Origin of the sequence: Pseudomonas sp. E45-MNA-CIBAN-0222 (genome assembly GCF_040310405.1) — a bacterium.
Taxonomy (GTDB): domain Bacteria; phylum Pseudomonadota; class Gammaproteobacteria; order Pseudomonadales; family Pseudomonadaceae; genus Stutzerimonas; species Stutzerimonas stutzeri_AC.
This window is the reverse complement of the sequence record NZ_JBEOPU010000001.1, coordinates 403,369-458,266: the sequence shown is the minus strand read 5'-3', so window position 1 is coordinate 458,266 and position 54,898 is coordinate 403,369. Positions and strand designations below refer to the sequence as shown.

The following is a 54,898-nucleotide window of genomic DNA, read 5'->3' as shown; positions in this document are numbered from 1 at the left end:
TCTAATGCCCGAGCTTTGGCAAGCGCATCTGACCTTTGCGTTACTCGTGTTCATTGTCCTTTCTGGGTTCGGCCTGAGTCGGGCTATTAACGGGGCTGGCCTGTTGTTACTTCTAATGGTCAGCTTCCTTCCCATGAATGGTCTTTCGCTGGCTGCTTACATGCGCAGTTTTACCGACGATGTGGCTGTTACAACGCTGGTCGCGCTGGTGTTTTTCGCAGCGTTACGTATGCGTTTGGTAGTACCGCCAAGCCCAAATGCACTGATTCAGCTATTCATTTTAATGGGAGGGCTATCGCTCTTTCTCTATCCGGCGACCATGGGCCTGTCTTACTTCGACCCCTATCAAATCGGGTATAGCCCACGTCCATTGATTGCGCTTGTCGGTGTGGTTGCCTTGGGGCTCGTGATACTGAAGAACTGGTTGGGTGTGTGCATGCTGGGGCTGGCAACACTGGCATTCAGCCTGGGCCTCAAGCCTTCCCCCAATTATTGGGATTACCTGTTGGACCCCTTCATCGCATTGTTCAGCCTCGGCGCACTGATTGTTTATGTTGCCAAGGCGCTTTTGCGCAGGATGAATGGACGACAGGATTCCACCCGGACCGTAAGCCTCTGATGGCTAGCTGGCGCATTTGACGATTCAATAACGAGGTTTTGAATAATGGGTTGGCTCCATTCGCGGCGCTTGCACTATTGGTTTGGTGCAGTCGCAATTCTGTTCATCGTGCTTGCAGTGTTGCGCGGGATTTTCTTCGTTGGCTTTTCGGGGTTTGAAACTGGCGCACTCAGCGAGGTCGAAGCCGTACCGGAAACACTAGGAATAGGGCTGCGATTCGATCTTCGGCTGGCAATCTTGCTAATGTTGCCGGTCGCGCTGCTCGCGTGGATTCCCGTTTGGAACATGACGCGCTCGCACGCCGTTCGTTGGCTGGCACGGCTGTATCTGGCACTTGCACTTGGTGCAGTGTTTCTCGTTTATGTCATCGACTTCGGGCACTACGCCTATCTGGGTGTGCGCATCAACGCCACCGTATTGCGCTTTCTCGAAGACGCGCAGATATCTACCGACATGGTTTGGCAAACCTATCCCGTGGTCTGGATTTCGCTGGCATGGGTCACCACAACCACCTTGGTTTGGTGGCTCTTGGTGCGCTTCGAGCGGATAACGCTGGATCGCCCGGCCAAGCTGATCAGTCGCTTTTCGCGGACCTGGGGAAGTGCGGCAATGGTTGCGGTTGTTTTCCTGGGCATTCTCGGCCGCACAGAAAATATCAACCTGGACAACCCCGTGCCGCTCCGCTGGAGTGACGCCTTCTTCTCTGGCGACAACCAGATCGCTGCGCTCGGCCTGAACCCGGTAGTCTTCCTTTACGACACTCTGAAGGTGCCGAATCAGCCGTACGACCGAGATCAGGTTGAGGTTCATTACGAAGTCGTCAGTCGGTATCTGGGCGTCGATCAACCGGATGCCAAAACGCTGAATTTCAGCCGAGAGCAGGGCGCTCAGCCATATGCGATTGCCGGGAAGCAACCGCCGAACGTCGTCTTCGTCATGCTTGAGTCCTTAGGAACTAGCGCCGTGGGTGCCTACGGCAATCCGCTCAATCCCACCCCAAATATTGATCGCTTGGCCAAGCAAAGCCTGTTCTTCAAGAACTTCTACGTTCCCGTCACCGGCACTGCGAAAACCGTCTGGGCGAGTATTTCCGGTGTTCCGGACGTGTCACGACAGGAAACCGCGACGCGTAACCCGCTGATCACTCGTCAGCACAGTCTTGTGAACGCCCTGCAGGGGTACGACAAGTACTACATGATTGGCGGCAACTCCGGCTGGGCGAATATGAACGCCTTGATCCGCCAGAGCATCGACGACATCCAGTTATTTGAAGAGCGTCATTGGAAATCGCCCATGGTCGATGTCTGGGGAGTCTCCGACCTGGACCTGTTCAAAGAGAGCGACCGGATACTGCGAGAGCAGGGGGAGGGCAAGCCGTTCTTCGCCTATATCCAGACTGCTGGCAATCATCGGCCATTCACCATACCCAAGCAGAACGATGGCTTCGAAGTGCTCGATCTGCCGCTTGAGAAAGTCCAGAGCGCCGGCTCCCGCAGCGTGGCGCAATATAATGCGGTCCGCCTTCTGGACTTCAATATCGGGCGCCTGATGGAGATTGCGCAGGAAGGCGGCTGGTACGACAACACCATTTTCGTGATGTTTGGTGATCACAACACCCGTATCAGTCAGATCCCTCACATGCCTCCAGCATTTGAAAAGCTGGGGCTTGAGAGCAATCACGTGCCGCTGCTAATTCATGCGCCCAAGCTGCTCGAGCCCCGCGTAATTGAAGAAGCCGTGGGCCTGGTCGACTTGCTGCCAAGCGTGCTGGGCATGGCTGGGATGGAGTTTCGTAACGGTGCAATGGGACGCGATATCCAGCAGCCAGCTCCCGAAGGCGAACGCGTGGTTCCGCTGGTGCTCAGGGAAGGCACATTCCCGGTAATCGGCGGCGTAACCAAAGATTTTCTTCTGCAGATGCAGCACGATGGCAGTCAACCGACCCTCCATGACATCGCTTCGCAAGAGCCACTGGAAAACGTAGCCGACCAGCACCCTGAGGAGTTCAAGCGTCTTGTCGCACTCACGCGCGGCCTGCACGAGACATCGAGGCTGATGCTGTATCAGAACGTCAGAAAGAACTGAGCATCCTGCCGGGACATCCCGGCAGAGCTTCCCATCTGGTTGATACGTTGCGAATCACATGCTGCAGGCAACTCAAGCGGATAGTCCCACCCCATAATGATACTCAGTATTCGCATAATCTATATTATGTTAAATGGTGGATACTGATCCCCTCAACGCCTTGGGCTTCCGCTGCCCTCTGTCTTCCGGCAGCTTCGAATTCTTTGCCAAGACCTGATTAGCTTCTAGTGTGGTGACTGCCAACACTCAGCTGCGTAACCTCTCAATCCAATGTCGCGTTACGCCGCGTCGCGTTGCAAGCCTGCAGCGGCGTAATATGACGGCATCTAAACGGAACTGGAGTTTTCTCATGCTGCTTCGCTTATTGGCCGCCAGTACTCTTGTAGCGCTCTGTCTACCTGCTGTTGCGCAGGATCACAATCACGACCACGCCCCGGTGCAAGCCGCTACAGGTGATCTGGCAGTCAGCCAGGCATGGTCGCGTGCGATGCCTCCCAGCGCGCCAACCGGTGCGGTGTATTTCGTTCTGGAAAATCGCGGTGAGCAGCCGCAGCGTTTAGTCGGCGCGCAGACTTCGCGTGCTGAAAAAACCGAGCTGCATACCCACGTACATCAGGGCGACATGATGAAGATGCAGCGGATTGAAGCGGTCGACGTACCTGCTGGTGGCAAGGTGGAGTTCAAGCCGGGTGGCAACCATGTGATGCTATTTGGGCTCAAGCAGCCGCTGGTGGCTGGCGAAAGCTTCCCTGTTACGCTGCAGTTCGAAAATGGCGGAGAGATCACCACTGAAGTCAGCATTGAAGTCGATGCCCCGGCTGCCAGCGGTGCTGCGTCAGGGCATCATCACTGAGTCATTAGGCGCGCCGCTTGGGTCGGTGCGCCCTTCCCGTCTTCAGATCGCTGCGGGCGTTCGCATAGTGACGAATTCTTCGGCGGCGGTTGGGTGAATGCCCAGCGTGTCGTCGAACACTTGCTTGGTTGCACCAGCCTTTAGCGCTACGCCCAGCCCCTGCATGATCTCGCCGGCATCCGGCCCGGCCATGTGGCAACCCAGAACACGGTCGGTCTCGGAATCCACCACGAGTTTCATCAGGCTCCGTTCGAGGCTATCGGTCATGGTGAGCTTCATCGGACGGAAACGGCTTTCGAAGATCGTCACCTTGTAACCCTGCTCGCGAGCTTCTTCCTCGGTCAGTCCGACGGTCGCCATGTTCGGCAGGCTGAACACCGCGGTCGGGATGGTCGTGTAATCGACCTTGCGATACTGCTCGGGCTTGAATAGCCGCCGCGCGACGGCCATGCCCTCGGCAAGTGCGACAGGTGTCAACTGCACGCGACCGATCACATCGCCGATCGCCAGGATCGAAGACACCGACGTGCGGTATTCATCGTCGACAGCAATGAAACCTCGGGCATCCAGCGCTACCCCGGTCTGGTCCAGCCCCAGGTTGTCGAGCATTGGGCGACGGCCCGTCGCGTAAAAGATGCAGTCTGCTTCCAGCGTTCGACCGTTTTCCAGCGTGGCGAGCAGGCTACCGTCAGCCTGTTTGTCGATGTGCACGATGTTGGCATTGAACTGCAGATCCACGCCCTTCTTGATCATCTCGTCCTTCAGGTGGTCGCGAAGCGATCCGTCGAAACCACGCAGGAACAGCTCACCGCGATAGAGCAGCTTGGTATCGGCACCGCAGCCATGGAAGATCGAGGCAAATTCGACCGCAATATAGCCCCCACCGACCACCAGCACACGGCGCGGTAGGGATTCGAGATAGAAAGCTTCATTGGATGTGGTGGCGTGTTCACGCCCCGGAATCGCCGGCACATGGGGCCAGCCCCCGGTAGCGATCAGGATGTGCTCGGCGGTGTACTGCTTGCCCTCGACTTCGACGGTATGGGCATCGACCAGGCGCGCATGCGCTTGTATCAGGGTCACGCCGCTATCCACCAGAATGCTGCGGTAGATGCCGTTCAGTCGCTGGATTTCTCGGTCCTTGTTGGCGATCAGGGTTTTCCAGTCGAAGGTCGCGCCGTCGATGGTCCAGCCGTAACCCTGGGCCTGGCCAATGTCCTCGGCGTAATGGGCGCCGTAGACCAGCAATTTTTTCGGCACACAACCGACGTTAACGCAGGTTCCGCCTAGGTAACGGCTTTCTGCGACTGCCACCTTTGCACCAAAACCTGCGGCGAAGCGCGCAGCACGCACGCCACCGGAACCTGCGCCAATGACGAATAGATCGAAGTCGTAAGCCATGTAATGTTGTCTCCTTGTGTAGCGAACAGCATAACCCAGGCTTTCGGCCTGATTCACCGAAGGAGTGCCACATGCGCCCTACCCTCACCCATTTGGCTCTGCACGTGCCGGATTTGGAAGCTTGTATCGAATTCTATGCACGATTCTGTGGCATGCATGTGTTTCACGAGCGTGCAGGAAAGGGTTCGCGCATCGTCTGGATGGCGGAGCCTGGGAAAGAGCGTGAGTTCATATTCGTAATCATGCCCGGCGGCAAGGATCGATCGCTGGCGGCGGATGACTACAGCCATTTCGGCTTTGCGCTGGCTAGCCGGGAGGAAGTGGATGCGATTGCCAACATGGCGCGCAGGGCCGGCTGTCTGATATGGGAGCCGCGCGACGAGCCTTACCCAGTAGGCTACTACTGTGGTTTGCGTGACCCGGCGGGCAACTATGTCGAGTTCAGTTACGGACAACCACTCGGGCCTGGCGCCGAGGACATACCCTCCCCTTGAAACGCAAAAGCCACCCGAAGGTGGCTTTTGTAAGGATCCTGGTCCGCAGGGCAGGCCCTTTTCCCGCATCAGGTAGCGAAGCGGTGTGAAGCTCGCCCTGCGGAAGACCCATCAGATTCCAAGTGTCAGAACGCCTTTCCGGTGAGGTAGAAGTGCTCGTAGCAGAAGTTGGTCGCTGCGATGTAGCCTTCGGCGCTACCACAGTCGAAGCGCTGGCCCTTGAACTTGTACGCCAGTACGCAACCATCTTGAGCCTGACGCATCAGCGCGTCGGTGATCTGGATTTCGCCGCCCTTGCCCGGCTCGGTCTGTTCGATCAGATCGAAGATGTCCGGGGTGAGAATGTAACGGCCAATGATCGCCAGGTTAGAAGGCGCGTCTTCCGGCTTGGGTTTCTCGACCATGTGACTCACGCGGAAGATGTCGTCGCGGATCATCTCGCCGGCGATTACGCCGTACTTGCTGGTCTCTTCCGGCGGGACTTCCTGGATCGCCACGATCGAGCAACGGAACTGGTTGTAAAGCTTGACCATCTGGGCCAGTACTGGGTCGCCGTCCAGGTTGATGCACAGGTCATCCGCGAGCACCACGGCGAAAGGTTCGTCGCCGATCAGCGGGCGACCGCTGAGAATAGCGTGGCCGAGGCCTTTCATCTCCACCTGGCGGGTGTAGGAGAAGCTGCATTCGTCGATCAGGCGGCGAATACCGACCAGGTACTTTTCCTTGTCGGTGTTGCGGATCTGATGTTCCAGCTCGTAGCTGATGTCGAAATGGTCTTCCAGCGAACGCTTGCCACGTCCGGTAACGATCGCGATCTGGTTCAGTCCAGCCGCCAGTGCCTCTTCAACCCCGTACTGAATCAGGGGCTTGTTCACCACCGGCAGCATTTCCTTGGGCATGGCTTTGGTTGCAGGAAGAAAACGTGTGCCATATCCGGCAGCGGGAAAAAGGCATTTCTTGATCATGTGAGTCCTTGAAATAAAGGTTCCAGTCGATGCACTGCCATCGAAAACAGCAGCTGCCTTGCAGTGTTGCCCGGTCTTGCCGGCGTAGAGCCTACGACCATCTTTTTCCACAGGGGTTCGCAGCAAGCGCAACGGACGAATGCAGAAAATATGCCTGCCGCACAACTTCGCTCAGACGGCGCCGCAACGCTAATCGGGCTTCGTCATTCTGTAAAGCTATGCCGGCACTACCGTGGATTCATGCTTCGAAAATGACGCACAACTATAGATACATAACTCTGCCAATTGGCTATTACGCTTTGATAGCAGTCTTCGTACCCGAAAGGTGTAAGCGTTACTGACCTAAATCAGTAAAACCGGTGATAGCGCTGTTATTGGTCGCCAATGGCGATCTTCCTCTGCTGGAAAGCCATACCATGGCCCGTCCAAATAATGGCGCATGGCTATCATTCGCGATGACTTCAAGAATTCGTTTGGCCCGCCGATATGACTTTCAGATTGTCCGGCTTGCCGCTGCGTCGAAGAGAACCCGTAAAAACGAGTGCGTAATGACCGCTACCTCCGTGTGGCAGTAGTACTAAGGAAACCCATGAACAACAGTTCTGCCTCTCGACAAATGTCCGTACAGACAAAGATCAATCTGGCGCTCGTACTGGTGCTGGTTGCGATCATGTCCGCCTCGCTGTTTTTCGCGGCCAGCACGGAGAAGCGACTTGTGCTGCAGGTTGTCGAGCAGCAGACCAAGGATGCCGCCGACTCCTATTTCGATAGCATCAACACCATGATGCTCACTGGCACCATGGCCCAGCGAGAGGTGCTGCGGAACAAAATCCTTGCACGACCAGGCGTCATTGATGCGCGCATCATCCGCAGCGACGAAATCACAAAGGTATTCGGCCCCGGCTATGACCACCAGGCCCCCGCCGATGCTCTGGACCGCCGTGCACTGAGCGGGGAAGAGATCATTGAGGTAGAAAAGCGCGATGGCAGCCGTGTGCTCACAGTCATCAATCCAATTCTTGCTCATGCGGACTACCGCGGCACCAACTGCCTGACCTGTCACCAAAGCGCCGAGAATGCAGTCATGGGAGCCGTGCGCATCAGCTATGACCTAAAGGCTCTTGATGAGGAAGTCGACCGCAACATCCTTATCAGTGCGGGGATTCAGTTGCTGCTGCTGGTCATCGGCGTGGTCGTCATGTGCATGACCGTGCGCCATGTGATCATCCGTCGTATCAATGCCATGCGCCACACCATGGACTCCATGGCTAAAGATGAAGACCTCAGCCGTAGCGTTGCCGTAGGGGCGAAGGATGAGATCGGTGCAATGGGCGATGCCTTCAATCACATGATTGGCAAGTTCCGCCATAGCCTGGAAGCAGTCACAGGAGTCACTCGTCAACTGAGCGACGTATCGGAAAGGGTTTCCCATGTAGCGGAGAAGACGCTGTCTGCCGTCAACGAGCAGCGCAGCGAAACCGACATGGTCGCCTCGGCGATGAACGAGATGAGTGCAACCGTGCAGGAAGTCGCACGTAACGCCAGCCAGACTGCTACTGCGTCTGCAGGCGCGGACAGTGAATCCAAGGCCGGCGTGAAGGTTGCCACCGAGGCACTCGACGGTATCGAAGTGCTGATCGCCGAAATCGAGAAGGCGGCTCAGGTCATCCAGCGCGTCGAAAGCGACAGCGCCAGCATCGACATGGTGCTCGGCGTGATCAATGGCATCGCCGAGCAGACCAACCTGCTCGCCCTGAACGCAGCGATCGAAGCCGCACGGGCTGGCGAACAGGGTCGCGGATTTGCGGTGGTTGCCGATGAGGTGCGCACGCTAGCCTCGCGCACACAGAAATCCACCGAAGAAATCCAGGCGATGATCGAGCAACTGCAAAGCGGCGTACGCAATGCGGTCCAGGCGATGAAGGAGGCACAATTGCGTGCCCGCTCGGGATCGGAATGCGTCGAGAAAGCTGCACAAAGCCTCGGCTTGATCGCCGGCGAGGTCGGCACCATCAACGAGATGAACACCCAGATCGCAACGGCCGCCGAGCAGCAAAGCTCGGTTGCCGAAGAGATCAATCGCAATATCTCGACCATTAGCCGTATTGCCGATACCACGTCCGCCGACGCAACGCAGACCTCGGAGATCAGCGACGAATTGGTGCGTCTGGCGACTGAGCTGAATCGCCTGGTCGGCCAGTTCAAGCTCTGACCACCACGGCGTTGCCTCCACGGCCGCGCCCCGTGCGCACTTCGAATCGCCAAACGGTGCGGTTTGGAGTGCCGCCGGGGCGCTATTCTTGATCTGAGACAGTCGGCGCGAAGAAGCGAATCGTCCATAATCCGCGCCCATGACCTGCCGGAGGCGGACATCCAAGAGGTGACACCGCATTCCGCGCATGACTCCGAATTCAACCTTAGGTGACAACGAACATGGACCAACTGCCGAGCTTCGACCGCGCCCTGGTCGAGAAATACGACCGTCCCGGTCCGCGCTACACCTCCTACCCCACTGCCCCGCAGTTCCACCAGGCCTTCGCCCAGGATGATTACCGTGCCGCCGCCGCACGCAGCAATCAGGCGCAAACGCCCAAGCCGCTGTCGGTGTACATCCATATCCCGTTCTGCAAGAGCCTTTGCTACTACTGCGCTTGCAACAAGATCATCACCCACAAGACCGATCGCGCGGTCGAGTACCTTGAGTATCTCAAGCGCGAAATCGCCATGCAGGGCGAACTCTTCGATCGTTCGCGCAAGCTCACTCAGCTGCACCTCGGCGGTGGCACACCTACCTACTTCACCAGCGAGCAGCTGGCCGACCTGATGGCGAGCCTGCATCAGGCGTTCAACATGGATGACAGCGACAACCACGAGTTCTCGCTGGAAGTCGACCCGCGCACCGTCACGCCTGAGCAGATTCACGGTCTGCGCAAACTGGGCTTCAACCGGCTGAGTTTCGGCGTGCAGGATTTTGACGAGCAGGTGCAGATCGCCGTCAATCGCATCCAGACCGAAGAGCAGACCCGCGAGCTGGTACAGGCCGCGCGTGATGCGCAATTCAAGTCCATCAGCGTCGACTTGATTTACGGCTTGCCGCTGCAGACGGTGGCCAGCTTCGACACCACGCTGGACAAGATCATCGACATCCGCCCCGATCGCATCGCGGCTTACAGCTACGCCCACCTGCCTGAGCTGGTGCGAGCGCAGAAGCTGATTCGCCCAGAGGACATGCCGCCGCCGGAGCGCAAGCTCGAGCTGCTGGAGTTGACCATCCAGCGCCTTACCGCCGCCGGCTACATCTATATCGGTATGGATCACTTCTCCCTGCCGGAAGATGAGCTGGCCCTGGCGCGTGCCAACGGCACGCTGCAACGCAACTTCCAGGGTTATTCGACCCATGCCGATTGCGACCTGATCGGCCTGGGCATTTCCTCCATAGGCAAGGTCGCCGACAGCTACAGCCAGAACGTCAAGGAGCTTTCGCAATACTACGCGCGGCTCAACGACGGCATGCTACCTGTGCACCGCGGCTACAAACTGAGCGACGACGACTGCCTGCGCCGTGACGTGATCGTTTCGCTGATGTGCCATAGCCGCGTCGACTACCGCCAGATCGAACAGAAACATGGCATCGATTTCCGGGAATATTTCGCCGATTCGCTGGCAAAGCTTGCCGAACCGGTTGCCGATGGCCTGGTCGAGCTGCACGACGACGCACTGGTCCTGCTGCCGCAGGGGCAGCTGATGATGCGCAATGTCGCCATGGCGTTCGACGCCTACCTCGGCGGCGAGCAGCGCGGTCGTTTTTCGCGCACGGTCTGAGCTCGCGACTTCCACAACAGGCGGCGCTCAGCCGCCTGCTGTTGTCCGTGAGGCTTCCGCTTATCACCGGACAATTGCCAAATGCCGCTCAAGCTGTATAAATAGCCAGTCTTTGAGTGGGCCGCGCGCGCCCCAGCTGCAGCGGGATGTGCAATGCGTCAGGCTCTGGAAAATCCCTTCTACTACCTCGAAAACTTCCAACAGGTTCTGGCCTGGGTGAGCCGTCACCACAGTGATCTGCTGGATGAGACCGAGCTGGCGTTTATTGATCGTTTTGCCCTGCTACCGCAGCCTTCCCAGGCACTGCTGGTACGCATGGTCATGCGCAAGGGCATGCTGTTTCGGGCAAGCAAGCTGCGCTATCCGGAGATTGGCTGTTCGCGGCACGCAGTCGAGCCATTGATCGATCAGGGGTGGGTCGATGCATCTTCGGCCCTGACGCTCGAGCAGCTGTTCGCTTTGCTGACCAAAGGCGAGCTGCTGCAGGTGTTTGGGGCGCCTGCATCAGCCAGCCTGCGCAAGGCCGAACTGCTGGAGAAGCTGCGCGCCGCCCACCAGATGGCCAGGCCGTTTCAGGCGTGGTGCAGCCAGATCGAAGACGCTGTATTCGCGTTATGCATAGACGATCTGTGTGAGCGCCTGCGTTTGCTGTTCTTCGGCAACATCCATCAGGACTGGTCGGAGTTCGTTCTGGCTGACCTTGGCATCTATCGTTACGAGCAGGTCGTCTTCTCGCCCAGCTCACGTGCCTTCAACTGTCGCACCGAGCTGGATGCCTATCTGCATCTACATCGTTGCCGCGAGCGTTTCGATACCGGCGAGCCATTGAGCGATGTGCTGGCCGACGTGCCCGAGGTGCCTTATGCCAACGCCTGGCTGGAGAGTCGCCGCGGCAAGCTGCTGCTGCGTATCGCCCAACAGTTCGAGCGCATCGGTGACCTGGCAGAAGCCCTGCGTCTGCATGCCTCCAATGGCTATCCCGGTGCTCGCGAGCGAGCGATTCGTGTGCTCGAACGCTGTGGCCAGCCTGCAGCAGCGCTGGAGCTGCTAGATCAGGCGCAGGCTGCGCCGCAGAGTGAGCACGAGCTGCAGCAACTGCAGCGAATCAAGCCGCGCCTGCAGCGCAGCCTTGACTTTCCTACGATGCGCTCACTCAGCCGCAAGCCGGAGCAGCTCGATCTGGTCCTGCCCCGGGCCGGCTGTAGCGTCGAGCATGCGGTGCGCGAGCACCTGTCGACGCCAGACGCGCCCGTCTACTACGTCGAGAATGCCCTGGTCGGCTCGTTGTTCGGCCTGCTTTGTTGGGACGCGATCTTCGCACCGCTTCCCGGTGCGTTCTTCCACCCTTTCCACTGGGCGCCGGCTGATCTGAATCGTGCGGATTTTCAACAACGGCGCGCCGATCTGTTTGCTGCCTGCCTGGCCTGTCTGGACAGTGACGACTACCGCGACTGCATCTGGCGCACCTTTCAGGCAAAGCTCGGCATACATAACGCGTTCGTCACCTGGGGGCTGCTCGACGAGGAGCTGCTGACCCATGCTCTGGCGTGCATTCCCGCCGCGCATCTGAAGCTGATGTTTCAGCGCATCCTCGCTGATGTTTGCGGCAATCGCACTGGCCTGCCGGACCTCATCCAGCTGTGGCCCGAAGAACGCCGCTACCGGATGATCGAGGTGAAAGGCCCGGGCGATCGCCTGCAGGACAACCAGAAGCGCTGGATCGATTACGCCCATCAGCACGGCCTGCCTATCGCAGTCTGTCACGTGCAGTGGGCCGAGGTCGTGGCGTGAGCTATCGGGTCGCGGTGCGCGCACTCTGCGAGTTCACCGCCAAGGTTGGCGATCTGGACCTGCGCTTCACGCCCTCGCCCACCGCGCTAGAGGGTATCGCCGGCCACGCCCAGGTCACCGCTAGGCGCGGCGAGGGCTACGAACGTGAAGTGGCTCTGGAGGGCCAATACGGAAAACTCACGGTGCGCGGCCGCGCCGATGGCTACGACCCGGCGCGGAACCGCCTGGAGGAAATCAAGACCTTCCGCGGTGATCTGGAACGTCAGCCGGCCAACCATCGGCAGTTGCACTGGGCGCAGGCGAGGATATACGGCTGGCTATTGTGCCAGACACGCCAGCTCGACGAGGTCGAGCTGGCACTGGTCTATTTCGACGTCGCCAGCCACAAGGAAACGCAGTTCGTCGAGCGCCACGCCGCAGCGCAGCTACGCGCATTCTTCGAGACCCAGTGTCAGGCGTTTCTCGACTGGGCCGCACAGGAAATGGCCCACCGCGCCGCGCGCGACCAGGCACTTTCCGCCCTGCGCTTTCCCCACGACGAATTTCGTACCGGCCAGCGGCAACTCGCCGAGGCGGTGTACAAGGCAGCCTGTACCGGCACCACGCTCATGGCGCAAGCGCCGACCGGTATCGGCAAGACCCTGGGCACGCTGTTTCCGCAACTCAAGGCGTTTCCCGGCCAGCAGCTCGACAAGCTGTTCTTTCTCGCTGCCAAGACCTCCGGCCGCCGCCTGGCGCTGGATGCACTGCAAACGCTACAGCGCAACGGTGCGGGTGAATTGCGTGTGCTCGAACTGATCGCGCGTGACAAGGCCTGCGAGCACCCGGACAAGGCCTGCCACGGTGAATCCTGCCCGTTGGCGAAAGGCTTCTATGATCGTTTGCCTGCAGCCAGAGCAGCGGCACTGCAGCAAAGCATGCTCGATCAAGCGGCCCTGCGCGAGGTCGCCCTCGCCCATCAGGTCTGCCCCTATTACCTCAGCCAGGAGCTGGCGCGCTGGGCGGACGCCGTGGTCGGCGACTACAACTACTATTTCGACATCAGCGCCCTGCTCTACGGCCTGGCGCTCAACAACGACTGGCGTGTCAGCGTGCTGGTGGACGAAGCGCACAACCTGCTCGAACGCGCGCGCGGCATGTATAGCGCTGAGCTCGATCAGCGGGCCTTCGCCGGTCTCGGCAGCAAGGCACCGGCGCCATTGAAACGCCCACTGGGCCGAGTACAGCGCTGCTGGAACGACCTGCATCGCGAGCAGCTGGTGGATTATCAGGTGCAGTCCGAGCTGCCGCTCAAACTGCTCGGCGCGCTGCAACAGGCTGTCAGCGCCGTCACCGATTATCTTGGCGAACAACCCGGCGGGCTGGATGCAGAGCTGCAACGGGCCTATTTCGATGCCATGCATTTCTGCCGGGTCGCTGAACTGTTCGGTGAGCACTCGTTGTTCGATATCAGCCTGTTACCCGCAATTGGCCGCGGCAAGACCAAGCGGTCGATGCTGTGCCTGCGCAATGTGGTTCCAGCGCCCTTCCTCGCGCCACGGTTGAAGCAGGCTCGTTCGACGGTGCTGTTCTCGGCCACGCTGAACCCGCGCCGGTTCCATGCCGATATGTTGGGCCTGCCCACGGGTAGCGCCTGGATCGAGGTCGAATCACCGTTCCAGGCCGATCAGCTGCGGGTGTGCCTGGCCGATCACGTCTCGACCCGCTATCAGCACCGTCAAGCCTCACTGGGTGCCGTGGTCGAGCTCATCGCCCGGCAATATCACGAGCGAGCCGGCAACTACCTGGCGTTCTTCAGCAGCTTCGATTACCTGCAGCAGGTGACCGCGCTGCTACGCGAGCAGTATCCGGATGTGCCCTTCTGGGAGCAGACTCGCGGTATGCAGGAAGCGGCCCGCAGTGCATTTCTCGACCGATTCACCGAGCACAGCAAGGGTGTCGGTTTTGCCGTGCTCGGTGGCGCATTTGCCGAAGGCATCGACCTGCCGGGCAACCGCTTGATCGGGGCCTTTATCGCCACCTTGGGCCTGCCCCAGGTCAATCCGGTCAATGAGCAGTTCAAGACACGCCTGGATCAGCTGTTCGGCCGCGGCCTGGGTTACGACTACACCTACCTCTACCCAGGGCTGCAGAAAGTCGTGCAGGCCGCGGGCCGGGTTATCCGCACACAGAGCGACGAGGGCGTCGTGCATCTGATCGACGACCGCTTCGGCCGGCCGCAGATAGGCCGTCTGCTGCCGAGCTGGTGGCAGTTTTCGCCAGCATCCAACACTGAGGTCACGTAAGAGACGCCGTTCGGGTTGCGTGGTGCACGGAGGCTCGCTATAGTCCTGCGCCGCCGATTCCCCATCGGCACACTGCTACACAGCCTCCGCCCGGATGGCGAAATTGGTATACGCAAGAGACTTAAAATCTCTCATCCGAAAGGGTATGCGGGTTCGACCCCCGCTCCGGGCACCAGTCTTTTCAAGGCTTTCAGCCTTCCAATATCCGTTCTGCCATTTGCGCATTTGTTCATTTTTGCAATTGGCGCGAGCGTTCCTGTTACGGCCGCAGCGCCTGGCGAACGTCAAATCCATTGAACGCAATTTACTGCTTGGTTGTTGGCTGACGTTCATATCGAACTTACCGCAACGCGCTGTTGCTCTTATCAATGTCCAGAAAGATAGTGCGCGCGTATATGTATCTGCAGATACATATAGTGCTATGCTGAGTCCATGGAATCAATCGAGCAATTGCCATGACTGCGACTCTTCAGGCACCCGCGTTTACCAAAGACCAGTGCGCCGCCGGCCTTCGTACTGCGGTGAACATTCTTGAAAAATGGCAGGCGTCTACCGAACAGGCCTGTCGGATACTGCGTATTTCCCGCAGTACACATGCACGCGCCAAACTGCGGAATACCGATTGGTCGGTCAGTCTGGATCCGGACCAGATGCAGCGCGTCAGTTTTATTCTCAATATCCATGCGGCACTGCGGCTGATGTTCGATAACCCGGAGAATACTTACGGCTTTGCGGCAATGCCCAATCACAACGAATTCTTCAATGGACGATCGCCGCTGGAAGTGATGGCTCAGGGCGACATGATTTCCCTGTACGAGTCGTTCCGTCGCATCGATAGTTTGCGAGGCGCGCAGTGGTAGTGCCGAAAGGGCTTCCCGTGCGGGCCGATGCCCGTTGTCAGGCCTATCGGCTGGTCAACTCCAAGTTTCCGCCCATCGATCTGTTCGATGATGTAGCCGACGCCGAGGAGTTCGAGATTCTCTATCAACTTCAGGCGCTGACTAATCCGAGGTTGCATAACGAGACTGGCCGTCTCGAGTTGATCCCGCGATCAGAAATACCGTTTGGCATTCCGGGCTGCTCCTACGCCACGGCGCCATTCACCCACGTCAATCCTGCGGGTTCTCGCTTCAGCGATGGCAGCTACGGCGTGCTGTATTTGGCCGACAGCATGGAAACGGCGCTAGCAGAGGTCAGGCATCACCAAGAGCAATACTGGTCGAATGTCGAAGGTCTGAACTTCGAGCGGTTCGTTTTCCGCGGGCTGTCATGTCAGTTCAACGAGGCTGGGCTGCTGGACGCCACGAGTGTGCCGATGTCGGAACCGATCTACGACGCTGATGATTACACCCACTCTCGCCAGTTCGGTCGCCTGGTCAGACAGGGTGGATTTCCCGGGTTGCGTTATCACTCGGTACGAAATCCGGGCCAGCATTGCTGGGCTCTTCTAACGCCAAGACGCGTACTGTCCATTATCCAGACCGCACATTACGAGATGATCTGGAACGCCGGTATTACCAGCGTCAGCGTCATTGCCGAAGTCTGATTGCACCCAGATGCGGTAGCTACCCTCCTCTCTGCACCGACTATCCGGTTCGGCCCTGTTGCCAAACCACTGTAACAATCATCGCGCATTGTCTGCTCATGGACTCCCCATGGCGCAAGGACGCTCCACCGAACTCACAATGTGAGGACGCGAACATGAGCAAGCGATCACTCGAAGAACTGGTTACCCGATCAGATATCAGCGCACTTCAGCCAATGGCGCATTGGCGCCGCGAGCGCCGGAGCGGTCAGGATAAGTCCGCTCCGAACGCTGCCGCGCTGATTCGGCGAGCGGCACATGATATCGGCATGCTGAAAGCCGCAGCACATAGCTAGAGATACCCCTGGCTGACTCTGGAACGGGCCGTGAGGTGCTTTCCAGAGGCATTTTTACAGCCTTGACGGCTGTCAATGGCAAAAATAGTAAGCAGCCTATCGTTCGCTCCGATGTCAACCAAGGAGCGGCACATGAAGAACCTGCATCCACATCACCTGACCTCCTACCTGCTGAGCGCCGGCCTGCTATGCAGTCCGGCGGTTTTTGCCCAGGAAAACTTCAGCACCATATTCACCGACGCTAAGCCGATTCTGGACCTGCGCTATCGCTACGAGCACGTCGATCAGGACAACGCACTCAAGCACGCCAACGCCCAGACGCTGCGCACTCGCGTCGGCTTTCAGACCGGCAAGTGGTACGGCTTGTCGGCTCTGGTCGAAGCAGACAACGTAAGTCGATTGGGTGATGCCGCCTACAACAGCACCCGCAACGGCCAAACCGACTACTCGGCAGTGCCGGACCCTGACGGCAGCGAGATCAACCAGGCGCTGTTGCGCTACGACCATGCGTTCGGCAGCGCTATTGCTGGCCGCCAGCGCATCAATCTGGACAACCAGCGCTTCGTCGGTGGCGTCGGTTGGCGGCAGAACGAACAAACCTACGACGGCGTGCTGGGCCAGCTGCAACCGCTCGACAAGCTGACGCTGACTTACGCCTACATCGATAACATCAACACAATCTTCGGCCCGGGCGACAACCGCTTCGACAATCGCGCCAACCCGGCCAATATCGAAGGCCACAGCCATCTGTTCAACGCCCGCTACGCGCACTCACCGGAGCTGACGGCCACCGCCTACAGCTATCTGCTGGGACTGGACAACATCGCCACTGCACCCGCCGCTGCGCTCGGCACCCTGTCCAGCAAAACCACAGGTCTGCGTCTGAATGGTGGCCTCCACGGCATCAGCTATGCGCTTGAATATGCTCGCCAGCAGGACTACGCCGGCAATCCTCAGGAGCTGAGCAGCGAGTACTACCTGGCCGAGCTGGGCTATGCCCTCAAGGGTGCGACTTTGAAAGCGGGCGTGGAAGTACTGGGCGGCGACTCGGGGCCGGGCAATCGCGCCTTCCAGACGCCTTTGGCCACCAAGCACGCCTTTCAGGGCTGGGCCGATACCTTCCTCCTGACGCCGGCGGACGGTGTGCAGGACGTTTACCTGGGGGGCACACTACCGCTCTTCGGCGGCACGCTGCAGGCCTGGTACCACGATTTCCGCGCCGAACGCGGCAGCGAGCAGTACGGGGAAGAGATCAACATCGGTTACAGCCGCGCCATCCCGCTGGTCAAAGGGCTGGTCGCAACGGTCAAGTACGCCGGCTACGACGCGGATGACTATTCGGTGGACACCGAGAAACTCTGGGCACAACTGCAGTACACCTACTGAGCGATACAGGTCGGGCGTTCGCGCTCGACCTTCCCTACTCAGTTATTGCGTATGACGCGGCAGCTGCAGCGAGATAATCGCGGCGAGCAGTACGAAGAGAGAAGACACCCACAGGCAAGCCTGCAACCCATAGGCCTGGAATACCCAGCCTGAGAGCAGGGTACCGATCAGGCGGCCCATGGCGTTGGACATGTAGTAGAAGCCCACGTCCAGAGAGACGCCGTCTTCCTTGGCATAGCTGACAATCAGGTAGCTATGCAGCGAGGAATTCACCGCGAACAGCGCACCGAATAGCAGCAGCCCGCCGATCAGCACCCATTGGGGCGATGCATCAGTTGTCAGGCCCACAGCGATTGCCGCGGGTAGCGCCGCCAGCAGCGCGGCCCAGATGAAGGCCGCACGTCCATCCGGTACCTTGCCGCTGCGCTTGCCGGTAATGGCCGGCGCCATCGACTGGACGATGCCGTAGCCGATGATCCAGCAGGCCAGAAAGCCGCCGACCATCCAGAAATTCCAGCCGAAGACGGTGCTCAGGTACACCGGTAGCGCGATGACGAACCAGACATCGCGAGCCCCGAAGAGAAACAGCCGCGCGGCCGACAGCACGTTGATTGCCTGGCTTTTGGAGAGGATGTCCTTGAACTTTGGTTTGGCCTTCGCCTTGCCAAGATCCTTTTTCAACAGGACCAGGCTGCTGATCCAGATCACGGCTAGCACCGCAGCCATCGCCAGGACCGCGCCGGCGAATCCCAGCAGCGTCAGCAGTGCGCCACCGAGGAAAAATCCCACGCCCTTGAGCGCATTCTTCGAGCCGGTGAGGATGGCCACCCACTTGTACAGCGTGCCCTGCTGGCTGTCGGGTACCAGGAGCTTGATCGAGCTCTTGGCCGACATCTTGTTCAGGTCCTTGGCGATACCGGACAACGCCTGCGCACCCATCACCCAAGGCACAGTCAGCCACGCCGCAGGCACGGTGAGCATCAACAGCGCCACGACCTGCATCGCCAGGCCGAGGTTCATCGTCCGGTTCAGGCCGAGTCGAGCGCCGAGATAGCCGCCAATCAGATTGGTGACGACACCGAACACCTCGTAGAACAGAAACAGCGCCGCTATCTGCAGTGGCGTGTAGCCCAGCGAATGGAAATGCAGCACTACCAGCATGCGCAGCGCGCCATCGGTAAGCGTGAACGCCCAGTAGTTACCGGTGACGATCAGGTACTGGCGCACCGCGGGGGACAGTCGGGCAAGGGCTTGCATGGTCGGTTCCGGATTGATTGAGCAGGTGCATTGCGTAGCTAGATTGGCGAGGAGCTATGGCGTGGCATGCCGAGAGTCGGGGGCGTCGAGTCACGGATTTGCCGTAGGGTGGGCTTCAGCCCGCCACCCTGCCGTTCTTCCATAGCCCGCACCGCTCTCAGCGAACGCCACTCAGCGGCATCTCACCCTGCCAGCCCCACCATGCGCGCCAGTTCCACGGTGCGGTTGGCATAGCCCCATTCGTTGTCGTACCAGGCGTAGATCTTCACCTGAGTGCCGTTGACGACCATGGTCGACAGCGCATCGATGATCGACGAGCGGGGGTCGGTGCGGTAATCGATGGAAACCAGTGGTCGTTCCTCATACCCGAGGATGCCCTTCAGCTCGCCCTCTGCCGCGGCCTTGAGCAGCCGGTTCACCTCGGCGGCATCGGTAGCGCGCTCCACTTCGAACACGCAATCGGTCAGCGAGGCATTGGCCAGCGGCACCCGCACGGCATGGCCGTTCAGCTTGCCGCGCAGCTCCGGGAAGATTTCGGCGATCGCCGTGGCCGATCCCGTGGTCGTGGGAATCAGGCTCATGCCCGAGGCGCGGGCGCGGCGCAAGTCCTTGTGCGGCTGATCAAGAATGCTCTGGGTATTGGTCAGGTCATGGATGGTGGTGATCGAGCCGTGGCGGATGCCGAGCTGCTCATGGATCACCTTAACCACCGGCGCCAGGCAGTTGGTGGTGCAGGACGCTGCGGTGACGATGCGATGCTGCGCCGGATCGAACAGCCCATCGTTGACGCCCATGACGATGTTCAGTGCGCCCGGCTCCTTCACCGGCGCGCTGACCACCACGCGTTTGACGCCCTGCTCCAGATACTGCTGCAGCACCGCCACGGTCTTCATCTTGCCGCTGGCCTCGATGACCAGATCGCAGCCCGACCAGTCGGTTTCACTGATCGCCTTGTTGGCGCTGACCTTTATTCGCTGGCCGTCGATCACCAGGCAGTCGCCATCGGCGCTCGCTTCGCGCTGCCAACGTCCGTGGATGGAATCGAAGTTCAGCAGATGCGCATGGGTCGCCGCGTCGCCAGCGGGATCGTTGATCTGCACGAAGTCCAGCTCTGGCCAATCCCATGCCGCGCGCAGTGCCAGACGTCCGATGCGGCCGAAGCCGTTGATGCCAACTTTGATGCTCATGGATGACTCGCTTTTGAAAGGTGAATCAGGAAGTTCGTGGCGCAAACATGATGATCGCCATGCCTAGCATCGCCACGGCGCAGCCAAGCAGGTCCCACCAGGTCGGGCGCACGCCATCGACCAGCCACAGCCAGACCAGTGCCACGCCGACATACACGCCGCCATATGCCGCATACACGCGCCCGGCGGCGGTGGGATGCAGCGACAGCAGCCAGGCGAACAGCGCGAGGGAAAGCGCAGCCGGCAGCAGCAACCAGATACTCTTGCCCTGTTTCAGCCAGAGGTACGGCAGATAGCAGCCGACGATCTCCGCTATCGCGGTAATGACGAACAGGCCAAGCGTATTCAGCATGCGAAGCCCGTCATGCGCCGAAGCGTTCGATCCAGCCGACATGGGCCGGATGCTGGATAGCCTTGGGGCGCAACGCCTGGACGCTGGCGATAGCGGTTGCGCGCGGCACGTCGCGGTCTATCAGGATGCGCGCTGCGATCAGTCCGGTACGACCAGAGCCACCCTTGCAGTGAATGGCGACGCGCTTGCCGGCATCCAGCAGTTCATTGATACGGTCTGCCGATCGCTCCCAGGCCTGTTCGAAGTCCGCCAGCGGCACCTGTTCGTCAGCCACCGGCAGGTGAAACCATTCAAGGCCGCGCTCGGTGCAGAGTTGCGGCAGCTGCGTCGCCTCGTTGCGGGCCAGCTCTTCGTCGGGCATCAAGGTGATCAGCGCGTCGGCGCCGGCCGCTTGCAGGGTCGCCAGCGCCTCGTCGACGCTGCTTCCCTTGCTGCCGGGACACGGTGTGAAGATCAGCCGACCGGCGCTGCCGGGCACATCGAGGATGTCGTAGGGATGAGACACGCGGGCGATTCCTGGAAGTCAGATGGAGCGTTGATTGACGCGACGGGACAGCGCTTCGGCTGACTCCTTGCGTTCCGAATAGCGATCGACCAGGTAGTCGGCCCGACCGCGTACCAGCAGGGTGAACTTGATCAGCTCCTCCATCACATCCACCACGCGGTCGTAGTAGGCCGAGGGCTTCATCCGGCCGGCGTCGTCGAATTCGAGAAAGGCCTTGGCCACGGAGGACTGGTTGGGGATGGTGACCATACGCATCCAGCGGCCCAGCACCCGCATCTGGTTCAGGGCGTTGAACGACTGCGAGCCGCCGCTGACCTGCATGATCGCCAGCGTCTTGCCCTGGGTCGGCCGCACCGCGCCCATGGCCAGCGGCACCCAGTCGATCTGGGCCTTGAATACCGCGCTCATCGAGCCATGCCGTTCCGGCGAGCACCACACCTGGCCCTCCGACCACTGCATCAGCTCGCGCAGTTCCTGCACCTTCGGGTGGCTATCAGGCGCATCGTCCGGCAGCGGCAATCCGGATGGATTGAAGATGCGCGTCTCCGCGCCGAAACGCTCGAGCAGGCGCGCAGCTTCCTGTACCAGCAGGCGACTGTAGGAGCGCTCCCGGTTAGAGCCATAGAGCAGCAGGATGCGTGGCCTGTGTTCTGGACCTGCCGGCAGAGCAAGCTTGTCCAGGTCAGGCATATCCAGCAGATCTGGGTCGATATTGGGCAGATCGTCGTTCATTAGGCATGTCCTGCAAGGTTCAAAGTGTGCCGATGCGCGCCAGCTCGGTTCTCAGCGTAGCGGCATCCAGTTGTGCGAGCGGTAGCGCTAGAAACGCGGTAAAACGTAGCTTGAGCTTGGCCAGCGTGGCATCGAACGCCGCCTCGATTTCGTCGGGACTACCGACGCTCTCGGAAGGATCGACAAGTCCCCAGTGCGCCTTGGTGGCGGGGCCGAAATGCACCGGGCACGCTTCGCCAGCGGCCTTGTCGCAGACGGTAATGACGAAGTCGGGATTCAGCGCCTGATGCGCATCGCTGCTCTTGCTATACAAGCCATCAGCCGCAATGCCGGTCCGCGCCAGCGCCTCAAGCGTCAGTGGATTGATTTCGCCTCTTGGCTCGCTGCCGGCGCTGAACGCGCGCATGCCGACCGGCGCAAGGTGATTGAACAGCGCCTCGGCCAGAATGCTGCGGCAACTGTTCGCGGTGCAGAGAAAGAGAATCTTCATAGTCATCCTTGCTTCAGGCACATGAACTGGCGCGTTCGGGGCGGTTGCGCATGCTTTCGAGGCGCTGCACGTTGTCGCTCAACCAGTTCTTGTTCGCGGCCAGGATCGGCTGCAGCATGTCGGTCACCCAGTCAGGCAGGTGCGGATGGAGCCGGTAATACACCCATTGGCCCTGACGGCGATCTTCCAGTATTCCGCAGCCGCGCAGCAGCGCCAGATGCCGCGAGATCTTCGGCTGGCTTTCATCCAGCGCACAGGTCAGCTCGCATACACACAGCTCTCCCTCACGGGCGATTAGCAATGCAACCCGCACGCGAGTCTCGTCTGCCAGGCATTTGAATACAGTGGTAGGTGTCAGGTGCTCGACCATTGATATCTTCTCAGCGCTTGTTCTTGACCAACACGAACATCTTGATCCGCTCATGTATCTCGTGAAGCGTGTGCCGGTAGGCATCCGGCTGGTCGCTGCTGGCAGGGTCTTCGAAGTTCCAGGCGATGTACTCACCCGCGCCAGGCAGCGCGTGGCACTCCAGCGATGACTTGTCACAGAGGGTGATCACGAAATCGAACTGCTGCTCTTCCAGTTCCGTCAGCGATTTGCTACGCAAACCCGCGGTCGGCACGCCGAGTTGCTCGAGCGCCGCCAGGGCGCGCGCATCGACCTCGGTCGGTGCTGTGCCTGCACTGAACGCCTCGAAGTGATCCGAGTCGGTATGCCGAAGCAACGCCTCGGCGAGCTGAGAGCGTGCCGAGTTAGCGACGCAGACGAACAGGACACGCGATTTGTAGGCCATGAAGCCGTTCCCCATAAGATATGCCTGGGCGAATATATTGCTTAGCGTATAAGCAAGTAAAGCATCCTTGAGCTCGGCCACCTATCTACAGCGCGCTGTAGATAGGCAAGTTTGTTGCGCCGGGGCAAGAGGCGTATATTGCGTATCGCATATATTTATTCGAACGAATATCAACATACGGGAGCCGCTTGATGACAGCACCCAATGTTCTTGATGTCATCATCATTGGTGCAGGACAGTCCGCCCTGACGACCGCGTACTTTCTGCGGCGCACGTCGCTGTCCTATCTGCTGTTGGATGAACAGCCCGGCCCCGGTGGTGCCTGGCTGCATGCCTGGGACTCGCTGCGGCTGTTCTCACCGGCCGCCTGGAGTTCAATCGCTGGCTGGCCGATGCCTGCTCCGGCCGGGCTGGGCAATCCTACGCGCAACGACGTTATCGATTATTTGCGACGTTACGAAGACCGCTATCAATTTCCGATTCAGCGACCGGTTCGAGTCGATACGATCAGCCGCCTCGACGATCTCTGGCGTGTGCAAGCAGGCGATCATCAGTGGCTGGCTCGCGCAGTCATCAGCGCGACGGACACCTGGAGCAAGCCTTTCATTCCGCCTTATGAAGGGCGCGAGTTTTTTCAGGGTGTGCAGATTCACTCGGCGCACTACCGTGACCCCGCTCCCTTCGCAGGTAAACGGGTGATGGTGGTAGGCGGCGGTAACTCCGGCGCGCAGCTCCTCGCCGAGCTATCCAGTGTCAGCGAAACACTCTGGATCACCCAGGAGCCACCTGCTTTTCTGCCCGACGGCGTCGACGGCCGCGTGCTGTTCGAGCGCGCCACCGCGCGCTGGAAGGCGCAGCAGGAGGGGTGCAGCATCGACGAGCCGGCCGGCGGCTTCGGTGACATCGTCATGGTGCCGCCGGTGCGCGAAGCCCGCGAGCGCGGCGTTTTGGTAGCCGAACCCCCATTTGTGCGATTCACCGAAACGGGCGTCGAGTGCGCGGATGGGCGCTCTGCGGACTTGGACGCGGTGATCTGGTGCACCGGTTTTCGACCAGCCTTGGATCATCTTCGTGAACTCGGTGTCGTCGAGGCGGATGGCAAGATACAGGTAGAGGATACCCGGGTCGTGAAGCAGCCCAACCTATGGCTGGTTGGCTACGGCGACTGGACCGGCATGGCGTCTGCCACGCTGATCGGCGTCACCCGCACGGCGCGAAGTACCGTCGATGAGGTCGTTCAGGCACTTGCCGCAACGTCCCTGCAGCGCCCCTAGCAACCACCGATGCAATCCCGATCATCATGCGAAAAGGTGTAATTAACGATGTCCAGTCAATGTGAAGTGGCCGGCAAGAAAGCCGCCGGCGTCCCGCTCGGATTCTTCGAGCGTTATCTGACGCTCTGGGTCTTTCTCTGCATCGTCGCCGGCACCCTCCTCGGTCTGGGACTGCCCGCAGCCGCACAAGCGGTCGGCGCGCTGGAAATCGCCCATGTGAACATTCCGGTCGGCCTGCTGATCTGGGTGATGATCATCCCGATGCTGATGAAGATCGATTTCTCGGCACTGCGCGAGGTTTACGCGCAGCGGGCGAGCATGGGCATAACGCTGTTCGTCAACTGGGCAGTCAAGCCATTCACCATGGCGCTGCTTGGCTGGGTATTCATCAAGCATGTCTTCGCGCCGTGGCTCCCGGCTTCCGAGCTCGATAGCTACATGGCTGGCCTGATCCTTCTCGGCGCCGCACCGTGCACGGCGATGGTCTTCGTCTGGAGCAATCTCTGTAACGGCAACGCCAACTTCACCCTGACCCAGGTGGCGCTCAACGACGTGGTGATGGTGTTCGCCTTTGCGCCAATCGTCGCGCTGCTGCTCGGCGTGTCCTCGATCCCGGTGCCCTGGGACACCCTGCTGCTCTCGGTGGTGATGTACATCGTCATTCCACTGGCCATTGCCCAATTCATTCGCGGCCGGCTGATGAAACGCGGTGAAAAGGCCTTCCAAGCGGCACTGGCGAAGGTCCAACCGTTTTCCATCGTGGCGCTGCTGGCAACCCTGGTGCTTCTTTTCTCCTTCCAGGGCGAAGCGATCGTTGCTCAGCCGTTGATCATCGCGATGCTTGCGGTACCGATCCTGTTGCAAACACTGTTCATCGCCGGGCTCGGCTATTGGCTCAACCGTCGCTTTCTGGTTCGCCATGATGTCGCCGGCCCTTCGGCGATGATCGGTGCTTCGAACTTCTTCGAACTGGCGGTTGCCGTTGCCATCGTGCTCTATGGTTTCAATTCAGGCGCGGCCCTTGCGACCGTAGTTGGCGTATTGATCGAGGTGCCGGTCATGCTCTGGCTGGTGCGCAGCATCAACCGCAGCCGTGACTGGTACAACCGGGCGTTGCCGGCTGATTGAGCTGGAACCACTCACGTTCGCTTGACCCTGATCAGCAGGGCGGCGCGCAGGCTGACTACCATCGATGCAGACGCCTGAGAGGACCACAGACATGGAGAGCCCCGCACAAGAGCAGCCTGTCTCGACCAGTGACACACCACTTTCGCTGAGAGCGCACTTGGCTAACTTCTGGCGGGGCCATCCCACCGAAGCCAAAGTGCTGCTCGGAATGTGCGCGGCGTTTCTGCTGATCTTCTTCATGCCGATGGGCCAGCCCCGTTTCGAAAACGCGGTACTGGAAGGCCTGCGTCTGACGCAGTGGTATGCCCGCGAGCATGTGATTCTCTGCCTGTTACCGGCCTTCGTCATTGCTGGTGCGATGGCCGTCTACATCAGCCAGGGCGCCGTGATGAAGCACCTCGGCCCGGCCTCGCCGAAGCCCGTGGCGTTCGGTGTAGCGTCCGTCGCTGGCACGCTGTTGGCCGTGTGCTCCTGCACCGTGCTGCCGTTGTTTGGCGGCATCTACAAGCGTGGTGCCGGCCTGGGTGCAGCAATCGCCTTTCTCTATTCGGGACCGGCGATCAATGTCATGGCCATTGTGGTCACCGCCAAGATACTGGGTGCTGAGCTTGGCATTGCCCGTGCGGTGGGCGCCATTGTGTTCGCTCTCGTGATCGGCGCCATCATGCATTTGCTCTACCGCCGTGAGGAGGATGCGCGTGCAGCCAAGAACGCACGCGGCTTCGCCGATGACGACGATGGACACCCAATTGGTGACATCGTGGCGTTGTTCAGCTTGATGATAGGCATCTTGGTATTCGCCAACTGGGCGAGCGCCGATAGCGCGACCTGGATGGTGATTCACGCGTGGAAATGGCCAATCACCGCGCTCCTCGCGATATTGCTGGCAACACTGCTGGTACGCCGTTGGAAGTGGTCGGTTAAGCCATTGCTAGCTATCGGCGCGCTGGTTGCTGTTAGCGCTCTATTTGCGCCGCAGTGGCCAGAACTGGCAATGGTTATTGGCATCGCCGGGCTTATGCTACAAGCCAGTCGCGAGAATGCGGCAGGTCAGGAATGGGTTGGGCAGAGCTGGGACTTCACCAAACAGATCATGCCGTTGCTGCTTGGCGGAGTACTGATCGCTGGCATGCTGCTCGGCCGCCCTGGCCATGAAGGGCTGATCCCCAGCGAATGGGTAGTCTGGGCTGTCGGCGATAACAGTTTCACCTCCACCCTCCTCGCCTCGGTATTGGGCGCCTTCATGTATTTTTCCACCCTGACCGAAGTGCCCATTGTCGAAGGCCTGCTGGGCGCGGGTATGGGTAAGGGCCCGGCGCTGGCAATCCTGTTGGCAGGTCCTGCGTTGTCGCTACCGAACATGCTGGTGATTCGCACCGTGCTCGGCACGCAGAAAACGATCGTGTACTGCTCGCTGGTCGTGGTGATGGCCACGCTCAGCGGCTATCTCTATGGGCAACTGATGTGAGAACGACGATGAAACTGACTGTCTATGGATCCGGCTGCGCCAAGTGCCAGCAACTCACCGCCAACGCCGAAGCGGCCGCGCGGCGTCTTGGGCTCGATTTCGAGGTTGAAAAGGTCACCGACGTCAACGCCATCATCGACGCGGGCGTCATGCGCACCCCGGCGCTGGCAATAGAGGAAGAAATCGTTGTGGAAGGCAAGGTGCCTAGCAGTGATGAGCTCCAACAACTGCTTGGCTGAGTAATGCGGTGTTTCCACCGAGCCGCACCGGCGGCACGGCATGGCTTTGCCGAACGGAACCGTTCTGCGTAGTTCACGGCGTCATAATGTGAACTGCCAGGAGAATGAGAAGTGCCCGATTCGATGACGTATCTGGCTATCGCGGCCGCAGTGGTCCTGATAGCCCTGAATCTGCTCGCGGTAATCAGCGTATTCAAAAGTGACCGAACCGTAGGCGCAAAAGCGCTCTGGGCAATCGGCATCGCTGTCTTTCCGATTCTGGGACTGCTCTTCTGGCTGCTGGTAGGTCTGCGCCGATCACGCTGATCAGGGCTTCAGGCCTAGCAGATACAGCGCCCTGCCGAGCACCCTGACCGAGTCGGCGTGCTTACCTGCCTGATGCAGTTGCTCGCCCTCCGCGCGCAACTCTCGGACCTGCTGCAGCGTGGCGGCATCTTTCGGTGGATTGGTCTTGAGCTGCTCATCAATCTTGCTCATATCCATAGGGCAATGCATCGCCAGCGCTGGGACACTGAGCAAGAAGGCGAAAACAAAGGCTGAGAGGCGTCGCATGGCTATTCTCCTGCGCAAGTTTGCTCGTGGAGTATAGATAGTGTTCATGGAGTCGCTCGCTGCCTGAAACGCTATACGACGAACAACTGTTTTCTACGCGCAAAAGAAAAAGCCCCAAGCAACGAATTGCTTGGGGCCCTTCAATATGGAGGCCGATGTCGGAATCGAACCGGCGTACACGGATTTGCAATCCGCTGCATAACCACTCTGCCAACCGGCCTCAAAACGAAGGCGCCGCATAACTTCTGCGGCGCGATCTTACAAACTGGAGCGGGAAACGAGACGTGTACTAGGACAGTAAGTCGTTGTTTCCCAAACACTTTCTTCGTTGGGCTGGCCAGCGAAGACCTCAATTGTAGCCTTGTTTTTCGTCCTCGGCAACAAATTCGTCCAAAGAGTTCCACGGACGTCCATAGAGCTGCACTCAGCACACCACACCCACGATCGGTACATCGTCGTAGGCGACTGCCTCGAACTCATCACCCACGCCCGGTTGTCTGCCCGCATCCATCATCGCGAAGACAACCCAGGTAGATGGTTCTGGTGATGGCACAAGTCGGATGCCACCTGGAAGCGCCAGCACCACAACTCACAGGCGACCTTCTGTCCAAGCTCCTTTGGAAGAACGCTCACGCTGGCCACCGCGTTCCCACACACGATTCTTTATCGATATATCAGGATGACGGGGCAAGCATGACAGGTGCGGGTTTGCTGCGTCCGGCTGGACATTGGGCGACGATTGCGGCCCCCTCGCGCTTCCTAAGACCGCTGGCATATCAGGTCATACCTAGACGGTTTTGCAGAAACCGTAACTTCTCACGACCCTGATAGCGTGAGCGTCGCTGTCGAGCCTACGTCCCGATGCTCGACCTTCTAATCGATGATTTTTGCACATCGAACACACGACGACTACCAGTTGCGCGAACTGGTGAGAAGTATTCAAACCACATGACGAAGCGGCCTTCGGGACCCACTTCCTACACAAGCGACAGGCCGACCATGAGGTCGGCGACAAAGGAGTCGGTCATGTAGTTCTTCTCCTGGAAGGAGACGGAGCATGCACGAGAACAAGAATGATGCACCAACATCAAAGGTGTTCTATCGCCCGATCGAAGCGTCCATCCGCTGGGCCGGGCTGCTGCGATACGAGCAGGTGATCCTGGCTTCGATTTCGTCGCCAAGGCGCCTGCCGCAGTCGTTGGACTGTCCACGTTGTGACGAGCTGCGGCTTTGCACCGAACGCATCTTCGACGGCATCCTCAATGGAGAACTGCCCTTCGGACGGAACGGCATCACGACGCGCGATTCCGCGCTGATCGACTCCCCTGATCTGACGGTGCGCCACGTCGATCTGAAGAGCTGGATGCGCCAGCACTATCCCGAGCAACGACCGTGCTTCCTCTTCTCCCGGAGCGAGCGCATCGCCCATCCCTTCATCTCGGTGGAAACTGGGCAGGCGATGCTAGTCGAGCGCCTGGCCCTGAAGTCCACCTTGGACCAGTACAAACGCCAACTGCATGAGTTGCAGGAAAAGCACGGGGCGCTTCTCAAGCAGATGGCGCCCTCTACTGGCGCACAGTGCCTGATCAGTGATCGCGCCGAAGCCACCTACCTGAACATTATCGGCAGCATGCTGGACCTGATGCTCGGCCAGTCGCCTTCGGGCGTGCCGTACTCCAGCTTCAAGACGCAGGAGGCGGTGGTCAGTGCATTGGTCGCCCATCACAGCGGCGCAATGGGGATCGCGGAGCGGACGCTAAACGGCAAGTTCGCCACGGCCAGACGCCGGCTGCGTAGCGCAACAGTCTGAGGTTTTCCATCTTGTATGTGCAATCGCGGAGATTGCATTTGCAATGTCTTTTCCCATCCATGTCTATTGAATGGAGGTCACGCCAACAAACGCCACTGAGCGTTCAGGAGTGACCGCCATGTCGCAAACACCTGCACTGCCCGCAAGCGAGCGCCGCATCCTGCGGCTTGATGAAGTCGAAACCAAGTCGGGTTTCAAACGCGCCCACATCTACAACCTGATGCGCAAAGGCCTGTTCCCGAAGGCGCTGCGCCTGGGCGTGCGCGCGGTCGGTTGGGACTCCATCGAGATCGATCAGTGGATCGCCGAGCGCGTCAACAACCGGGCCTGACCCGTTCTCCAGCGGACTTCCCATCCTCACACGGAGAACGCCATGCAGGTCGTATCCATCATTTCAACCAAAGGTGGCGTCGGCAAGACCACCACGGCCGCGAACCTCGGCGGGCTTGCCGCGGACGCGGGGCTGCGTGTACTGCTGCTCGACCTCGACGTGCAGCCCACCTTGTCCTCGTACTACGAGCTAGGCCACCGCGCACCTGGTGGCATCTACGAGTTGCTGGCCTTCAACGAGCGCGACCTCGGGCTGCTTGTGTCCCGCACGATCATCGAGGGCCTGGACTTGGTGCTCTCCAACGACCACCGAGGCGAGCTGAACACTTTGCTGCTGCACGCGCCGGATGGGCGCCTACGGTTGCGCCATCTCTTGCCGGTCCTGGCGCCTCTCTATGACCTGGTGCTGATCGACACCCAAGGTGCGCGCTCGGTGCTGCTGGAGATGGCGGTGCTCGCCTCCAACCTCGCGCTGTCGCCCGTGACCCCGGAAATTCTCGCGGCGCGCGAGCTGCGGCGCGGCACCATGCAGTTGCTCGAAGACATTGCGCCCTACCGGCACCTGGGCATCGAGCCTCCACCTCTGCATCTGCTCATCAATCGTGTCCACCCTGTGTCAGCCAATGCACGGCTGATCCAGCAGGCCCTGCGCGATCTTTTCCAGGACCACGCCGGCATCCGCGTGCTGGCTACCGACGTGCCGGCCATCGAGGCGTATCCGCGTGCAGCTACGCGCGGATTGCCAGTGCATCGGGTCGAATACCGCCAGCCGCCGGGCAGAGTCGCCCCCGCCGCGCTCGACACCATGCGCGGCCTCGCAGACGAACTATTTCCGCAATGGCGGCACCGATTTGCCATGGTGTCCGGCCGTCCGCCACACCCTCTTGATGCCGGGAGGTCCCATGGCGAACGCACATGAGCTTGCCCGTGGCCACAAGCGGCTTCGCGCCCTGATCGAGTTCGCGGTTGGCGAAGGTTGGCACGTCAAACGCACGCCTGGCGGCCACCTCAAGTTCACCAAGCCTGGCTGCGCCGCGATCTACACCAGCTCGACGGCCAGCGACCACCGGGCGACCCTGAATGCCCGTGCGCAAATCCGCCGCGCCGAGCGCGAGGCCCGATACCAAGCGCAGGGAGGCGGCCATGGCTGAGATCACCTCCCAGCAGATGGCCGGCAAGCTGCTCGCGGCCGGGTTCGAGCGTAGCGGCCCGTCAGCCTCGACCTTGAGCGACCCGATCGCCGACACACCCATGGTCGTGACCCTAGATCAGTTGCGCCCCTACGACCACGATCCCAGGAAAAAACGCAACCCGGCCTACGAGGAAATCAAGGCGTCCATCCGCGAGCGCGGTCTGGACGCGGCGCCGGCCATCACTCGCCGACCAGGTGAGGACCACTACATCATTCGCAACGGCGGAAATACGCGGCTGGCGATCCTGCGCGAACTATGGTCAGAGACCAAGGACGAGCGGTTTTTCCGTGTATCGTGCCTGTTCCGGCCGTGGCCCAGCCGCGGCGAAGTCGTCATGCTGACCGGCCACCTGGCCGAGAACGAATTGCGCGGGGGCCTCACGTTCATCGAGCGCGCCCTCGGCGTCGAGAAGGCGCGCGAGTTCTACGAGCAAGAAAGCGGCACTGCCTTGAGCCAGTCCGAGCTGGCCCGCCGCCTCGCCGCCGATGGCTTCCCGGTACAACAGTCGCACATCAGCCGCATGAACGACGCGGTGCAGTATCTCCTGCCCGCGATCCCGACCGTGCTCTATGGCGGTCTCGGTCGCCATCAGGTCGAACGCCTGTCGGTCATGCGCAAAGCCTGCATGCTCGCGTGGGAGCGCTACGCCAAGGGCCACCCACTGGTTCAGGACTTCGACGAATTTTTCCAGGACGTGCTGTCGCAATTCGACGTCCAGGCCGACGAGTTCTCCGCGCAGCGTGTACAGGACGAGCTGATCGGCCAGATGGCCGAGATGCTTGGTGTCGATTACGACGTGCTCGCCCTGGACATGACCGAATCCGAGAGCCGGCAGCGCGCCTTGGTCAGCGACCCAACGCCGCCCTCGACGCCGCCTGCGTTGCCGGAGCCGGGAACCATCGCGCGCCCACCTGCCAACACTGCGCCACCCATCGCAGGGGCTGCATCCGCAGCGCCGCCTGCAGGCCGACCTGCGGCAACGCCCTCGACGCGCGAGAGCGACACGGATGCCAGTCAGGCAAGTCCGGCCAACCCTGCGGTGGGTGGCGATCTGCTTCGGGAGCACATCGTCTCGCCGGCACCGACGACCGAACGGCTCCAGTCCATTCAGCGTATGGTCGCCGACCAGTTGGGTGATGCGCTGCCGCCAGACTTCTCGGTGAGCGTCTTGCAGTCCATCCCTGTGCAGGCTGGCGGGCTCTATCCGATCTCCGATGTCTGGTACATCGATCCCGGCCTGGACACAGCCGAGCGCCTGCGCATCCACATCGCACAGTTCGCCCGCGAAATCGCGGGCGAGGCAGACCTGGACGAGTGCATTGATGACCGTGCAGAGGGTATCGGTTTCGTCTGCCGGGCCCGCACCCAAAGCTCGGCGCCGCTGGGCCGTGCCGTCCTCGCGCTGTTAGCGTGCCTGGCCGGTCAGCGGCCCGCCGACGTCGGCCTGCACGACGGGCAAATCGTCATCGAACTGCCGGCGCTGCTGCACGGCCAGGGTGATGCGGCCCAGCGATTGAGCGATACCTCGCTGGTCAAGCTGTTCCGGCTGCTGCGGTTGGCCCGGCACCTGCTCGACCTTGAAGCCGGCGCTGCAGGCGTTGGAATTTGAGCGAGGGAGGCCAGCATGTCCGCACCACACCCACTCAACCAGGCCGTCATCGCCCAGGCCCTCTATGACTTGCGTAATGGGCAACTGCGCCGGTGCAAACTGATGGGGTTTGGCGAGGAAGAACTGGACGCCCTCAAGCATCCCGCGCTGATCAGCGTGCTCGCCAACGCTAACGTCTCCTGGTGCTCGGTGACGGTCAACCGCGAAGTGCTCCGGCGACTGCTCAAGCAGGCGCAGGACGTGGAGAAGGAAATCGCCACGGTCGATCGCATGCTCAGGCTGGGCGCGAGCACCGAGATGGTCAGTCGGTTCTATGGCCTGACCCATCAGGAGGTGGCGCTTCGCCGCGAAATCCTCGGCCTGCCGAAGCGCAAGGGCCGCCACCCCGTGCTGGATGAGAAACAGGACACGGAGCTGTGGCGGCAATGGAAGGCCGTGACCGGCAGCAGAAATGTCGATCTCGAAGACGAAACCTCCATCCTCGACGCCACCATGGACTTGGCCGAAGGCATGTCGCTGCCTCTGTCGGTGGTCTGGGCCTCGATCAAGAGCTGGGTCGATCAGGGATTGGGTTGAGCCATGGCCGTGGACAACACCACACCACGCCGTGGCCCCGTCGCACTCGCGGACCTGTTCGACGCCGCCTTGAAAGACCTCGTGCCCAAGCCCAGCCCCAGTGCGCCAGCACCCATGCCTGCGCCGACGCCCGCCACGTCCGGCGATGCCTTCCTCTTCAGCGGCAACCGGCATGAGACCGTGCCGCGGCGGCTGTTCCTCGACCGTCGCCTGACGCCGCTGGAGCGCAACGCCTGGCAGGTGTTCCGGCTGATGCTCAACGACGATGGCGTGACCGCCTTCCCGACTTATGAGCAGCTTCGCCCCTGGCTGGCGTCGATGCCCTGCGCCGGGCAGGCCTCGCATGAAACCGTGGCCCGAGCGTTGACACTGTTGCGCCTCACCAGATGGTTGAGCCTGGTGCGGCGACGGCGTGACCCCAAGACCGGCCGCATCCTCGGCAACCTCTATGTTCTGCACGACGAACCACTGACGCCCTTCGAGGCCATGCAGCTCGACGCCGACTACCTGGCACTGGTCAGCCAGTCCCTTGGCCATTCGGCCAAGGCCGTCCAGATGGTCGGCCTGAACACCCTCAAGGAGATCGCGGAAGATCCGCTGCTCTCTGGGCGCACACTGCCGTCGCGGCTGCAAGTCCTGGCAGAACGCCTCGCCAGCCAAGGCATCACGGCCGCCGAGAGTTATCCACAGGAGGATGCCGCCCACGAATCCGAAGAAGGAGCATCGAGCCTTCTTCGGAATGCGGATGACCCATCTTCGGAATCCGAAGCAGGGGCGAAACCCGCGCCAGACGCCTCTCTTCGGAATCCGAAGCAGGCCCGTACAGTACGTAGTAGTCGTATTAATGAAGTACGTACTACCGCGCAGGCGCGCGCGCTGGGCGATTTGCAATGGCCCAAGCGCTTCACGGAACTGAAGGCAGAGCAGCAGACAGGTGCCAGGGTGGCATTGCAGCAGGTCGATGCCGCGCTGAGACAGGCCGTGCTGGACGAATGGGCCACACGATGCAGCAATCATGGCATCCGCAATCCTGCGGGGTATCTGTTCGGCATCATCCAGCGCGCCATCCATGGCGAGTTCAATGCCTGGGCCAAGAAAGACGCGCCATCGGCATCCGTCCCGCCAAACGAGCGGCCACCACCAGCACCGCCACCTCAGCCGCAGGGTAAGCCAGTGCCACCGGAAGTCGCCAAGCAGCACATCGAGCGGCTACGCAATCTGCTCGCCAGCAATTGAGTCGGCATGCAAGGTGGTGAAAGTAGATGTCCATGGCCGCCAGTAGAGCTATCCCCTGGGGATAGTTCCGCTGCTGGGCACAACACCAGGCTGTCGCAGGCCTGGGATCGACCCTCTGCCGCAGCATCGGTGTTGTCCCCCCTGATCCCGGCGTGCAGCGTTCGTTGGCGCTCCATGGAGCTATCCCCAGGGGATAGCTCATGCCGCATGCAACCGCCACGCCCTAAACCGGGGCCGGCCGGGATTCGGATTCTTGACTGACTGCCTTCCGCTTCCTGCCGAAGCTGGCCGCTCCTTTTCCAACAACGAGCGGACACCATGGCAACCAATGAACCTCTGCAACTGAATCTCGGCTCCCTGCGCAGTGCGATGTCGCTGACCCTGCACACCCACCACGCTTCCCGCATCTGGCACGGCCGCGCCGCCACCGAGGGGCGACCGGGCATCGTCGGCCTGAACGGCTACATCGCTCAGATGAACAAGATGCGGCGGGGCTCGGAGCAGGACGACCCGTACAGCGACTTCTGGATGCTGCGCATCGAGGAAAAGCTCGACCACACCAAGGCCACGCTGCAATCGCTGCGCGAGCAGGTGGACCAGGCGCTGGCGAGCGTGCCGCCAGCGCTTAGCCTGGGCGAAAACCTCAACGTGCAGCCGGTCAAGCTGCCGCTCTTCGTCAACGCGCAGCTCGGCTTTGCCGCGGTCTATCTTCTGGCCGACTACGACGACATCGCCCGCAAGCTGATCCTCGCCCATCACACCGCGCTCATTGACCGCAGCACCTTGGAACGCTGGCTCAACGAGGGCGCACATTCACTGCGCAGCCTGTTCTCGCTGGCCCAGCAGTACCGCTATTCGGGCTGCACACGCGATGATTTCGCGTCGAAGAATGCCGCAGCGCGGGCCGCGCTGGAGAAGTACGGCGAACTGCCGCAGGACGTGCTGGAAGGCACTCGCCGCTCGAAGTTTGCGCCGCCCATCGTGCGCCGTGGCCTGCAGCAGCGCAGCGACGGTCCTGCCGAAGCACCTCCGCCCGGAGATGAAGCCACCACCGCAGAGCCGCCCGAAACCGCAGCCGACGAGGACGAGCCGGCATGAGCGATCCGAACCAACCGACCCGCTACTTCCGAGGCCTGCAACAGGGTGCCTTCATGCGGCTGGAACACGCAGCCTCTCTAAAAGGCCTTTTAAAGCCTTTTAAGGGTAAAGGGGACTTCGAGGCCTGGGCCAGCCAGTGCTTCGCCATGCGCGACGAGTTGATTGCCCTGGCACAGCGACAGGTGCTGGAGCAGGCATGCGGGCACCCCTTCCACCTGCTGTCCATCGAACTGGCCCAACAGACCACCGGCGCAGGAACCGTCTTCTTGCGCTGGCGCAGGCACGACAGGTCGGCCATGGGCGTGGCGCTGTGGCGGGAGCTGATCGCCAGCACCAGCACGCCCGTCAACCTGCTGGCCGACCTGCACGCGATCGAGCTGCAGCGCATCACGTTGAACATGCAGATCAGCCTGCTGCACACCTTGGGCAGGCAGGCGCAGGAATGCGCCAGCAAGGCGGCCCAGGCGGACGACGCCTACCTGCGCCGACTCACGCCCATTCCCGCCGCAATGCGCGATCGATGATTGCGCCGGGCATCCAGCACGCTCCCGACGCCGACGAGGCACGGGTATTCAACCACCACGGAGATCACACCATGAGCACGCATTTTTCCGGCGAAGGCAACATCGGCTCGCCACCGGAGTACCGCGAATTCCCCAACGGCAACGACGAACCCAGCCGCCTGCTGCGCCTGAACGTCTATTTCGATAACCCCGTACCCAAGAAGGATGGCACCTTTGAGGATCGGGGCGGCTTCTGGGCGCCGGTGGAAATCTGGCACCGCGACGCCGAGCACTGGAAGGACCTGTACCAGAAAGGCATGCGCGTGCTGGTCGTCGGCCGCATGGAGCGCGAACCCTGGACGGACAACGAGGATCAGCCGCGCGAGACCTGGCAGATCAATGCGCGCAGCGTCGGCATCCTGCCGTTCCGCATCGAATCCGTGACCCTCAGCCCAAAGCTGCAGGAGGCAGAGCCCAAGCCCCAGGCCGCGCAGGAACCGGCTGCGCCGAAAGAATCCAAACGCAGGAAGTGAACCAGCTTGGAGGGCGGTGGCACGTCTTCGCCGCCCTCCATGCGCTGGTGGAGCTATCCCCAGGGGATAGCTCCACCAGCGTCCACTGAATTCCACGCGCTCCCGCAAATCGCGGCTCCCGATCCGCACACCTGCGGCCACGCGCGCCTCCCGTACAAGCGATTCCATCCCGTGAAAGCGGTCGCCGCCGCATGCGGCTTGTTTGCTGCTGCCCCAGGCGGCGCTCGGCATCCTCGATTCCAGCAACTCCATGAACAACGGGAATCGGGATGGACGGACATGCGGCTGTTCTTGTGCGAGAAGCCCTCCCAGGGCAAAGACATTGGCCGGATTCTCGGTGCCACGCAGCGCGGTGAAGGCTGCCTCAACGGTTCCGGCGTCACCGTCACCTGGTGCATCGGCCATCTCGTCGAAGCGGCAGCCCCCGAGGTCTATGACACGGCGCTCAAGCGCTGGTCGCTGGAGCAGTTGCCCATCATTCCTCAGCACTGGCGGGTCGAGGTCAAACCGAAAACCGCCACGCAGTTCAAGGTCGTCAAGGCGCTTCTGGCGAAGGCGACCCAGCTTGTCATCGCCACTGATGCCGACCGCGAAGGCGAGTTGATCGCCCGCGAGATCATCGATCTGTGCGGCTACCGCGGTCCCATCGAGCGGCTGTGGCTGTCGGCGCTCAACGATGCGTCCATCCGCGCCGCGCTCGGCAAGCTCCGGCCGTCGGCCGAGACCCTGCCGATGTACTACTCGGCACTGGCGCGCTCTCGGGCGGACTGGCTCGTCGGCATGAACCTCAGCCGCTTGTTCACGGTGCTGGGACGACAGGCCGGCTATGACGGCGTGCTGTCGGTCGGCCGCGTCCAGACCCCCACGCTCAAACTGGTCGTGGACCGCGACCGCGAGATCGCCGCCTTCGTGTCCGTGCCGTACTGGGCCATCGACGTGTCCCTGTCCGCTGGTGGCCAGACTTTCACCACGCAATGGGTTCCCCCGAAAGCATGCACCGACGACGCCGGCCGCTGCCTGCAGCAGCCCATCGCGCAGCACGCCGCGCAGCAGATCCGCGTCGCGGACAGCGCCCAGGTGGTGTCGGTCGAAACTGAGCGCGTGCGGGAAGGCCCGCCGCTGCCGTTCGACCTGGGGACCTTGCAGGAGGTGTGTTCCAAGCAGCTTGGGCTGGATGTGCAGGAGACCTTGGACATTGCTCAGGCCCTGTACGAGACGCACAAGGCCACGACGTACCCGCGCTCCGATTCGGGATACCTGCCCGAAAGCATGTTCGCCGAGGTGCCAACGGTTCTCGACAGCCTGGTCAAGACCGATCCGTCGCTGCGACCGATCATGGACCAGCTCGACCGCACTCAACGCTCACGCGCCTGGAACGACGCAAAGGTATCCGCGCACCACGGCATCATCCCGACGCTCGAACCGGCGAACCTCTCGACCATGAGTGAGAAGGAACTGGCAGTGTATCGGCTGATCCGGGCGCACTACCTGGCGCAATTCCTTCCTCACCACGAGTTCGACCGCACCGTGGCGAACCTCTCCTGCGGCCAGCAGACGCTGGCGGCCACCGGCAAGCAGGTCGTCGTCAAGGGTTGGCGCCTGGTGCTGGCCGAACCGCAAATTGAGGAGGATGGCGCCCCTGCGGCGCGCAGCCAGGTACTGCCCGCGCTGCGCGAGGGGCTGGCATGTCAGGTGGCCGACGTCGATCTGAAGGCGCTCAAGACGCTGCCCCCTCGGTCTTATACGCAAGGCGAGTTGGTCAAGTCCATGAAGGGCGTCGCCAAACTGGTCTCGGACCCGCGCCTGAAACAGAAGCTCAAGGATACGGTCGGCATCGGAACCGAAGCGACGCGGGCCAACATCATCAGTGGCCTGCTGACGCGGGGCTACCTCGTGAAGAAGGGCCGCGCCATCCGTGCCTCGGATGCGGCCTTCACCCTGATCGACGCGGTACCCACAGCGATTGCCGACCCAGGGACAACCGCCGTCTGGGAACAGGCGCTGGACATGATCGAAGCTGGGCAGCTCACGCTGGACGTATTCATCAGCAAGCAGGCTGCATGGATCTCACAGTTGATCGCGCAGTACGGCAACACGTCCCTGTCCATCAAGGTTCCCCAAGGGCCGGCTTGCCCGCAGTGCGGCGCGCCCACGCGCCAGCGCACCGGCAAGAGCGGCCCGTTCTGGTCGTGCAGCCGCTACCCCGACTGCAAAGGCACTCTGCCGGTCGAATCCGGCACGTCCAAGCGTAGTGCCTCGCGTCCGCGCAGTGGCGGCCGCAAAGGCTCCTGACCGACCCCGTTCCCCGTGAGCCGTGCCCGCCATCGGCGGCGCGGCCTGTGTCCCGCATGCCCTGCGGGACGCCCAGCGCGCAACGCCTTCTTGTCCGTGTGCGCGTCCCGCTTGGTCATCCCCGGCCGCGGGACCTGAAGGTAGCTTCTCCGCGAACCGCCTCCCGCGTTCTGCTGATCTGCATTTCTCCCGCCTCTGCGAAGGGTCCCCCGATGGCTTGCCAGGCTGCGCGAGCCACCCGGAGACCCTTCGTGGTCAGCGGTATTCGGTGCCGGTGCCCGCCGGCGCAAAAACGGGCTCCCTTTGTGCGCGGATGTGCGCCAGACGATGCCGGCGCGAACCACGACATGCGCCGGGTGTGATTGCTGATGAGCAGACGGTTCTAGCGACGACCGGGCCTGCACCAGCCCACGGGTGGTTCTTTCCTCCCGAGCCGAAGGCCGCAAGGCCTTCGGCGCCTTTCTCCTGCCTATCAACGTCCCGGCCCGCCCCGGGCCACACGAACAGGAGACCCGACATGAACCCGCAACCTTGCACCCTTCGCGGTGCGCCCCAGGCCGCGCCACTGCTGTATGGCAGCGTGTGCAGCGGCATCGAGGCCGCGAGCCTCGCCTGGCAACCCCTCGGCCTTGAAGCCGCGTGGTTCGCCGAGATCGACCCGTTCCCGAGCGCCGTGCTCGCTCACCGTTACCCCCACGTGCCCAACCTGGGCGACATGACCGCGATCGCCCGTCAGGTGCGCGCCGGCACCGTGCCGGCGCCCGACATCCTGGTCGGCGGCACGCCATGCCAGTCGTTCAGCGTTGCCGGCGCCCGCCAGGGACTGGATGACCCGCGCGGCGCCTTGACCCTTGCCTATGTGGAGCTTGCAAATGCCATCGACCAAACCCGCCACCAAGACCGCCGCCCGCCGGCAACGCTCGTCTGGGAAAACGTCCCCGGCGTCCTCAACGACCGCAGCAATGCCTTCGGACATTTCCTGGGCGCACTGGCCGGCGAAGGCCGTGCGCTCCAGCCGCCAGGGGAAAAATGGGCGCACGCTGGTTGTGTGTCTGGACCCCGCCGCCGCATCGCCTGGCGCGTGCTCGACGCTCAATATTTCGGTGTCGCCCAACGCCGCAAGCGCGTGTTTCTTGTGGCAAGTGGTGGAGATGGTCTCGATCCCACCGAAGTACTTTTTGAGCGCGCAGGCCTGCTCGGGGATTCTTCTGCGGGCCGCGCGCCGTGGCAAGAAGCTGCCCGCGCTACTGAACCGGGTGCTGCAGCAGCAGGCGGATACGCAGGATTCGCCGGGCTGACGCAGCCCTACGGCAAGGTCACCACGATGTTCGGATTCAGCGGCGGCACCGGCCCCGTCGATGTTGCGGCATGCCTGATGGCCGCGGGTCCCAAGCACGACATCCGCACCGAGACGTTCATGGTGCAGTCCGTCGCCGGCAGCATCGCCCATACCCTCGACACCGCCAACAACGGCAAGGGCAGCAGCGAGGACGGCACCGGCAAGGGCGTGCCGATCATCGCCTTCACCGCCCAGGGCAGCGGCGCGGATGCCACGATCGACCTGACGCCAACGCTGCGTGCCGGCGGGCATCGCAACAGTCATGCAAACGCCGGCGTCGTACCCGCCATCGCCTTCGCGCAGAACAACCGCGGCGAAGTGCGCTTCGAGTCAGGCCATGGACAGGTAGCTTGCACCGTCCTGTCCAACGGCAAGCCGGGCTACGGCGTGCCCATGGTGACCTGCGTTGCCCTCCGGGGACGGCCGCAGGGTCTTGCCGCCGAGCTGGGCGGCAGCGTAGCGGCCGCGCTGCGTACCAGCGGCGGCGGTGCTGACAAGCCCCATGTGCTGGCCCCCGACTTCGAGGCCCATTTCCGCTACGACTGGAACGACCCCGGCCCCGGCGACTGGTCGCAATGGCGGGTGCGGCGGCTGATGCCGATGGAGTGCGAGCGGCTGCAGGGCATGCCCGACGACTACACGCTGATCCCGTATCGCGGGAAGCCTGCCGCTGACGCTCCGCGCTACAAGGCGATCGGCAACTCCATGGCCGTCCCATGCATGGCTTGGCTGGGCAACCGGCTGGTGCAGTGCCTGCACAAGACGGGCTCGACCGCTTCGGATTGATCGACGACGCAGCCTGCGCGCCGCGCCATTCTCGTCCCTGCATTGCCGATGTATCGGCAGCAGCCCGCAGCCAGGGTGTCAAGGCTGCCGTGGGTTCCGCCCACGCCACCCGCCAGTTCGCTTCGGCATCTCACCGGCGAACGCTGCCCACCGGGGCATCGATGCCTCCTTTCTCTAACCCACGGGATGGTCGCCACGTCCCGTCAGGGGCATGTCGCCACCCGGTCGATTTCAGGACTTTCCATGGACACCATCACCAAGCAAGACCGCATCATGCTGAAGAACCTCAAGGTCGCCGACTTCGCCAGCGAGGAAACGCTGTGCTTCACCGCGACCGTCGTGTTCGACGGCACTCCCATCGCCGAGGCCCGCAACGACGGGCATGGCGGCTCGACATTCCTCCGCGCGCTCAATAACAAGACGACGCTGCTGGCTCAGGCCGAAGCCTTCGCCAAGGAACTGCCGCCTGCGCCGCTCGATCTCGGCCAGGAGGGTGAAGACCCCCATTACATCGACATGACGCTCGACTTCCTGGTCGATGAGCTGGCCGATGCCATGCACGCGGAACGCAAGGTGCGAGCCGCTTTCAACCGCGACATCGGCAACAAGGTGCTGTTCATCAAGGACGGCAAACTGCTGTTCATCAAGGGCATCAAGCTCAAGGCCATCGCCGACCGCAAGGCGTACTTCGCTTCGCTGCGCGCCCGGCAGGCCCAGCCCATCGTCATCCTCGCCGAGCTTCCGCCCGAGCAGGCATTCGACCTGTGGAAGCAGCATGTCCTGGGCGACAAGCCCGATTGACCCAGCGCCACCGCACCCTCCTGACAGCCCCGCACTCGATGCGGGGCTTTTCTTTTCTGCGCCCATCAATCGGGGCTGGGTCGGATGCCGTTTTCCCACTGACGCCGAGCGGCCCTCGCACGAAGCTGCCCGCATGTTCGCTGATTCGTCAGCACATGCCAGCAGCCAGGGTTCCAGGCTGCCGCGGGTCCCTCCCGCGTTGCCCACCAGTCCGCATCGCATCAAGTCTGCGGACGCGCGTCCTCGTGACGTCGATGCCTTTTATCAACCGCGTGCGGGAGCTGCCATCCCGTGAGGGACAAGGCCCCGCTTTTCAAAGGAGTCCGTCCATGTCCCAGCAAGCCTCTTTCGGCCAACTGGCCTCGACCTACTGCGGCAAGTTCCTGCCGCTCGAAGTCCTGCAAAGCGCCGCCGGTCACTACATCGGCACGCGCGATACCGAAGGTCCCGTTTCGCGGGAATCCCGCGAGTACTTCCGCAGCTACGCCGCGGCTCAACGTGCGCTCGAAAGAGGCGGCTGGACCCAGCTCGCCACGCCCTGATCCAACTGGAGGAATCACGTCATGAACCAGCTTCTGCCACAGGAAGTCGTCGATCAGATCATGCGGGAAGAGCAGCATTTCGCTGCCGCGCCCCAAGCCTTCTTCGAGGCCTGGAAGCGTGGTGTCGAGATCGCCGGCCCGCAATGGTTCGGCGACGGCACCCGCGAAGGCCTGAACCAGGCCAACACCAAGTGGGATTTGCGTCCCGACATGCTGCGGCTCAACGATGCCCTCGGCGTCCTGAGCAGCGGCGAACGCATGTTCCTGTCCGCCATGGTCAGCTTCTACAACGCGCGCGAGGGCGGTGCCATGCTCAAGCGCTGCCACTTCGACGGGCTGTCGGACTTCGACGGTCTCGACCTGGAACGCCGCAAGGTCATCGCCGACCTGCTGGTGAACTACAGCGGCTGGTGAGCCGGTCTCCGGCACGCCACTGTCCTCTCGATCCCACGTGAGGGACATGCGCCCATGAGGCCATGTCCCTCAATTTTTCTTACCCATCGCCCGGCGCCAACGGCCTTGGGCTATTCCCGCGGATGCCATCGTCCGCATGGGCTGGCTCCGCTCACTTCCCCGAAAGGAGCCACCATGGCAAACAACTACTACGAAGGCACGGGCGTTCTCGTGCTCGACCGCGTTACTCCCGTCATCAAGGCGCTGTTCGGCGCCTTTGCGCTGGATGAAAACCATCCCGGCAATGGGCAGGCTTACATCGCCCAGATCGCCGAGACCAATGACCCGCGCTGGACGGATGTGCTGGATGGCCTGGAAGACCTGGCCACACAACTCGGCATCCCCATGCCCGACGACGAAGAACTGTCGATTCCACCTCTGCTTGAACGGCTGGCCGCGCACTTCGGTGCTGACCAGGACTGGGAGCTGGAGAACCTCATCGAGCACCACCAGTTCGAGGACAGCGCCGACCTGGAAGCCTTGTTTCTGATCGCCTCCTGCCTCGATGACGGTCATCACCTGACCGCCATCCAGTTCGAGGGTTGCTGGCATTGCAGCAAACCGAGGCTGTTCGAGTTCGGCGGCAACGGCTGCTACCTGAGCCGCGAGGCCCAGGTCTTCAGAACGTCCTCGCAGGCACTCCAACTCGGCGACCAACTGCGCAAGACCATCGTGGCCACCGACATCGAAGAGGCCTCGGCGTTGATCGCGCTGGAGGCCGCCAACCTGCTTGCCGGCATCACCGACGAGCATTTCCGCCTGAATGTGCGCCATCGCATCGCCGAACGGCTGGCCCAGACGCCAACGATCAGCGCCGACTGACGCATTTTCCACTTTCAACCCACCGGGTCCAATTCCCGGTGGCGGGGATTGGCTCCATTATTCAAATCTGGAGAGTTGCCATGTCCCTGAAACCCAATCCATTTCTCCGCGGCTACTGGAATCTGAAAATCGTCCGCACGCTGTGCATCAGCTACGAGGACGGAAGCCCGCATGTTTGGCGAATCGTCCACGCGAGCCAAAAGCACTTTTCCGACGAGGAACTGATTTCATCCTCGTGCATCATCACCAGCGATTTCGCCGTGGTCAAAAATGGTCCCCAACCCGTGAATGCCGAGGTACTGGCCGAATGCGATGCCGGAGAAGGTGTCAGCGGTGAAGGCGTAATCGGCGCCGTGGTCTATGCCATCCATGGCGACGACTTCGACGGCCGCCCCATCCACGTCGGCGATACCTATTCGGCTGAAGCGGCACGGGAAGTCGTGCAGCGCCTGAGTTTCGAGACCGGCTACTACAGCCGGTGCTGGGAAATCAGCAGTGCACACATAAGCGAGGAAACCGGCCAATACCTCGCCAACCTGGCAGACCTCGCCACGCCGGAGGCATTCCTGTTCATCGCGTTCCGGGTTCCTTACAGCCCGGCGATCGGCATCAAGCTGATCTCCACCCCCTGGACGGACAAGAACCTGGAGCGCGTCGAGGGGATCAGTGCGGAGCAGCTTCGCCAGGAGCACCGAAGCAAGGGCATGCCGGATGACCTGGCGAACGTCATTGAACTGGCCGGCCAGGCCGATGTGCGCATCCTGATTCTCGACGCCGACGCACCCGTGCTGTTGGGCCTGCCGTTGGCCGAGTCCTAGCAGCCACGCGACACAACATCCTTCCTCTTTGTTCTCCCCATACCAGCCCGTCTCCCTCCCGGAGCCGGGCTGGTTCATTTTCATAGGAGCAACCTCATGTTCCCCAACCTCATCCCTAGCACGTCCGACTTCGAGTACCAGCTCGGTTCCTGCGTCAATGCCATGGGCCAGGACGACGCCATCGGCCAGATCCTGGTATTCGAGCGCATGAGCGGCACGCTGCACATGCGCCATGTCGCCAGCGTCGAACTGGTGGACACCGACATTGACGACTACGAAATGGTCGTCTTCGACGGTGGCAACACCAGCGGCGATACATGGAAACATGTCTTCTTCCCACGTCAGCGAGAACACTACTTCGTGTACGAAGCCTGACCCAACCAAGCCCCTTTCGAGGGGCTTTTTCTTGTCCGAAGCGCTGGAAAGCGGGTGCGACGCTGTGCGATTTCTTGCGGGCAGGCCGCCCATTTCAGAGCCATCCTTGCTCCATGTTCGTCGGCGTTGCCGACACATGCCCTGGCAGCCGAGGCCTTCAAGGCTGCAAGTGCGGGACACCGTGCTGGTCGATTCTTCCTACGGACGTACCGCGTCCATCCACCCACAAGGGACCTCTCCCTTGTGGGCGGGGAATCCCTTGTTCTTTCTCAAGGAGATTCCCATGGATCGCTCTCTCATCAAGACCCTGATGCCTTCGCTTGTCGCAGGCCATGTGCCCCGCAACGTGCGGTCGTTCAAGTACCGCGTGTTCGATGATCAGCCGCAATCCTCGACGCTGGGCTTCGCCATCGATCCCCAACCCTTCGACGGCAAGGTGGTCGCGGCGAATGACGATGCCATCGTCGTCAAGCTCAAGCCCAGCGAGTTCGCGGTGCTCGACCCCAACCTGGTGACCACCGTCCCGAGCGAGGGCGCCAAGGTTCATGTCCAACCCTACGCCCGGCGACGTTTCGACGGCCTGCGCGCGGACACCCCGGAAGTCGTTACCGAGAAGACTTCGGATGGCACGCCTTACACCATCACGAGGCATATCCTCGGCAAAGCGCCCGCCAAGCTGCCCATTCCCGAGCCGCAGTGCATGGAACTGGGCCAACTCATCGAGCAGTTGGAGGAGATGCCCGCGCCCGACGGGTTCCGGTGCATCACCCACATGCTGGTCGATGCAGGTGCCCGCGACTTCGTCTGGGTCGATCCCAAGCCCTCCAAGATCATCGAGACCCCGCCGGCGATCAGCTTCACGGTTTCAACCACCAAGTTCGAGGGTCAGGTGACGATCCTCTACGACCGTGGCGGCGACACCTACGTGGTGGAGCTGCATCGCGACGGTGAATTGATCGATCGGCACGACGAGGTGTATTTCGACATGCTCGGTGACGTGCTGGAGCGGCTCATCGACGACGGGCGCTGGCGCCTGATCGACGTCAGCGTGATCGACGCCAAAGCTCCTCGGCGACGTCAGGCGGTTCCAGCCTGACATGCCAGACAGGAAGCCCAGCGGCACGACTGACCAGTCCATAGCCTACCGGCGACTGCCCCACAAGCCTTCCATCCGTTTGGGTGGAGGGCTTTTTCTTAATCCATACAGGAGATTTCAACCATGTCACTGCGATTCAGAGGCTCCGACCTGCGCCCCGTGCTTGCCGAGGCCATCGCCAACCAATGCCGCGTCGCCCTGGCCAAGGACCAGGGCGTGTACTTCCTCGCCGAGCGCGGAGAGCGCCGCCCCGATGGCCGCGTGAAGCTGCTGGCCTATGCCGTCGGCTGCAACCCGGATATCGACCCGTTCGATGACTGGTGGGAACTGGCACGCGCCGAACTTGGAGGCGACGACTTCGGCGAGTTCTTCGACCCGAAAGACAGCGTTTTCACTCGCATTCTGCAAAGCTCAGATGATCTGGAGCTGTCCGCCACCGCTACGCATCTGTCACTGGCGGCGGTGGAATCGGCGTAGTCAAAAATGTCCGCATACCCTTTGAAGCCCCCATTTTGGGGGCTTCTTTTTGGGCGGAACTGGGCAGCCTGGAAAAAATGGGAAGCGCCCGGATGCCGATTGATTGCTGTCGCACGCGCGAGGCCCGGCGATGCTGCCCCCATGCCTGCTGACGTCGTCAGCGACATGCCAGGCAACCATCGGTCTTCGAGGTTGCGGCGCAGTTTCGACTGCGTGACCGAGCCAGCTCGCACCGCATCCATTCGCGAGCGGCCACCAGTCTCTGGTGGCGGATGCTTTCGCCTTATCAACCCACCGCGGGGTTACGCACCTCTCCCCGCATGCGTGGGCTGGTGTGTCTCCGCTTCATCCCTATGGAGATTCACCATGAACACCACTTCAAACGAGAAATCGTATTTCGACCTCCACACTTCGGGCATCGGCTACATCCAGCGTGTCCGTGAAGTGCCCGTCAGGGGCGGCCGCCGAGCGCAGCCTTTCCTGGCATGCACCATCGCCGCGCTGGTCGGCCCTGCCAGGGACCCCAGCTACCGCTACTTCGACGTCAAAGTCTCGGGTGCCGAGGCCAAGAAGCTCGTCCAGCGCTACATCGGCGTTGACGATCCCAAGCAGCGCCCACTGGTGCGCTTCCGTACTGGCGATCTGCGCGCCGATCCCTTCATCCGCGACAAGGGTGAACGCAAGGGCGAAGTAGGCGGGTCTCTCAAGGCCCGGCTGCTCAAGACCGAACTGATTGACCGGGCCGAACTGGCCTCGATCAAGCAGCACGAGCTGATCACCCGCGGCATCGGCTACCTCAGCCGCCCGAAGGACGTCACTCCCAAAGACGGTGATCCCTTCCTGTCGTGCTGCATCGCAGCGCTGACCGGCCCTGTCGATGAACCGGAGTATCGGTATTTCGACACGATCGTCGCCACCCCTGAAGCCGAGCACCTGGTTCGCCGGTGCGTGCAGGCCATCGAAGCGGATCGCAAAGTGCTGGTCGCCTTCCGTCTGAACGACATGAAGATCGATCCGTACATCCGCACCAAGGGCGAGCACGCCGGGGAACCGGCCGCGAGTCTGGAATCGACGCTGGTCCACATCGGTCTGATCAAGATCGATGGCACCCAGGTCTATCCCACGAGCCAGGCGCAAGCCGAGGCACCGCAGGCCCAGGACGCATCCGCGCCCGAAGCCGAGGACGCTGCCGACACCGCTGCCGAGCAGCCTGCCGAGTCCGCCGAGCGCGAGCCCGCAGGTGAAGTCGAGGAGCAGGAGCCGGCATTGGCTGCTTCGTTCTGATCCGGCATGGCCCCTCACGGGGCCTTGCCTTTTTCCTATTTCTCAAGGAGAAGCATCATGGCAGTCACATCGGCACCCGAGAAATCGGCCACGCCCATTATCGTCCCGGGCCAGCTCGCGCTGCGCACCATTCACGGCCGCAACGGAAAGTTCAACGTTGGCAAGCTCGAATGCCAACTCGGCAAGTTCACGATAAAAGATGCCGAACTGGAGCAGTACCCCGAGGGCAAGTACCAAGGGGAATTCGTCCTCCGCTACATCTTCCTCAAAGGCTATCCGATCAGCGACGGCAGCATGCGTTTCGAGATGCGCGCCAACCTGGACGGCATGACACTTTTCGGCATCGACAAGCTGAGCAAGGCCGAAGCACATAGCTTCGCCCCACAGGAAGTCGATCCGCTCGATGAAGAGCAAGGGCCGCCGCCTGCGGCAACGCCGGTCAAGGCCTCCAAGGCATCCAGGTCCGCCAAATCTGCACCCGTGCAGGCCTCCGCGGACCCGCTGATCGATACGACGCCCTTCGGCGTGGACGCGCCGCCGCCTGCTACGGCTGCTGCCCCCGGCAGCACCGAGGATGGCGACGCCGCACTGTTCGGCCTGTTGTGGCCGCTGGGCGAGTCCGTGAAGCTGGATTCGACCATCGACCGCCGCGCCCTGCGCGCGCAGATCGCCCGCCTGGACGAACTGGGCTACGCGCTGGACTTCAAGACGCAGGAGTGGAGCCGCCGGGCCGAACTGCAACCTGCGTAACCATGGGCGCCGCATCCGCGGTGTCCTTCATCCACCCGCCGGGGTTCCTTCCCCATGCGGGGGAGGCCTCGGCTCCTTTTTGGAGGTCTCCATCATGTCCACCATCGCTTGCGATTCCCCTCGCTCCGCTCTGGATGAACCCGCTTGGCGGGCTCTCTGCGAGACGGAAGCCGCACAAGCCACCAAGGGGTGCGGACTGTCTCACGACTACTACGTCGAACGCTTCAGTTCCGCGATCGACGAGCAAGTTGCTCGATTGCCCGAAGACCAACGCGCACAAGCGCTGCAGATCGCACAGGAATGGGACTACGCGACACCGGCCGAAAGGCAGGAAGCCCAGGACTGGAACGCTGAACACGGCTATTGCTCGCACGGAATCGAACTGGGTTATTGCCCGGCCGGTTGCGATTCGGACTACTGAGGTCCGGCACACGTCATCGCCGCTTGATCGGCTTTTCACCACCCGTCGGGGTTCTCCCCCTGCGGGAGGCCTCCGACTCTACTTTTTCCAGGAGGCCTCTCATGGGCTGGTATTTCTCTCCCCAATCGCGGTCTGAGCTGATCGCGGAATTGATCGCACCGCAGCAGACCGAGCGCGTCAGCGCGAAGGTCATCGCTCACGCACTGCGCGGCAACGTGCTGTGGTCCGTGGTCGAAATGACCGCCAAGGTCGAGGGTGTGCATCGTGATCTCGCGCCGGGCCAGTCCCTGCGCTACATCCGCTGCGATCTGCTGGAACGCAGCGGCAACCAGTGGGGCTACAAGCCGCTGGAAGAGTCCATGCACCCGTACTACTACTCGTGCCCGCTGTCCTATCTGGACCTCGCACCGGAGCAGTCCGCCGACTGGCGTGCAGGCGTTCGCGCCTACCACGCACGGCGACGCACACCCACGGCTGTCACGGCTCCCGCCGCGACGCTGATGGCCTGAGCCAGGAGGAACCAACATGGACCCGATCCTGGCTGCGCTCTCACCCTCGCTGCTGGCACTCGTTGAAGGAAGTTTGTCCAACGACGAAGTGTCCTCCGACGAGGAGATGCTGGAGTACTTCATCAGCAACGGCCTCACCGAGGAACAGGCACGGCAGGCACTGACCTACCGCGACCAGTACCTCAACAACATCTACCTGGACGGCTTCACGCCGATCACGGCGGTGGACGAGGCGCTTCACTTCAACCCGCACACCCGGCAGTTCGAGCCGGACTGAGCGATTTTCTTCCCACTGGGGCAGTACTTGCCCCAGGGGGCGGTGCTGTTCCCGTTCATCCGAGGACACCACCATGCCCGCAAACACTTCTTCCACGCTGTACCGCATCGACGAATGCCCGGACGTGATGGCCGACGCCTGTGTCGGCGATGACCAGGGCAACCTGATCTTCCTGTCCATCTGGGCGCGCGACACCGCCGTCCAGCAGTTCCTTGCTCGCCTGACCCTCGGGCGCGACGAGCAGGGACTGGACCAGTTCCACATCATCACCGATCAGGGCGGCAGCGTCCCGGTGTTCGTCGGCAACGTCGATCGCCTGGAAAAGCGCATGACCCGCGCTTACCGGCGAACGCTGTTCGGTTCGCTGTCCAACGTGTGGCTGTTCGACCGGCGCTGCGTCAAGCCCGACAAGGCCAACGCCAGCGCATTGGCATTGCTGCCACGCGACAGTGCCCACCGGCTTGACCGCCTGTGGATGCTGGTGCGGGACACCTGCCCGTTGCCGCTGCTCGACCACTGGCGCGAGACCGTGCTGGAACTGCTGCAAAGCCGCGAGATGCTGGCCCGCCTTCCGTTCGCCCTCGGGCCGCTGGAAGGCCATCGGCTCGCCATCGACGTGCCGGCGCTGACCTTGGCGCTGGGTTCCCTGATCCGCAGTGACGTGCTCACCGCCTATCCATACCCGGCCAAGATCTGGACGCCGGAAGTGGTAGCGGCCTGACCCACCCACGGAGGCACGCCTTGGCGTGCTTCCGTGTTTCATCCCCGCCAACCAGGAGACTTCCATGGCCCTCATGTTCCCGCGGCTCGCCCGCAATTTCGCCAAGAACGGGTACTACCCGACCGACGAACCCACGCTCGAAAGAGCCCTCAACGCACTGATGCCCAGCGACGGGCCGATGTGCATCCTCGATCCCTGCGCCGGCGAAGGCGTGGCGATCGCCGAAGCCGCCCATGCCCTCGGGCGCGAGCAGGCCAAGGCGTTCGCCGTCGAGTTCGACGCGGAGCGGGCACGCCATGCCCGAGGTCTGGTCGATCACTGCCTGCACGCGGACCTGATGGACACGATGGTCTCCAAACAGTCCTTCGGGTTGCTCTGGCTCAACCCGCCGTATGGCGACCTGTCCAAGGACGTCAACGGCAACATCGGATACCAGGGCCAGGGCCGTGCCCGCCTCGAAAAGCTGTTCTATCAGCGTTCGCTGTCGCTGTTGCAGTACGGCGGCGTGCTGGTCTTCATCGTTCCCGGCTACGTGCTCGACGCGGAGCTGGTCGGCTGGCTGACACGTCACTACACCGATCTGCGGATCTACCGAGCGGTGGAGACGCAGTTCAAGCAAGTGGTGATCTTCGGCCGAAGGGTGCGCCAGCGCGAGCAGGCCCCCGATGGCGTCAAGGCCGTGCGCAGCCTGCTGCTGCAGGTTGGGCTTGGCGAAGTCGAAGCCGAGGAACTTCCGAGCGAGTGGCCGTTCTTGCCATACATCATCCCCGCCAGTCCGGCCGAGCCGGAGCATTTCTTCCGCGTGACGATGGAGCCCGAACAGTTCGCCGACGAGGTTGGCAGGCTGCAAGGCCTCTGGCCGTCGCTGGACACGCACTTGGGGGCCGCGCAGCAGTCGCTGCGTCCACCGGCGCGAGCCTTGTCCCACTGGCATCTCGCCCTGGCCTTGGCCGCGGGCGCGATCTCCGGCGTTGTGCGCTCCCAGACGGGGCGCGTGCTCGTCGTCAAAGGTGACACCCACAAGGACAAGACGCTCCAGCGGGAATTCACCGAACGCGAAGACGGCTCCATCGCCGAGACCCGCATCCTCACCGACAAGTTTGTGCCCGTCATCCGCGCGTGGGACATGACGCCTGGCTCCGCGACACGGGGCGAGGTGTTAACCATCCGCTGATCCACCGGACGCGCTGCCGTCCTGCTGTACCACATCGAAGGAGAAACACCATGTTCCCCAATCCGTTCAAGCGGCCAGCGCCGCACAAGCAACCGTTGTTCGCACCGAGTACGTTGAAGTTGAGCGAGAAGGTGCATTGGCTGGCCCGAAGAGGCCTGATCGACCCCTTAGCCTATGTCCAGCGCCATGTGCGCGGGGACTGGGGCGAGATCGATGAGGCCACACGCCAAGCCAACGACGTGGCGATCCAACAGGACAACCTGATGATCTCGCAGTTCAGGATCACGCCGGACCTGGCGCTAATCGTCAAGACCAGCGAGGACCACGAGACCACGGTGATCCAGCTTCCCGAAGAGCGGGACCTGATCTGACGTCCCCACATCGTCATCCTCATTTTCCTGACGGAGCCACTTCACTCCGGCAGGGGTGTCGTGGCTCAATGACTCATCAAGGAGGAGCCCATGGCATCACATCGCATCGAAACCTACTGTCAGAGCCTGGCGTTCCCCATCGGGGCGCTTATCTTCAGCAAAGGCATTGACCGCCTGGTCCGCTCGGGTCGCCTCGACCCGATCCCGTACTTCAGGCGCCACACCCGTGGCGACTGGGGCGACGTCAACGTCCAGCAATGGCAGGCCAACAGCACCGCGCTTCAATCAGGCGCATCGCTGGCATCGCACTACGTGATCCATCCGGGGCTGGCCATTCGCATCGTTACCGACGCGGAGCGCCACGCCACCGTCATCGTTCTGCCGTCCGAGGACTGAGCACGGTTCAGCCGCTGGCCACCCAGGCCAGCACCTTCAACCACCGTCGGCCACGCGTCGATTTACTTCCCACCACGGGGCATGCCACTGCCCCGCTGGGGGTGGTGCATGCCCCTTTTTCTTTGGAGCATCACCATGTCCCTCGATCTCGAAACCAATGCCGCTGAAGCCGCGCCCGTACAGGGCGAACTGCTCGACGCGGAATCCTCCCCTCTGACCCTGAGCCTTCAGGATTTCGTCGGCGAGTTCGGCGACGAACTGCTCGACGCCCTCAACAGCGCCAACCCGCCGGTCTATACCGGCCAACCGCAAGCACATCGCCAGCTCATCGTCGCCAGCCTCAAGCGCAAGCTATTCCAGGCCCAGGCCGAAGTCGTCCACGCCGCCGCGGAGCTGCTGATTGACCGTGGCGAGCGCGCCGCGATCGTCAATGGCGAGATGGGCTGCGGCAAGACGACCGTCGGCATCGCCACGGCCGCTGTGCTCAACGCCGAAGGCTACCGCCGGACCTTGGTTCTCTCGCCCCCGCACCTTGTTTACAAGTGGCGGCGCGAGATCCAGGAGACAGTAGCGGGCGCGAAGGTCTGGGTGCTCAACGGCCCCGATACCTTGGTCAAGCTCATCAAGCTGCGCGAGCAGTTGGGTGTGCAGCCGACCGGCCAGGAGTTCTTTGTCCTGGGGCGCGTCAGGATGCGAATGGGGTTCCACTGGAAGCCTGTCTTCACCCAGCGGCGCACCCGCCACGGCGACGTGGCGGCCTGCCCGGACTGCGGCACGGTCATCACCGACCTCGACGGCGAGCCGGTCAACCCGGTCGCGCTTGAAGCCGAGGAGTACCGCAGGAAGTGCAGCCATTGCGCAGCGCCCCTGTGGACGCTGATCCGCCCACGCAGCCTGTCCGGCAACGACCAGTCCTCGGCCGTGCTGAAAGCCTTGAAGCGCATCCCGACCATCGGGGCAGTCACCGCGCAGAAGCTGATGCAGAAGTTCGGAGACGGCTTCCTGGCCTCGATGCTCGGCGACAACATCCATGAGTTCATCAATCTCATGGACGGCAACGGCGAGCTGGTGTTTTCCGACCGTCAGGCCACCCGCATGGAACGTGCGATGGCCAACATGGAGTTCGGCTTTGGCGAAGGCGGCTACCAGCCGTCCGAGTTCATCAAACGCGTGCGACGTGAAGTCGCCTGAGTAATTGTTCCAACGGGGGCAACCCCGACGAGGAACCTGATGTTCCGTCATCAGTAGCCTACCGGCACATGCAGGACTGGTAACGGTCTTGTGTGAAGCTGCCGGGACAATGTAGCTGGGCCTTCGGGCCGCGCCGCTGCCGTGAGGCAAGGCGTTACCTGCGAGCATCAATGCGGGTACGGCGCTAGGCTGGGTGGTATGACCAACGCAAGTGAACTGCTGTTAAACACCGTTATGAATGACAAGCCAAAGATGCTGACAGGCTTGAACCAAAAGGTATGCGGTCGGTTGCTCTTTATCCGTTTTGGGGGCACACGGACATCATGACCGCCGGTGGAAAGGCAGGGTCTAACCCATCTCGTTACTCAAGCGAAACACGGTAAGCCCGTATCGCTGCCCTTCGGGGCAGGCAGACCGTAAGGAATGCTGTTGGTGGTGCGGGTAAAGGAATGTGGAGAAAGCGAATGCCGTCCTGTAATGGGACGGATAGGGGTTGAGCCGTAAGGCGACATCATCCCACGCGAAAGCGGGCAGACTTCCACTTGGTCTTTCTCTACGAGAAAACTTGTCCAACCTTCTACAAGAGGGAATTGCAGATGACTACGCAAGAAATTGCTTGCGCGGGTGCGCCCTCACACGAATCGGTCACATGGCACAGCATCGACTGGGCTGCGTGTCACCGTGAAGTGCGAAGGCTCCAGGCGCGTATCGTAAAGGCGACTCGGGAAGGAAAACACGGCAAGGTGAAAGCCCTGCAGTGGATTCTGACCCACTCGTTCAGCGGCAAAGCATTGGCCGTCAGACGAGTCACCGAGAACCAAGGTAAGAAGACGCCGGGCGTGGATGGCATCACATGGTCCACCCCGGAAGCCAAGTCTCAAGCCATGTTGTCAATCAAGCGGCGCGGGTATCGTCCCCAACCGCTGAAGCGTGTCTATATTCCTAAAGCCAATGGGAAGATGCGGCCGCTGGGTATCCCGACCATGAGAGACAGGGCGATGCAGGCGCTATACCTGCTGGCTCTTGAACCCGTGGCCGAGACCACAGCGGACGGACGCTCGTTTGGGTTCCGACCGGAGAGGTCCACGGCGGACGCCATCGAACAGTGCTTCACGGCACTGTCCAAGAAGGTGGCACCGCAGTGGGTTCTCGAAGGCGACATCAAGGGCTGCTTCGACAACATCAGCCATGACTGGCTCATGGGTCATGTACCGACGGATCGCGAGATTCTGAGGAAGTGGCTCAAGGCCGGATACATGGAAGATCGGCAACTTTTTCCAACAGAAGCTGGTACCCCGCAAGGGGGCATCATCTCGCCAACTCTGGCGAATCTCGTCCTCGACGGGCTGGAAGCCAAACTGGATGCTGCGTTCGGAAGAAAGCGGTACGCCAACGGTGTACAGACCCGTTTGATGGTCAACTATGTGCGGTATGCGGACGACTTCATCGTGACAGGACGCTCGAAAGAGCTACTGGAACAGGAGGTCATGCCGATCATCGAGGACTTCATGCGGGAACGGGGGCTCACGCTCTCACCCGAGAAGACCAAGATCAC

General features: G+C 61.7%; 58 protein-coding genes, 2 tRNA genes and 3 pseudogenes (2 of these 63 running past the window's edge). 51 read left to right on the top strand and 12 right to left on the bottom strand.

Annotation, left to right across the window (positions count from 1 at the left end; all coding sequences use genetic code 11):
* The 4 genes from AAEZ08_RS02110 to AAEZ08_RS02095 form a co-directional block, all read left to right on the top strand.
* On the top strand, positions 1-5 hold the 3' portion of the coding sequence (locus AAEZ08_RS02110) for a sialidase family protein (protein ID WP_500123609.1). The gene continues 1,291 nt to the left of window position 1, outside the view; the window shows 5 of its 1,296 coding nt (coding positions 1,292-1,296); the start codon falls outside the window, past its left edge; the stop codon is at positions 3-5.
* Positions 5-619: a hypothetical protein gene (locus AAEZ08_RS02105; RefSeq protein ID WP_102820143.1), complete on the top strand. Its 615-nt coding sequence runs from the start codon at positions 5-7 to the stop codon at positions 617-619. Before AAEZ08_RS02110 ends, AAEZ08_RS02105 begins: the two co-directional genes overlap by 1 nt.
* A 45-nt stretch (positions 620-664) precedes the next feature.
* The gene (locus AAEZ08_RS02100) at positions 665-2,704 is read left to right on the top strand and encodes an LTA synthase family protein (protein ID WP_500123607.1); all 2,040 of its coding nucleotides are present in this window, start codon (positions 665-667) and stop codon (positions 2,702-2,704) included.
* Between the two features lie 349 nt (positions 2,705-3,053).
* Positions 3,054-3,557, top strand: a complete 504-nt coding sequence (locus tag AAEZ08_RS02095) for a copper chaperone PCu(A)C (RefSeq protein ID WP_427701952.1) — start codon at positions 3,054-3,056, stop codon at positions 3,555-3,557.
* A 42-nt stretch (positions 3,558-3,599) separates the two neighbouring features.
* On the opposite strand, the gene gorA is transcribed toward AAEZ08_RS02095, so the two are convergent.
* The gene (gene gorA, locus AAEZ08_RS02090; RefSeq protein ID WP_003284987.1) at positions 3,600-4,958 is read right to left on the bottom strand and encodes a glutathione-disulfide reductase; all 1,359 of its coding nucleotides are present in this window, start codon (positions 4,956-4,958) and stop codon (positions 3,600-3,602) included.
* A 71-nt stretch (positions 4,959-5,029) separates the two neighbouring features.
* Between gorA and AAEZ08_RS02085 the strand changes: the two genes are divergently transcribed.
* Positions 5,030-5,452 carry a VOC family protein gene (locus tag AAEZ08_RS02085; RefSeq protein ID WP_003284986.1) on the top strand — a complete coding sequence of 141 codons (423 nt, stop codon included), beginning with the start codon at positions 5,030-5,032 and terminating at the stop codon, positions 5,450-5,452.
* Positions 5,453-5,577: 125 nt separating this feature from the next.
* Here AAEZ08_RS02085 and galU read toward each other — a convergent pair whose 3' ends face one another.
* Positions 5,578-6,417, bottom strand: a complete 840-nt coding sequence (gene galU / locus AAEZ08_RS02080; protein ID WP_003284985.1) for a UTP--glucose-1-phosphate uridylyltransferase GalU — start codon at positions 6,415-6,417, stop codon at positions 5,578-5,580.
* A gap of 589 nt (positions 6,418-7,006) precedes the next feature.
* On the opposite strand from galU, the pseudogene AAEZ08_RS02075 reads away from it, so the two are divergent.
* The 10 genes and pseudogenes from AAEZ08_RS02075 to AAEZ08_RS02030 all read left to right on the top strand — a co-directional run.
* Positions 7,007-7,765 (top strand): annotated as a pseudogene (locus AAEZ08_RS02075) (HAMP domain-containing protein); the annotation flags it as partial.
* Positions 7,766-8,104: 339 nt separating this feature from the next.
* Positions 8,105-8,629 (top strand): annotated as a pseudogene (locus tag AAEZ08_RS02070) (methyl-accepting chemotaxis protein); the annotation flags it as partial.
* Between the two features lie 221 nt (positions 8,630-8,850).
* Positions 8,851-10,239: an oxygen-independent coproporphyrinogen III oxidase gene (gene hemN, locus AAEZ08_RS02065; RefSeq protein ID WP_500123606.1), complete on the top strand. Its 1,389-nt coding sequence runs from the start codon at positions 8,851-8,853 to the stop codon at positions 10,237-10,239.
* A gap of 153 nt (positions 10,240-10,392) precedes the next feature.
* Positions 10,393-12,030: a VRR-NUC domain-containing protein gene (locus AAEZ08_RS02060; protein WP_500123605.1), complete on the top strand. Its 1,638-nt coding sequence runs from the start codon at positions 10,393-10,395 to the stop codon at positions 12,028-12,030.
* On the top strand, positions 12,027-14,315 hold the full coding sequence (locus tag AAEZ08_RS02055) for a helicase C-terminal domain-containing protein (protein ID WP_500123604.1): 2,289 nt from the start codon (positions 12,027-12,029) through the stop codon (positions 14,313-14,315). Before AAEZ08_RS02060 ends, AAEZ08_RS02055 begins: the two co-directional genes overlap by 4 nt.
* Before the next feature lie 88 nt (positions 14,316-14,403).
* Positions 14,404-14,490, top strand: a tRNA-Leu gene (locus tag AAEZ08_RS02050).
* A gap of 280 nt (positions 14,491-14,770) precedes the next feature.
* Positions 14,771-15,175: a hypothetical protein gene (locus tag AAEZ08_RS02045; protein WP_003284978.1), complete on the top strand. Its 405-nt coding sequence runs from the start codon at positions 14,771-14,773 to the stop codon at positions 15,173-15,175.
* Entirely contained in the window at positions 15,175-15,861 is a 687-nt protein-coding gene (locus AAEZ08_RS02040) for an RES family NAD+ phosphorylase (protein ID WP_058065870.1), read from the top strand. Before AAEZ08_RS02045 ends, AAEZ08_RS02040 begins: the two co-directional genes overlap by 1 nt.
* 155 nt (positions 15,862-16,016) lie before the next feature.
* The gene (locus AAEZ08_RS02035; protein ID WP_082644028.1) at positions 16,017-16,196 is read left to right on the top strand and encodes a hypothetical protein; all 180 of its coding nucleotides are present in this window, start codon (positions 16,017-16,019) and stop codon (positions 16,194-16,196) included.
* A 132-nt stretch (positions 16,197-16,328) separates the two neighbouring features.
* Positions 16,329-17,582: an alginate export family protein gene (locus AAEZ08_RS02030; protein ID WP_003284974.1), complete on the top strand. Its 1,254-nt coding sequence runs from the start codon at positions 16,329-16,331 to the stop codon at positions 17,580-17,582.
* Between the two features lie 42 nt (positions 17,583-17,624).
* Here the strand turns inward: AAEZ08_RS02030 and arsJ are convergent, their stop codons facing one another.
* The 8 genes from arsJ to AAEZ08_RS01990 form a co-directional block, all read right to left on the bottom strand.
* Entirely contained in the window at positions 17,625-18,839 is a 1,215-nt protein-coding gene (gene arsJ, locus AAEZ08_RS02025; RefSeq protein WP_230357285.1) for an organoarsenical effux MFS transporter ArsJ, read from the bottom strand.
* A 182-nt stretch (positions 18,840-19,021) separates the two neighbouring features.
* On the bottom strand, positions 19,022-20,026 hold the full coding sequence (locus tag AAEZ08_RS02020) for an ArsJ-associated glyceraldehyde-3-phosphate dehydrogenase (protein ID WP_058065873.1): 1,005 nt from the start codon (positions 20,024-20,026) through the stop codon (positions 19,022-19,024).
* A gap of 25 nt (positions 20,027-20,051) precedes the next feature.
* Positions 20,052-20,378: a YnfA family protein gene (locus AAEZ08_RS02015; protein ID WP_003284967.1), complete on the bottom strand. Its 327-nt coding sequence runs from the start codon at positions 20,376-20,378 to the stop codon at positions 20,052-20,054.
* A gap of 10 nt (positions 20,379-20,388) precedes the next feature.
* Positions 20,389-20,883, bottom strand: a complete 495-nt coding sequence (locus AAEZ08_RS02010; RefSeq protein WP_500123602.1) for a cyclin-dependent kinase inhibitor 3 family protein — start codon at positions 20,881-20,883, stop codon at positions 20,389-20,391.
* 18 nt (positions 20,884-20,901) lie between these two features.
* Positions 20,902-21,615, bottom strand: coding sequence for an arsenical resistance protein ArsH (gene arsH, locus AAEZ08_RS02005; RefSeq protein WP_058065875.1), 714 nt, complete (start codon positions 21,613-21,615; stop codon positions 20,902-20,904).
* Positions 21,616-21,634: 19 nt separating this feature from the next.
* Positions 21,635-22,105: an arsenate reductase ArsC gene (locus AAEZ08_RS02000; RefSeq protein WP_500123601.1), complete on the bottom strand. Its 471-nt coding sequence runs from the start codon at positions 22,103-22,105 to the stop codon at positions 21,635-21,637.
* Positions 22,106-22,118: 13 nt separating this feature from the next.
* Positions 22,119-22,475: a metalloregulator ArsR/SmtB family transcription factor gene (locus AAEZ08_RS01995; RefSeq protein WP_003284962.1), complete on the bottom strand. Its 357-nt coding sequence runs from the start codon at positions 22,473-22,475 to the stop codon at positions 22,119-22,121.
* 10 nt (positions 22,476-22,485) lie between these two features.
* Positions 22,486-22,899, bottom strand: coding sequence for an arsenate reductase ArsC (locus tag AAEZ08_RS01990; RefSeq protein WP_374365752.1), 414 nt, complete (start codon positions 22,897-22,899; stop codon positions 22,486-22,488).
* A 191-nt stretch (positions 22,900-23,090) separates the two neighbouring features.
* Between AAEZ08_RS01990 and AAEZ08_RS01985 the strand changes: the two genes are divergently transcribed.
* The 5 genes from AAEZ08_RS01985 (at position 23,091) to AAEZ08_RS01965 (ending at position 27,314) form a co-directional block, all read left to right on the top strand.
* On the top strand, positions 23,091-24,173 hold the full coding sequence (locus AAEZ08_RS01985; protein ID WP_500123600.1) for an ArsO family NAD(P)H-dependent flavin-containing monooxygenase: 1,083 nt from the start codon (positions 23,091-23,093) through the stop codon (positions 24,171-24,173).
* Positions 24,174-24,221: 48 nt separating this feature from the next.
* Positions 24,222-25,301: an ACR3 family arsenite efflux transporter gene (gene arsB / locus AAEZ08_RS01980; RefSeq protein ID WP_500123599.1), complete on the top strand. Its 1,080-nt coding sequence runs from the start codon at positions 24,222-24,224 to the stop codon at positions 25,299-25,301.
* A gap of 91 nt (positions 25,302-25,392) precedes the next feature.
* Complete coding sequence (locus AAEZ08_RS01975) at positions 25,393-26,769, top strand: permease (protein WP_500123598.1); 1,377 nt, start codon at positions 25,393-25,395, stop codon at positions 26,767-26,769.
* Positions 26,770-26,777: 8 nt separating this feature from the next.
* Positions 26,778-27,008 carry a thioredoxin family protein gene (locus AAEZ08_RS01970; RefSeq protein WP_500123597.1) on the top strand — a complete coding sequence of 77 codons (231 nt, stop codon included), beginning with the start codon at positions 26,778-26,780 and terminating at the stop codon, positions 27,006-27,008.
* 123 nt (positions 27,009-27,131) lie between these two features.
* Positions 27,132-27,314 (top strand): PLD nuclease N-terminal domain-containing protein, encoded by a 183-nt coding sequence (locus AAEZ08_RS01965; RefSeq protein WP_003284955.1) that lies wholly within the window; start codon positions 27,132-27,134, stop codon positions 27,312-27,314.
* Here the strand turns inward: AAEZ08_RS01965 and AAEZ08_RS01960 are convergent, their stop codons facing one another.
* Positions 27,315-27,560, bottom strand: a complete 246-nt coding sequence (locus AAEZ08_RS01960; protein ID WP_003284954.1) for a PA2433 domain-containing protein — start codon at positions 27,558-27,560, stop codon at positions 27,315-27,317.
* 146 nt (positions 27,561-27,706) lie between these two features.
* Positions 27,707-27,780 (bottom strand) — tRNA-Cys (locus tag AAEZ08_RS01955).
* A gap of 837 nt (positions 27,781-28,617) precedes the next feature.
* On the opposite strand from AAEZ08_RS01955, the gene AAEZ08_RS01950 reads away from it, so the two are divergent.
* From AAEZ08_RS01950 to ltrA, 31 genes and pseudogenes are all read left to right on the top strand, one after another.
* Positions 28,618-29,370, top strand: a complete 753-nt coding sequence (locus AAEZ08_RS01950; protein ID WP_023093477.1) for a hypothetical protein — start codon at positions 28,618-28,620, stop codon at positions 29,368-29,370.
* 118 nt (positions 29,371-29,488) lie between these two features.
* Positions 29,489-29,701, top strand: a complete 213-nt coding sequence (locus tag AAEZ08_RS01945) for an AlpA family transcriptional regulator (RefSeq protein WP_009459729.1) — start codon at positions 29,489-29,491, stop codon at positions 29,699-29,701.
* A gap of 42 nt (positions 29,702-29,743) precedes the next feature.
* Positions 29,744-30,619 carry a ParA family protein gene (locus AAEZ08_RS01940; protein WP_023093476.1) on the top strand — a complete coding sequence of 292 codons (876 nt, stop codon included), beginning with the start codon at positions 29,744-29,746 and terminating at the stop codon, positions 30,617-30,619.
* The gene (locus AAEZ08_RS01935; protein WP_019726333.1) at positions 30,603-30,851 is read left to right on the top strand and encodes a hypothetical protein; all 249 of its coding nucleotides are present in this window, start codon (positions 30,603-30,605) and stop codon (positions 30,849-30,851) included. Before AAEZ08_RS01940 ends, AAEZ08_RS01935 begins: the two co-directional genes overlap by 17 nt.
* Positions 30,844-32,502, top strand: coding sequence for a ParB family protein (locus tag AAEZ08_RS01930; protein WP_023093475.1), 1,659 nt, complete (start codon positions 30,844-30,846; stop codon positions 32,500-32,502). Before AAEZ08_RS01935 ends, AAEZ08_RS01930 begins: the two co-directional genes overlap by 8 nt.
* A 15-nt stretch (positions 32,503-32,517) precedes the next feature.
* Positions 32,518-33,078, top strand: coding sequence for a DUF2857 domain-containing protein (locus AAEZ08_RS01925; protein WP_023093474.1), 561 nt, complete (start codon positions 32,518-32,520; stop codon positions 33,076-33,078).
* Positions 33,079-33,081: 3 nt separating this feature from the next.
* A complete protein-coding gene (locus AAEZ08_RS01920; RefSeq protein ID WP_023093473.1) occupies positions 33,082-34,314 on the top strand; it encodes an STY4528 family pathogenicity island replication protein in 1,233 nt (410 codons plus the stop codon).
* A gap of 318 nt (positions 34,315-34,632) precedes the next feature.
* A complete protein-coding gene (locus AAEZ08_RS01915; RefSeq protein ID WP_023093472.1) occupies positions 34,633-35,412 on the top strand; it encodes a PFL_4669 family integrating conjugative element protein in 780 nt (259 codons plus the stop codon).
* Positions 35,409-35,936: a DUF3158 family protein gene (locus tag AAEZ08_RS01910; protein ID WP_034084952.1), complete on the top strand. Its 528-nt coding sequence runs from the start codon at positions 35,409-35,411 to the stop codon at positions 35,934-35,936. Before AAEZ08_RS01915 ends, AAEZ08_RS01910 begins: the two co-directional genes overlap by 4 nt.
* A 71-nt stretch (positions 35,937-36,007) precedes the next feature.
* On the top strand, positions 36,008-36,448 hold the full coding sequence (locus AAEZ08_RS01905; protein WP_031684101.1) for a single-stranded DNA-binding protein: 441 nt from the start codon (positions 36,008-36,010) through the stop codon (positions 36,446-36,448).
* A gap of 279 nt (positions 36,449-36,727) precedes the next feature.
* Positions 36,728-38,740, top strand: coding sequence for a DNA topoisomerase III (locus tag AAEZ08_RS01900; protein WP_023093469.1), 2,013 nt, complete (start codon positions 36,728-36,730; stop codon positions 38,738-38,740).
* 517 nt (positions 38,741-39,257) lie between these two features.
* Complete coding sequence (locus AAEZ08_RS01895; RefSeq protein WP_023093468.1) at positions 39,258-40,865, top strand: DNA cytosine methyltransferase; 1,608 nt, start codon at positions 39,258-39,260, stop codon at positions 40,863-40,865.
* Positions 40,866-41,108: 243 nt separating this feature from the next.
* The gene (locus tag AAEZ08_RS01890) at positions 41,109-41,666 is read left to right on the top strand and encodes a hypothetical protein (RefSeq protein ID WP_034084950.1); all 558 of its coding nucleotides are present in this window, start codon (positions 41,109-41,111) and stop codon (positions 41,664-41,666) included.
* Between the two features lie 329 nt (positions 41,667-41,995).
* Positions 41,996-42,208, top strand: a complete 213-nt coding sequence (locus AAEZ08_RS01885; protein ID WP_023093466.1) for a hypothetical protein — start codon at positions 41,996-41,998, stop codon at positions 42,206-42,208.
* A gap of 21 nt (positions 42,209-42,229) precedes the next feature.
* Positions 42,230-42,622 carry a hypothetical protein gene (locus AAEZ08_RS01880; protein ID WP_023093465.1) on the top strand — a complete coding sequence of 131 codons (393 nt, stop codon included), beginning with the start codon at positions 42,230-42,232 and terminating at the stop codon, positions 42,620-42,622.
* Between the two features lie 174 nt (positions 42,623-42,796).
* Entirely contained in the window at positions 42,797-43,483 is a 687-nt protein-coding gene (locus tag AAEZ08_RS01875) for a hypothetical protein (RefSeq protein ID WP_023093464.1), read from the top strand.
* Positions 43,484-43,563: 80 nt separating this feature from the next.
* Positions 43,564-44,301 (top strand): DUF5983 family protein, encoded by a 738-nt coding sequence (locus AAEZ08_RS01870; protein WP_023093463.1) that lies wholly within the window; start codon positions 43,564-43,566, stop codon positions 44,299-44,301.
* A gap of 96 nt (positions 44,302-44,397) precedes the next feature.
* A complete protein-coding gene (locus AAEZ08_RS01865) occupies positions 44,398-44,676 on the top strand; it encodes a hypothetical protein (protein WP_023093462.1) in 279 nt (92 codons plus the stop codon).
* Between the two features lie 283 nt (positions 44,677-44,959).
* Complete coding sequence (locus AAEZ08_RS01860; protein WP_023093461.1) at positions 44,960-45,772, top strand: hypothetical protein; 813 nt, start codon at positions 44,960-44,962, stop codon at positions 45,770-45,772.
* Between the two features lie 123 nt (positions 45,773-45,895).
* Positions 45,896-46,249 carry a DUF3085 domain-containing protein gene (locus tag AAEZ08_RS01855; RefSeq protein ID WP_023093460.1) on the top strand — a complete coding sequence of 118 codons (354 nt, stop codon included), beginning with the start codon at positions 45,896-45,898 and terminating at the stop codon, positions 46,247-46,249.
* Between the two features lie 366 nt (positions 46,250-46,615).
* Positions 46,616-47,533, top strand: a complete 918-nt coding sequence (locus AAEZ08_RS01850) for a DUF3577 domain-containing protein (RefSeq protein WP_023093459.1) — start codon at positions 46,616-46,618, stop codon at positions 47,531-47,533.
* A 57-nt stretch (positions 47,534-47,590) separates the two neighbouring features.
* Positions 47,591-48,283, top strand: coding sequence for a DUF3275 family protein (locus AAEZ08_RS01845; RefSeq protein ID WP_023093458.1), 693 nt, complete (start codon positions 47,591-47,593; stop codon positions 48,281-48,283).
* A 94-nt stretch (positions 48,284-48,377) separates the two neighbouring features.
* A complete protein-coding gene (locus AAEZ08_RS01840; RefSeq protein WP_023093457.1) occupies positions 48,378-48,704 on the top strand; it encodes a hypothetical protein in 327 nt (108 codons plus the stop codon).
* A 101-nt stretch (positions 48,705-48,805) separates the two neighbouring features.
* Positions 48,806-49,213 carry a hypothetical protein gene (locus tag AAEZ08_RS01835; RefSeq protein ID WP_023093456.1) on the top strand — a complete coding sequence of 136 codons (408 nt, stop codon included), beginning with the start codon at positions 48,806-48,808 and terminating at the stop codon, positions 49,211-49,213.
* A 16-nt stretch (positions 49,214-49,229) separates the two neighbouring features.
* Entirely contained in the window at positions 49,230-49,490 is a 261-nt protein-coding gene (locus tag AAEZ08_RS01830; RefSeq protein ID WP_003050326.1) for a hypothetical protein, read from the top strand.
* Between the two features lie 73 nt (positions 49,491-49,563).
* A complete protein-coding gene (locus AAEZ08_RS01825; RefSeq protein WP_023093455.1) occupies positions 49,564-50,211 on the top strand; it encodes a hypothetical protein in 648 nt (215 codons plus the stop codon).
* Between the two features lie 64 nt (positions 50,212-50,275).
* Positions 50,276-51,385, top strand: coding sequence for a DUF6094 domain-containing protein (locus AAEZ08_RS01820; protein WP_023093454.1), 1,110 nt, complete (start codon positions 50,276-50,278; stop codon positions 51,383-51,385).
* A 50-nt stretch (positions 51,386-51,435) separates the two neighbouring features.
* Positions 51,436-51,756: a hypothetical protein gene (locus tag AAEZ08_RS01815; RefSeq protein ID WP_023093453.1), complete on the top strand. Its 321-nt coding sequence runs from the start codon at positions 51,436-51,438 to the stop codon at positions 51,754-51,756.
* A 90-nt stretch (positions 51,757-51,846) separates the two neighbouring features.
* Positions 51,847-52,152: a hypothetical protein gene (locus tag AAEZ08_RS01810; protein ID WP_023093452.1), complete on the top strand. Its 306-nt coding sequence runs from the start codon at positions 51,847-51,849 to the stop codon at positions 52,150-52,152.
* A 135-nt stretch (positions 52,153-52,287) separates the two neighbouring features.
* A pseudogene (locus AAEZ08_RS01805) lies at positions 52,288-53,322 on the top strand (DEAD/DEAH box helicase); the annotation flags it as partial.
* 617 nt (positions 53,323-53,939) lie between these two features.
* Positions 53,940-54,898 carry the 5' portion of a group II intron reverse transcriptase/maturase gene (ltrA, locus tag AAEZ08_RS01800; RefSeq protein WP_033955702.1) on the top strand. It continues 760 nt past the right edge of the window, so only the first 959 of its 1,719 coding nucleotides appear in the window; the start codon lies at positions 53,940-53,942; the stop codon falls past the right edge of the window.

Excerpts from the sequence above, each read along its gene's own strand:
- AAEZ08_RS02105 (WP_102820143.1), top strand. The coding sequence starts at position 5 with ATGCCCGAGCTTTGGCAAGCGCATCTGACCTTTGCGTTACTCGTGTTC.
- AAEZ08_RS02100 (WP_500123607.1), top strand. The coding sequence starts at position 665 with ATGGGTTGGCTCCATTCGCGGCGCTTGCACTATTGGTTTGGTGCAGTC.
- AAEZ08_RS02095 (WP_427701952.1), top strand. The coding sequence starts at position 3,054 with ATGCTGCTTCGCTTATTGGCCGCCAGTACTCTTGTAGCGCTCTGTCTA.
- gorA (WP_003284987.1), bottom strand. The coding sequence starts at position 4,958 with ATGGCTTACGACTTCGATCTATTCGTCATTGGCGCAGGTTCCGGTGGC.
- AAEZ08_RS02085 (WP_003284986.1), top strand. The coding sequence starts at position 5,030 with ATGCGCCCTACCCTCACCCATTTGGCTCTGCACGTGCCGGATTTGGAA.
- galU (WP_003284985.1), bottom strand. The coding sequence starts at position 6,417 with ATGATCAAGAAATGCCTTTTTCCCGCTGCCGGATATGGCACACGTTTT.
- hemN (WP_500123606.1), top strand. The coding sequence starts at position 8,851 with ATGGACCAACTGCCGAGCTTCGACCGCGCCCTGGTCGAGAAATACGAC.
- AAEZ08_RS02060 (WP_500123605.1), top strand. The coding sequence starts at position 10,393 with ATGCGTCAGGCTCTGGAAAATCCCTTCTACTACCTCGAAAACTTCCAA.
- AAEZ08_RS02045 (WP_003284978.1), top strand. The coding sequence starts at position 14,771 with ATGACTGCGACTCTTCAGGCACCCGCGTTTACCAAAGACCAGTGCGCC.
- AAEZ08_RS02035 (WP_082644028.1), top strand. The coding sequence starts at position 16,017 with ATGAGCAAGCGATCACTCGAAGAACTGGTTACCCGATCAGATATCAGC.
- AAEZ08_RS02030 (WP_003284974.1), top strand. The coding sequence starts at position 16,329 with ATGAAGAACCTGCATCCACATCACCTGACCTCCTACCTGCTGAGCGCC.
- arsJ (WP_230357285.1), bottom strand. The coding sequence starts at position 18,839 with ATGCAAGCCCTTGCCCGACTGTCCCCCGCGGTGCGCCAGTACCTGATC.
- AAEZ08_RS02020 (WP_058065873.1), bottom strand. The coding sequence starts at position 20,026 with ATGAGCATCAAAGTTGGCATCAACGGCTTCGGCCGCATCGGACGTCTG.
- AAEZ08_RS02015 (WP_003284967.1), bottom strand. The coding sequence starts at position 20,378 with ATGCTGAATACGCTTGGCCTGTTCGTCATTACCGCGATAGCGGAGATC.
- arsH (WP_058065875.1), bottom strand. The coding sequence starts at position 21,615 with ATGAACGACGATCTGCCCAATATCGACCCAGATCTGCTGGATATGCCT.
- AAEZ08_RS02000 (WP_500123601.1), bottom strand. The coding sequence starts at position 22,105 with ATGAAGATTCTCTTTCTCTGCACCGCGAACAGTTGCCGCAGCATTCTG.
- AAEZ08_RS01995 (WP_003284962.1), bottom strand. The coding sequence starts at position 22,475 with ATGGTCGAGCACCTGACACCTACCACTGTATTCAAATGCCTGGCAGAC.
- AAEZ08_RS01990 (WP_374365752.1), bottom strand. The coding sequence starts at position 22,899 with ATGGCCTACAAATCGCGTGTCCTGTTCGTCTGCGTCGCTAACTCGGCA.
- AAEZ08_RS01985 (WP_500123600.1), top strand. The coding sequence starts at position 23,091 with ATGACAGCACCCAATGTTCTTGATGTCATCATCATTGGTGCAGGACAG.
- arsB (WP_500123599.1), top strand. The coding sequence starts at position 24,222 with ATGTCCAGTCAATGTGAAGTGGCCGGCAAGAAAGCCGCCGGCGTCCCG.
- AAEZ08_RS01975 (WP_500123598.1), top strand. The coding sequence starts at position 25,393 with ATGGAGAGCCCCGCACAAGAGCAGCCTGTCTCGACCAGTGACACACCA.
- AAEZ08_RS01970 (WP_500123597.1), top strand. The coding sequence starts at position 26,778 with ATGAAACTGACTGTCTATGGATCCGGCTGCGCCAAGTGCCAGCAACTC.
- AAEZ08_RS01965 (WP_003284955.1), top strand. The coding sequence starts at position 27,132 with ATGACGTATCTGGCTATCGCGGCCGCAGTGGTCCTGATAGCCCTGAAT.
- AAEZ08_RS01960 (WP_003284954.1), bottom strand. The coding sequence starts at position 27,560 with ATGCGACGCCTCTCAGCCTTTGTTTTCGCCTTCTTGCTCAGTGTCCCA.
- AAEZ08_RS01950 (WP_023093477.1), top strand. The coding sequence starts at position 28,618 with ATGCACGAGAACAAGAATGATGCACCAACATCAAAGGTGTTCTATCGC.
- AAEZ08_RS01945 (WP_009459729.1), top strand. The coding sequence starts at position 29,489 with ATGTCGCAAACACCTGCACTGCCCGCAAGCGAGCGCCGCATCCTGCGG.
- AAEZ08_RS01940 (WP_023093476.1), top strand. The coding sequence starts at position 29,744 with ATGCAGGTCGTATCCATCATTTCAACCAAAGGTGGCGTCGGCAAGACC.
- AAEZ08_RS01935 (WP_019726333.1), top strand. The coding sequence starts at position 30,603 with ATGGCGAACGCACATGAGCTTGCCCGTGGCCACAAGCGGCTTCGCGCC.
- AAEZ08_RS01930 (WP_023093475.1), top strand. The coding sequence starts at position 30,844 with ATGGCTGAGATCACCTCCCAGCAGATGGCCGGCAAGCTGCTCGCGGCC.
- AAEZ08_RS01925 (WP_023093474.1), top strand. The coding sequence starts at position 32,518 with ATGTCCGCACCACACCCACTCAACCAGGCCGTCATCGCCCAGGCCCTC.
- AAEZ08_RS01920 (WP_023093473.1), top strand. The coding sequence starts at position 33,082 with ATGGCCGTGGACAACACCACACCACGCCGTGGCCCCGTCGCACTCGCG.
- AAEZ08_RS01915 (WP_023093472.1), top strand. The coding sequence starts at position 34,633 with ATGGCAACCAATGAACCTCTGCAACTGAATCTCGGCTCCCTGCGCAGT.
- AAEZ08_RS01910 (WP_034084952.1), top strand. The coding sequence starts at position 35,409 with ATGAGCGATCCGAACCAACCGACCCGCTACTTCCGAGGCCTGCAACAG.
- AAEZ08_RS01905 (WP_031684101.1), top strand. The coding sequence starts at position 36,008 with ATGAGCACGCATTTTTCCGGCGAAGGCAACATCGGCTCGCCACCGGAG.
- AAEZ08_RS01900 (WP_023093469.1), top strand. The coding sequence starts at position 36,728 with ATGCGGCTGTTCTTGTGCGAGAAGCCCTCCCAGGGCAAAGACATTGGC.
- AAEZ08_RS01895 (WP_023093468.1), top strand. The coding sequence starts at position 39,258 with ATGAACCCGCAACCTTGCACCCTTCGCGGTGCGCCCCAGGCCGCGCCA.
- AAEZ08_RS01890 (WP_034084950.1), top strand. The coding sequence starts at position 41,109 with ATGGACACCATCACCAAGCAAGACCGCATCATGCTGAAGAACCTCAAG.
- AAEZ08_RS01885 (WP_023093466.1), top strand. The coding sequence starts at position 41,996 with ATGTCCCAGCAAGCCTCTTTCGGCCAACTGGCCTCGACCTACTGCGGC.
- AAEZ08_RS01880 (WP_023093465.1), top strand. The coding sequence starts at position 42,230 with ATGAACCAGCTTCTGCCACAGGAAGTCGTCGATCAGATCATGCGGGAA.
- AAEZ08_RS01875 (WP_023093464.1), top strand. The coding sequence starts at position 42,797 with ATGGCAAACAACTACTACGAAGGCACGGGCGTTCTCGTGCTCGACCGC.
- AAEZ08_RS01870 (WP_023093463.1), top strand. The coding sequence starts at position 43,564 with ATGTCCCTGAAACCCAATCCATTTCTCCGCGGCTACTGGAATCTGAAA.
- AAEZ08_RS01865 (WP_023093462.1), top strand. The coding sequence starts at position 44,398 with ATGTTCCCCAACCTCATCCCTAGCACGTCCGACTTCGAGTACCAGCTC.
- AAEZ08_RS01860 (WP_023093461.1), top strand. The coding sequence starts at position 44,960 with ATGGATCGCTCTCTCATCAAGACCCTGATGCCTTCGCTTGTCGCAGGC.
- AAEZ08_RS01855 (WP_023093460.1), top strand. The coding sequence starts at position 45,896 with ATGTCACTGCGATTCAGAGGCTCCGACCTGCGCCCCGTGCTTGCCGAG.
- AAEZ08_RS01850 (WP_023093459.1), top strand. The coding sequence starts at position 46,616 with ATGAACACCACTTCAAACGAGAAATCGTATTTCGACCTCCACACTTCG.
- AAEZ08_RS01845 (WP_023093458.1), top strand. The coding sequence starts at position 47,591 with ATGGCAGTCACATCGGCACCCGAGAAATCGGCCACGCCCATTATCGTC.
- AAEZ08_RS01840 (WP_023093457.1), top strand. The coding sequence starts at position 48,378 with ATGTCCACCATCGCTTGCGATTCCCCTCGCTCCGCTCTGGATGAACCC.
- AAEZ08_RS01835 (WP_023093456.1), top strand. The coding sequence starts at position 48,806 with ATGGGCTGGTATTTCTCTCCCCAATCGCGGTCTGAGCTGATCGCGGAA.
- AAEZ08_RS01830 (WP_003050326.1), top strand. The coding sequence starts at position 49,230 with ATGGACCCGATCCTGGCTGCGCTCTCACCCTCGCTGCTGGCACTCGTT.
- AAEZ08_RS01825 (WP_023093455.1), top strand. The coding sequence starts at position 49,564 with ATGCCCGCAAACACTTCTTCCACGCTGTACCGCATCGACGAATGCCCG.
- AAEZ08_RS01820 (WP_023093454.1), top strand. The coding sequence starts at position 50,276 with ATGGCCCTCATGTTCCCGCGGCTCGCCCGCAATTTCGCCAAGAACGGG.
- AAEZ08_RS01815 (WP_023093453.1), top strand. The coding sequence starts at position 51,436 with ATGTTCCCCAATCCGTTCAAGCGGCCAGCGCCGCACAAGCAACCGTTG.
- AAEZ08_RS01810 (WP_023093452.1), top strand. The coding sequence starts at position 51,847 with ATGGCATCACATCGCATCGAAACCTACTGTCAGAGCCTGGCGTTCCCC.